55 protein-coding genes and 3 tRNA genes (1 of these 58 cut by a window edge) are annotated in these 56,581 nt (G+C 57.4%); 14 read left to right on the forward strand and 44 right to left on the reverse strand.

What is annotated here, in order from left to right; translation table 11 throughout:
• The 8 genes from KGZ89_06315 to KGZ89_06350 all read right to left on the reverse strand — a co-directional run.
• Positions 1-684, reverse strand: a 684-nt coding sequence (locus KGZ89_06315) for a V-type ATP synthase subunit B (GenBank protein ID MBS3974462.1), incomplete at its 3' end; no start/stop codon positions are given.
• Entirely contained in the window at positions 681-2,513 is a 1,833-nt protein-coding gene (locus KGZ89_06320; GenBank protein MBS3974463.1) for a V-type ATP synthase subunit A, read from the reverse strand. The genes KGZ89_06320 and KGZ89_06315, both read right to left, overlap by 4 nt.
• Positions 2,514-2,846 (reverse strand): hypothetical protein, encoded by a 333-nt coding sequence (locus tag KGZ89_06325; GenBank protein MBS3974464.1) that lies wholly within the window; start codon positions 2,844-2,846, stop codon positions 2,514-2,516. It abuts the gene before it with no gap.
• On the reverse strand, positions 2,843-3,844 hold the full coding sequence (locus KGZ89_06330; GenBank protein MBS3974465.1) for a V-type ATPase subunit: 1,002 nt from the start codon (positions 3,842-3,844) through the stop codon (positions 2,843-2,845). The genes KGZ89_06325 and KGZ89_06330 overlap by 4 nt, the downstream gene beginning before the upstream one ends.
• Positions 3,841-4,434 carry a hypothetical protein gene (locus KGZ89_06335; protein ID MBS3974466.1) on the reverse strand — a complete coding sequence of 198 codons (594 nt, stop codon included), beginning with the start codon at positions 4,432-4,434 and terminating at the stop codon, positions 3,841-3,843. The genes KGZ89_06330 and KGZ89_06335 overlap by 4 nt, the downstream gene beginning before the upstream one ends.
• A 3-nt stretch (positions 4,435-4,437) precedes the next feature.
• Complete coding sequence (locus tag KGZ89_06340; protein ID MBS3974467.1) at positions 4,438-4,905, reverse strand: V-type ATP synthase subunit K; 468 nt, start codon at positions 4,903-4,905, stop codon at positions 4,438-4,440.
• Between the two features lie 17 nt (positions 4,906-4,922).
• Positions 4,923-6,911 (reverse strand): V-type ATP synthase subunit I, encoded by a 1,989-nt coding sequence (locus tag KGZ89_06345; GenBank protein ID MBS3974468.1) that lies wholly within the window; start codon positions 6,909-6,911, stop codon positions 4,923-4,925.
• 2 nt (positions 6,912-6,913) lie between these two features.
• Entirely contained in the window at positions 6,914-7,222 is a 309-nt protein-coding gene (locus KGZ89_06350) for a hypothetical protein (protein MBS3974469.1), read from the reverse strand.
• 208 nt (positions 7,223-7,430) lie between these two features.
• Between KGZ89_06350 and KGZ89_06355 the strand changes: the two genes are divergently transcribed.
• A complete protein-coding gene (locus KGZ89_06355) occupies positions 7,431-8,165 on the forward strand; it encodes a hypothetical protein (protein MBS3974470.1) in 735 nt (244 codons plus the stop codon).
• Here KGZ89_06355 and KGZ89_06360 read toward each other — a convergent pair.
• Complete coding sequence (locus KGZ89_06360; protein MBS3974471.1) at positions 8,143-8,337, reverse strand: DUF951 domain-containing protein; 195 nt, start codon at positions 8,335-8,337, stop codon at positions 8,143-8,145. The genes KGZ89_06355 and KGZ89_06360 overlap by 23 nt on opposite strands.
• Before the next feature lie 104 nt (positions 8,338-8,441).
• Here KGZ89_06360 and KGZ89_06365 point away from each other — a divergent pair, with 104 nt between their 5' ends.
• Together KGZ89_06365 and KGZ89_06370 are read left to right on the forward strand one after the other, a co-directional pair.
• Positions 8,442-8,717 carry an ACT domain-containing protein gene (locus KGZ89_06365; GenBank protein ID MBS3974472.1) on the forward strand — a complete coding sequence of 92 codons (276 nt, stop codon included), beginning with the start codon at positions 8,442-8,444 and terminating at the stop codon, positions 8,715-8,717.
• A gap of 21 nt (positions 8,718-8,738) precedes the next feature.
• On the forward strand, positions 8,739-10,103 hold the full coding sequence (locus tag KGZ89_06370; protein ID MBS3974473.1) for a PFL family protein: 1,365 nt from the start codon (positions 8,739-8,741) through the stop codon (positions 10,101-10,103).
• 33 nt (positions 10,104-10,136) lie between these two features.
• Here KGZ89_06370 and KGZ89_06375 read toward each other — a convergent pair whose 3' ends face one another.
• A complete protein-coding gene (locus KGZ89_06375; GenBank protein MBS3974474.1) occupies positions 10,137-11,774 on the reverse strand; it encodes a hypothetical protein in 1,638 nt (545 codons plus the stop codon).
• 323 nt (positions 11,775-12,097) lie between these two features.
• Between KGZ89_06375 and KGZ89_06380 the strand changes: the two genes are divergently transcribed.
• Entirely contained in the window at positions 12,098-12,538 is a 441-nt protein-coding gene (locus KGZ89_06380; GenBank protein MBS3974475.1) for a hypothetical protein, read from the forward strand.
• Positions 12,539-12,592: 54 nt separating this feature from the next.
• Here the strand turns inward: KGZ89_06380 and KGZ89_06385 are convergent, their stop codons facing one another.
• The 4 genes from KGZ89_06385 to KGZ89_06400 form a co-directional block, all read right to left on the reverse strand.
• Entirely contained in the window at positions 12,593-13,621 is a 1,029-nt protein-coding gene (locus tag KGZ89_06385) for a hypothetical protein (GenBank protein ID MBS3974476.1), read from the reverse strand.
• A gap of 14 nt (positions 13,622-13,635) precedes the next feature.
• Positions 13,636-14,379, reverse strand: a complete 744-nt coding sequence (locus KGZ89_06390) for a response regulator transcription factor (GenBank protein ID MBS3974477.1) — start codon at positions 14,377-14,379, stop codon at positions 13,636-13,638.
• A 69-nt stretch (positions 14,380-14,448) separates the two neighbouring features.
• Complete coding sequence (gltA, locus tag KGZ89_06395; protein ID MBS3974478.1) at positions 14,449-15,816, reverse strand: NADPH-dependent glutamate synthase; 1,368 nt, start codon at positions 15,814-15,816, stop codon at positions 14,449-14,451.
• 83 nt (positions 15,817-15,899) lie between these two features.
• Positions 15,900-16,739 (reverse strand): sulfide/dihydroorotate dehydrogenase-like FAD/NAD-binding protein, encoded by an 840-nt coding sequence (locus KGZ89_06400; GenBank protein ID MBS3974479.1) that lies wholly within the window; start codon positions 16,737-16,739, stop codon positions 15,900-15,902.
• Positions 16,740-16,821: 82 nt separating this feature from the next.
• Between KGZ89_06400 and KGZ89_06405 the strand changes: the two genes are divergently transcribed.
• A complete protein-coding gene (locus KGZ89_06405) occupies positions 16,822-17,772 on the forward strand; it encodes an FAD:protein FMN transferase (GenBank protein ID MBS3974480.1) in 951 nt (316 codons plus the stop codon).
• Between the two features lie 95 nt (positions 17,773-17,867).
• Positions 17,868-19,085: a peptidoglycan DD-metalloendopeptidase family protein gene (locus KGZ89_06410; GenBank protein ID MBS3974481.1), complete on the forward strand. Its 1,218-nt coding sequence runs from the start codon at positions 17,868-17,870 to the stop codon at positions 19,083-19,085.
• Between the two features lie 25 nt (positions 19,086-19,110).
• Here KGZ89_06410 and pth read toward each other — a convergent pair whose 3' ends face one another.
• From pth to KGZ89_06465, 11 genes are all read right to left on the reverse strand, one after another.
• Positions 19,111-19,680: an aminoacyl-tRNA hydrolase gene (pth, locus tag KGZ89_06415; GenBank protein MBS3974482.1), complete on the reverse strand. Its 570-nt coding sequence runs from the start codon at positions 19,678-19,680 to the stop codon at positions 19,111-19,113.
• Positions 19,681-19,689: 9 nt separating this feature from the next.
• On the reverse strand, positions 19,690-20,331 hold the full coding sequence (locus tag KGZ89_06420; GenBank protein MBS3974483.1) for a 50S ribosomal protein L25: 642 nt from the start codon (positions 20,329-20,331) through the stop codon (positions 19,690-19,692).
• Between the two features lie 57 nt (positions 20,332-20,388).
• Positions 20,389-21,351 carry a ribose-phosphate pyrophosphokinase gene (locus KGZ89_06425; GenBank protein ID MBS3974484.1) on the reverse strand — a complete coding sequence of 321 codons (963 nt, stop codon included), beginning with the start codon at positions 21,349-21,351 and terminating at the stop codon, positions 20,389-20,391.
• A gap of 22 nt (positions 21,352-21,373) precedes the next feature.
• A complete protein-coding gene (gene glmU, locus KGZ89_06430; protein MBS3974485.1) occupies positions 21,374-22,744 on the reverse strand; it encodes a bifunctional UDP-N-acetylglucosamine diphosphorylase/glucosamine-1-phosphate N-acetyltransferase GlmU in 1,371 nt (456 codons plus the stop codon).
• Positions 22,745-22,798: 54 nt separating this feature from the next.
• Positions 22,799-22,873: transfer RNA gene (locus KGZ89_06435), tRNA-Gln, on the reverse strand.
• Positions 22,874-22,908: 35 nt separating this feature from the next.
• Positions 22,909-23,190, reverse strand: a complete 282-nt coding sequence (spoVG, locus tag KGZ89_06440; protein MBS3974486.1) for a septation regulator SpoVG — start codon at positions 23,188-23,190, stop codon at positions 22,909-22,911.
• A gap of 78 nt (positions 23,191-23,268) precedes the next feature.
• Positions 23,269-24,039, reverse strand: coding sequence for a nucleotidyltransferase family protein (locus KGZ89_06445; GenBank protein ID MBS3974487.1), 771 nt, complete (start codon positions 24,037-24,039; stop codon positions 23,269-23,271).
• The gene (ispE, locus tag KGZ89_06450; GenBank protein ID MBS3974488.1) at positions 24,036-24,926 is read right to left on the reverse strand and encodes a 4-(cytidine 5'-diphospho)-2-C-methyl-D-erythritol kinase; all 891 of its coding nucleotides are present in this window, start codon (positions 24,924-24,926) and stop codon (positions 24,036-24,038) included. Before ispE ends, KGZ89_06445 begins: the two co-directional genes overlap by 4 nt.
• Positions 24,914-25,195, reverse strand: a complete 282-nt coding sequence (locus KGZ89_06455; GenBank protein MBS3974489.1) for a Veg family protein — start codon at positions 25,193-25,195, stop codon at positions 24,914-24,916. The genes ispE and KGZ89_06455 overlap by 13 nt, the downstream gene beginning before the upstream one ends.
• Positions 25,196-25,249: 54 nt before the next feature.
• On the reverse strand, positions 25,250-26,119 hold the full coding sequence (rsmA, locus tag KGZ89_06460; GenBank protein MBS3974490.1) for a 16S rRNA (adenine(1518)-N(6)/adenine(1519)-N(6))-dimethyltransferase RsmA: 870 nt from the start codon (positions 26,117-26,119) through the stop codon (positions 25,250-25,252).
• An 18-nt stretch (positions 26,120-26,137) separates the two neighbouring features.
• Positions 26,138-27,160, reverse strand: a complete 1,023-nt coding sequence (locus KGZ89_06465) for a G5 domain-containing protein (protein ID MBS3974491.1) — start codon at positions 27,158-27,160, stop codon at positions 26,138-26,140.
• Between the two features lie 126 nt (positions 27,161-27,286).
• On the opposite strand from KGZ89_06465, the gene ilvD reads away from it, so the two are divergent.
• Complete coding sequence (gene ilvD, locus KGZ89_06470) at positions 27,287-28,966, forward strand: dihydroxy-acid dehydratase (GenBank protein ID MBS3974492.1); 1,680 nt, start codon at positions 27,287-27,289, stop codon at positions 28,964-28,966.
• A gap of 71 nt (positions 28,967-29,037) precedes the next feature.
• Here ilvD and KGZ89_06475 read toward each other — a convergent pair whose 3' ends face one another.
• The gene (locus KGZ89_06475) at positions 29,038-29,910 is read right to left on the reverse strand and encodes a thermonuclease family protein (protein ID MBS3974493.1); all 873 of its coding nucleotides are present in this window, start codon (positions 29,908-29,910) and stop codon (positions 29,038-29,040) included.
• Between the two features lie 57 nt (positions 29,911-29,967).
• Between KGZ89_06475 and KGZ89_06480 the strand changes: the two genes are divergently transcribed.
• On the forward strand, positions 29,968-30,540 hold the full coding sequence (locus KGZ89_06480) for a metallophosphoesterase family protein (protein ID MBS3974494.1): 573 nt from the start codon (positions 29,968-29,970) through the stop codon (positions 30,538-30,540).
• Positions 30,541-30,560: 20 nt separating this feature from the next.
• On the opposite strand, the gene KGZ89_06485 is transcribed toward KGZ89_06480, so the two are convergent.
• From KGZ89_06485 to KGZ89_06520, 8 genes are all read right to left on the reverse strand, one after another.
• Positions 30,561-31,184, reverse strand: a complete 624-nt coding sequence (locus tag KGZ89_06485; protein MBS3974495.1) for a flavodoxin family protein — start codon at positions 31,182-31,184, stop codon at positions 30,561-30,563.
• A 3-nt stretch (positions 31,185-31,187) separates the two neighbouring features.
• Positions 31,188-32,054, reverse strand: coding sequence for a TatD family hydrolase (locus KGZ89_06490; protein MBS3974496.1), 867 nt, complete (start codon positions 32,052-32,054; stop codon positions 31,188-31,190).
• Between the two features lie 17 nt (positions 32,055-32,071).
• Positions 32,072-33,628 (reverse strand): methionine--tRNA ligase, encoded by a 1,557-nt coding sequence (gene metG / locus KGZ89_06495; GenBank protein ID MBS3974497.1) that lies wholly within the window; start codon positions 33,626-33,628, stop codon positions 32,072-32,074.
• Positions 33,629-33,691: 63 nt separating this feature from the next.
• A complete protein-coding gene (rsmI, locus tag KGZ89_06500; protein ID MBS3974498.1) occupies positions 33,692-34,525 on the reverse strand; it encodes a 16S rRNA (cytidine(1402)-2'-O)-methyltransferase in 834 nt (277 codons plus the stop codon).
• A complete protein-coding gene (locus tag KGZ89_06505; GenBank protein MBS3974499.1) occupies positions 34,518-35,483 on the reverse strand; it encodes a hypothetical protein in 966 nt (321 codons plus the stop codon). Before KGZ89_06505 ends, rsmI begins: the two co-directional genes overlap by 8 nt.
• A gap of 48 nt (positions 35,484-35,531) precedes the next feature.
• On the reverse strand, positions 35,532-36,653 hold the full coding sequence (locus KGZ89_06510) for a DUF362 domain-containing protein (GenBank protein MBS3974500.1): 1,122 nt from the start codon (positions 36,651-36,653) through the stop codon (positions 35,532-35,534).
• Complete coding sequence (locus KGZ89_06515; protein MBS3974501.1) at positions 36,650-37,624, reverse strand: ROK family protein; 975 nt, start codon at positions 37,622-37,624, stop codon at positions 36,650-36,652. Before KGZ89_06515 ends, KGZ89_06510 begins: the two co-directional genes overlap by 4 nt.
• Before the next feature lie 57 nt (positions 37,625-37,681).
• Positions 37,682-38,176, reverse strand: a complete 495-nt coding sequence (locus KGZ89_06520) for an ImmA/IrrE family metallo-endopeptidase (protein MBS3974502.1) — start codon at positions 38,174-38,176, stop codon at positions 37,682-37,684.
• Between the two features lie 103 nt (positions 38,177-38,279).
• Here KGZ89_06520 and KGZ89_06525 point away from each other — a divergent pair, with 103 nt between their 5' ends.
• Complete coding sequence (locus KGZ89_06525; protein MBS3974503.1) at positions 38,280-40,226, forward strand: HEAT repeat domain-containing protein; 1,947 nt, start codon at positions 38,280-38,282, stop codon at positions 40,224-40,226.
• A complete protein-coding gene (locus KGZ89_06530) occupies positions 40,216-41,700 on the forward strand; it encodes an HD-GYP domain-containing protein (protein ID MBS3974504.1) in 1,485 nt (494 codons plus the stop codon). The genes KGZ89_06525 and KGZ89_06530 overlap by 11 nt, the downstream gene beginning before the upstream one ends.
• Here the strand turns inward: KGZ89_06530 and KGZ89_06535 are convergent.
• The 3 genes from KGZ89_06535 to KGZ89_06545 all read right to left on the reverse strand — a co-directional run bounded on the left by KGZ89_06535 (position 41,695) and on the right by KGZ89_06545 (position 43,529).
• Complete coding sequence (locus KGZ89_06535) at positions 41,695-42,948, reverse strand: hypothetical protein (GenBank protein MBS3974505.1); 1,254 nt, start codon at positions 42,946-42,948, stop codon at positions 41,695-41,697. The two genes, KGZ89_06530 and KGZ89_06535, sit on opposite strands and share 6 nt — an antisense overlap.
• 52 nt (positions 42,949-43,000) lie before the next feature.
• Entirely contained in the window at positions 43,001-43,378 is a 378-nt protein-coding gene (locus KGZ89_06540) for a phage holin family protein (GenBank protein MBS3974506.1), read from the reverse strand.
• Positions 43,379-43,452: 74 nt separating this feature from the next.
• Positions 43,453-43,529, reverse strand: a tRNA-Asp gene (locus tag KGZ89_06545).
• A gap of 253 nt (positions 43,530-43,782) precedes the next feature.
• Here KGZ89_06545 and KGZ89_06550 point away from each other — a divergent pair.
• Both KGZ89_06550 and KGZ89_06555 read left to right on the forward strand, forming a co-directional pair.
• The gene (locus tag KGZ89_06550) at positions 43,783-43,974 is read left to right on the forward strand and encodes a ferredoxin (GenBank protein ID MBS3974507.1); all 192 of its coding nucleotides are present in this window, start codon (positions 43,783-43,785) and stop codon (positions 43,972-43,974) included.
• 30 nt (positions 43,975-44,004) lie between these two features.
• Positions 44,005-44,208 carry a DUF2905 domain-containing protein gene (locus KGZ89_06555; GenBank protein ID MBS3974508.1) on the forward strand — a complete coding sequence of 68 codons (204 nt, stop codon included), beginning with the start codon at positions 44,005-44,007 and terminating at the stop codon, positions 44,206-44,208.
• A gap of 68 nt (positions 44,209-44,276) precedes the next feature.
• Here KGZ89_06555 and KGZ89_06560 read toward each other — a convergent pair.
• A tRNA-Val gene (locus tag KGZ89_06560) sits at positions 44,277-44,351 on the reverse strand.
• Between the two features lie 232 nt (positions 44,352-44,583).
• Here KGZ89_06560 and KGZ89_06565 point away from each other — a divergent pair.
• Both KGZ89_06565 and KGZ89_06570 read left to right on the forward strand, forming a co-directional pair.
• On the forward strand, positions 44,584-44,904 hold the full coding sequence (locus KGZ89_06565; protein ID MBS3974509.1) for a DUF190 domain-containing protein: 321 nt from the start codon (positions 44,584-44,586) through the stop codon (positions 44,902-44,904).
• Between the two features lie 38 nt (positions 44,905-44,942).
• Positions 44,943-46,001 (forward strand): sodium-dependent bicarbonate transport family permease, encoded by a 1,059-nt coding sequence (locus tag KGZ89_06570; GenBank protein MBS3974510.1) that lies wholly within the window; start codon positions 44,943-44,945, stop codon positions 45,999-46,001.
• Here KGZ89_06570 and carB read toward each other — a convergent pair.
• The 6 genes from carB to KGZ89_06600 all read right to left on the reverse strand — a co-directional run.
• Positions 45,998-49,243: a carbamoyl-phosphate synthase large subunit gene (carB, locus tag KGZ89_06575; GenBank protein ID MBS3974511.1), complete on the reverse strand. Its 3,246-nt coding sequence runs from the start codon at positions 49,241-49,243 to the stop codon at positions 45,998-46,000. The two genes, KGZ89_06570 and carB, sit on opposite strands and share 4 nt — an antisense overlap.
• 155 nt (positions 49,244-49,398) lie before the next feature.
• The gene (locus tag KGZ89_06580) at positions 49,399-50,475 is read right to left on the reverse strand and encodes a hypothetical protein (protein MBS3974512.1); all 1,077 of its coding nucleotides are present in this window, start codon (positions 50,473-50,475) and stop codon (positions 49,399-49,401) included.
• Positions 50,476-50,553: 78 nt separating this feature from the next.
• The gene (locus KGZ89_06585) at positions 50,554-51,375 is read right to left on the reverse strand and encodes a C39 family peptidase (protein ID MBS3974513.1); all 822 of its coding nucleotides are present in this window, start codon (positions 51,373-51,375) and stop codon (positions 50,554-50,556) included.
• A gap of 310 nt (positions 51,376-51,685) precedes the next feature.
• Positions 51,686-54,739: a type I restriction endonuclease subunit R gene (locus tag KGZ89_06590; GenBank protein MBS3974514.1), complete on the reverse strand. Its 3,054-nt coding sequence runs from the start codon at positions 54,737-54,739 to the stop codon at positions 51,686-51,688.
• The gene (locus KGZ89_06595; GenBank protein MBS3974515.1) at positions 54,736-55,989 is read right to left on the reverse strand and encodes a restriction endonuclease subunit S; all 1,254 of its coding nucleotides are present in this window, start codon (positions 55,987-55,989) and stop codon (positions 54,736-54,738) included. The genes KGZ89_06590 and KGZ89_06595 overlap by 4 nt, the downstream gene beginning before the upstream one ends.
• On the reverse strand, positions 55,986-56,581 hold the 3' portion of the coding sequence (locus tag KGZ89_06600; protein ID MBS3974516.1) for a virulence RhuM family protein. Its footprint extends 412 nt past the window's final position; only the last 596 of its 1,008 coding nucleotides appear in the window; the start codon falls outside the window, past its right edge — the gene reads right to left on this strand; its stop codon occupies positions 55,986-55,988. Before KGZ89_06600 ends, KGZ89_06595 begins: the two co-directional genes overlap by 4 nt.

Below are 56,581 nucleotides of genomic sequence, written 5' to 3' on the forward strand. Positions count from 1 at the left end.
CGGATCATCGGCGAGATTGAGGAACAAAACGGCTCGCTCGATAGCCGCCGTATCGCGCATCTCACGCATAAAATACTCGGCGTCCTCGAAGGTAATCCCCATCGCGGCGAAGACCACGGCGAACTCGCCTTCCATCTTCTGGCCGGCCTTTGCGGGATCATCGCTTCTTTCAAGAACCGCGGCCTGCCGGGCGATCTGGGCGGCCAGCTCGTTGTGCGGCAGTCCCGGGCCGGAAAAAACAGGTAGCTTCTGGCCCCGCACCAGGGGATTGAGGCCGTCGATGCTCGAAACTCCGGTCTGGATGAAATCATCAGGAAAGTCCCGGGCTACAGGATTGATCGGCGAGCCATGTATGGAGAGCCTCTCCTCCGGCAGTATTTCGGGCCCCTTGTCCCGAGGGCGTCCGAGCCCGTCGAAAACTCGACCCAGCATGTCTCTTGAGACTCCAAGCGTCATTCCGCGGCCGGTGAAACGAACCTTTGTCTGTGCCGGATTGGAGCCCTGGGTGCCCTGAAACGCCTGAACCAACGCGACGCCCTCGTCGACCATAAGCACGTTGCCGAGTGAATGAGTTCCATCCGGATACTCAAGCTCCACCAATTCGCCGTAAGTAACACCGGCAACATCTTCTACCAACAAGAGCGGTCCTACGATATCGCGTGTCGTCATATACTGGCGCACTATCGCCTCACCCCCACTCCAGAACCATCGGCCACCAACTGGGTTTCGATATCAGAGATTATTCCGGCGAACGCGTCCTCGTCGTCTTCGGGCGTGAATTTGGCCCGGGCGATCTTCTCGCGCACCGGCGCCGAGAAAATCGCGGCGAGCGGCGCCCCGGCCGCATGCGCCATAAGCGCGCGGTCGTAAAAGTGCAAGATGACCTGAAGCAGTCTGTCTTGCTTGCGCAAGGAGGTGAACTGATCGTCGTCACGAAATGCATTTTGCTGCAAGAAATCCTCGCGTATGGACTTCGCGACCTCCATCAATATCTGCTCCTCGGGCGAGAGCGCATCCACTCCCACAAGCCGAGCGATCTCGGCGAGCTCGCTTTCGCGCTGCAAAATCACCATGCAGCGATTGCGGCGTGACCGAAACTCCTTGCTTACATTGGCATCCCAAAACTCCATGGCCCTGTCGAGGTAGAGCGAGTAGCTGGTGAGCCACTCGATAGCAGGAAAGTGTCTCTGGTAGGCGAGCGTGTCCTGAAGCGCCCAAAACACCTTGACCACCCTGAGCGTATTCTGAACGACAGGCTCGGAGAGATCGCCTCCTGGTGGTGATACGGACCCGACGACCGACACCGAGCCCACTCGCTCGCCGGCATCGTGGGTCGAGAACACACCGTCGTCGTGGGCAGAAGGCGCACCGCTTGATCGGCTCCCCAAAGCCACAACCCTGCCCGCTCTCTCATAAAAAGCCGCCAGCTTGGTGCCGAGATAAGCGGGGAAGCCCTCCTCGCCAGGCATCTCCTCAAGGCGCCCCGATATCTCACGCATGGCTTCCGCCCAGCGGCTGGTCGAATCGGCCTGCAATACGACGTTGTAACCCATGTCGCGGAAGTACTCCGCCATCGTAATGCCGGTGTATACGCTCGCCTCGCGGGCGGCCACCGGCATGTTCGACGTGTTGGCGACAAGCACCGTCCGCTTCATCAGTGGCTGGCCGGTACGAGGATCATGGAGCTCGGGGAACTCCATGAGCACGTCGGTCATCTCGTTGCCGCGCTCACCGCAGCCGATGAATATGACGATCTCGGCGTTGGACCACTTCGCTATCTGGTGTTGCGTCACGGTCTTTCCCGCGCCGAAAGGTCCCGGGATACAAGCTACACCGCCTTTTAGCAGCGGAAAGAAAGTGTCGATGACGCGTGTGCCGCTTACCAGGGGAGAATCCACCGGCAATCTGCGCGAGTACGGCCGAGGAACCCGTACCGGCCACCTTTGCATGAGCTTCAGCTCGACAGACTTGCCGGTGCTTTCGTCTGCCACCAACCCGATCGGCTGATCGACCGTGTATGTGCCTCCGCTGATGGACTCGACCCTGCCGGCGACACTTGGCGGCACCATGATCTTGTGGCTGATAACCTCGTTCTCCTGAACCACGCCGATCACATCTCCCCCGCTGATGCGATCTCCCTCCTTCACGTTAGCATGAAACACCCAGGTTTTCTCGCGATCAAGCCCTGGCGCGCTTATCCCTCGCGTCAAGAAAGCTCCCGCCTTCGCTTGCAGCGCATCTAGCGGCCGCTGGACGCCGTCGTAAACCGTCCCGAGCATGCCTGGGCCCAGCTCCACCGAGAGCGGAGCGCCTGTCGACATCACAGGATGCCCGGGCCCCAAGCCCTCTGTCTCTTCGTATACCTGAATCGAGCAGCGGTCCTTGCGCATCTCGATGATCTCGCCCATCAGCCCTTCTTCTCCCACACGGACCAGATCGTACATCCTGGAGGTGCCAAGCCCCTCGGCTACAACAAGGGGACCGGAGACCTTCACGATTCTGCCTTGCTCCATCTACTCATCCTCTTCCCGAGTTGGAATGGTGGCGCCAAGGGCCCGCTCGATGGCGCGATTGATCTTACGCTGCCCCGCCCCGGTACCTCCAGCCGCCTCCGGTATCAGGGTCACAGCGGGAAGCATCTCCTCTGCGGTCGCATCGACAAGATCGGCGATCGCTTCGTAAACCCTCTCCACGACAAGCACGACCGCATATCCGCCTTGAAGTAGCGTGGGCCATATCTCCCGCGCGTCCGACGGTCTTGTTACCGAGAAAACTTCGAACCCCAGCGGCCGATATATCCCGACACTGGCTTCGTCTCCTATGACCGCAGCCTTCATGGGAGTCATCGTGTCACATCCCTCAATCTGGCACGCAGTAGTTCGCGCGGGACGCCTGCGATCATGCCACAGAGCAAGGTCCGCACGATGGCTATCTCTACTCGGCGCAAGAAGAAGTAAGCGAAGACCGGCTCGGGACCAGCTGCAACCAGCATGGCCTCCTCGCGTGCATGCCGTGCGATGACCGTATCGGCCACCACATCAAAACGAGCCGGCTCGAAAAGCGCCTCCGGGTCGACCTTACTGAACACGCCAAACCCGGTCATGTAGGCAGCGGCCTCTTCCGCCGAATACCGATAAACTCCAGCAAGGCCTTCTTGTGTAAGCGAGCCGCCCGCAATGAAGCTGTCCGCAAGCGTATCGGAAGGAAGTCCCCTGGCTTTGGTCCTGACCAGCGCTTTTACATTGGCCACATCCACCATGACGCCTGCCATTTTATTCAGAAACCCGCTCTTAGCCGCTTTCGCTTGCCTGAAAAGCGCACGATACATCTCTGCGTCAACCGCCTGATCGATTCGATCTAAGGCAAGAGTCTCGTCGTCAAGAAGCGCCTTGCCGCGAACCACACTCAACACCGAGGCAAGGTAAGCTGGCAGACGCCCGGCCGCAAACTTCTCGGCGTTCACGGTGCCCAGGCCGCCGAGAAAGACGTCCGGCGCCAATCCCAGCGCCTCGGCCTTCAGCAAGCCGCGCAATTCATTGTAGTCCTCGAATGCCCTGAGGAACCTGACGACATGCACCGGCAGATTTGCGCTCTCTAGAAAGCGGCCGAGCAGGTCCGCTGACGCCCTTCGCAGCGCAAGCTCGACGTCTGCGATCTCCGAAACATCGTCCAGATAGCCTCCGTAGACACTCTCCGACAAAATCCTGACCTGCTCTCCCAGGCTGTCGGTATCGAGCAGCCGCTCGAGGTGGGATCTGCCGAGAAGTCTCGTCTCGCATGCCCGGACTCGGCCTGTGGCGAACCCAAACTCCAGTGAGCCTCGTATGGTGGCGGTTCCTGTCACGAAGTCCCTCTTTCGGTCCCGAACAGATAGTCACCAGCGATTGCCTCAAGAGCAAAGCGGCGCTCTTGCACCAGGGCGGCAATCGAAATCTCCGCATACACGCGCTTGCCATGAACGACAACGCCTTTCTCGGCAGCGCCAGGAGCAACATCAACGGACACATCGAAACCGGCATCACGAAGCATGCCAGAGATGCGTTCCGCTACCCTCTCGGCGTCATGGCGGCCAACCTCGACACGCTCGTCATCACGCAAGATACCGATCGTTTCACGCACAAGAATCGCGGCATACTCATCGTCGGGTAAAGATTCCACGCGCTCTACCGCTTCCCGCAAGACCCTGTCGAGTAAGGCGTGCTTCTCGGCGATCCTTGCGTCACGTGCGCGTAACCGCGCGGCCGCTACGATCGCGCCTGCCTGCGCGTTGGCCCCGCGCGTGGCCCTCTCAATGCTCTCGTGCGCGGCGGACACCGCTTGATTCCTTGCGGCCTCAAGCAGGGCCTCGGCCTCTCTTTGCGCCTCCGCGAGTATCTTTCCTGCCTCAGATTGAGTGTCGTTTTCGATACGGCTGACGATGTCTTTTAGAGCCATACATCATCCCGTCACGGTTATCAGCATCAAAACACTTATGATCAGCGAGAAAACAGCGTAGGTCTCGACAAGCGCCGGAAATATCAGCGCCTTGCCGGCTTCCTCGTCCCGCCTGGCGACCATACCTACGGCTCCGACTGCGGCAAGACCTTGATATATCCCCGAGACCATGCAAACAAAGGCCACCGGCAGACAGGAAAAGAAGACCCTCAGCCCCTCGGTAGCGCTCAGAGCCAGATCACCTTCGAAAAATCCCAGAAAAATAAAGACCAACAGGGCGGTGATGAAGCCGTAGATGCCCTGCGTGCCCGGCATCGCCGTCAGCGGGAGCAGCCGGCCGAACTTCTCGGGCGCCTCGGAAACCACGCCGGTAGCCGCTCCGCTCACAATCGCAATGCCTATGGCGGAGCCGATTCCACCCCCTATCGCGGCCAGAGCCGCGCCAAAAAACGCCCACTCCACACCTGACATCCCCAGGACAAACTCCTTCACAAGCGTTTGCCTCCTTCCTGCTCACCCAACTCCGGGTGAAGCACCAGTGATTTGGTCCGCCAGGAAAACGGCGAGTAGACGCTTCCTCCGGCACTGTAAAACTTGCTGAAGAACTCAACAAACTGCAGACGCGCTGAATGAACGAATGCGCCGAGGATGTTGATGGCGATGTTGAACGCATGTCCGACGATAAGGATCACGGCTGCCGCAAGAATGCCGATCCCCCACGGCAACTCCACGACCATGCCGGCAAGAATGTTCATTACCTGCCCTACCAGCAAACTTGCAAGCCCCAACGCCACAAGCCGGGTGTAGGAAAGGAAATCCGAGAGGTACCCCGAGAGCCCATAAAGCCCGAGTAGCCCTCTTCCCAACCCGACTAACGTCTCTTTCGGGCTCAACCTCATCACGGCCTCGATCACGCGCCCTTTGAGCACAACAGCGGCCGTCCCAAGCCATGCCAACCACAAGCCTTGACTCGTCACACCAGCCAGGACCAGCGCGACAATCATGAGTAACCCGGAAAAATCGTCCTGCACCGCAACCGGCCACTCGCCGGCCTTGACCAAGCGATACATATTTACCAGCACCCCGAACACCACGTGGATAACGCCAATGGCTACCGAGATCAGCAGCAGCAGCATTATGTCCTCCAGCGGATCAAAGAGCGGCTGATAGCGCAGGAAAGCGGGAAGCTGGTCGACCGACAGCGCGAAATAACTCCTGCTGGCCACTCCGACAACTATCGAGGCCAGGCCTCCCGCGATTAGCAAGTCCATGAATCTCTGCACTCCGGGGGCCACATCCAGCCTTGTTTTGATCAGATAGCCAAGAGCCATCAGTACCGCCCCATACCCTGCGTCTCCCACGCACATCCCAAAGAACAGGAAGAAAAATCCCGCAACCAGCGGCGTTGGATCGATGCCTCCGTACGCAGGACGGCCGTACAGGTCCGTCAAAACTTCAAAAGGACGCAAGTACCAAGGATTCTTCAAAGCCACAGGGACAGATTGCCCCTTTTCCGGCTCGCTGAAAGTGATGTCGACTTCACTTGAAATCGACGACAGGAGCTGCTTGAGTGAATCGCTTTCGCACTGAGGTACCCAGCCCTTCAGCGAAAAGGTCTTGTGTGTGGCGACAAAGTTTTCGCGGATATCGAGCGCATCTCGATTGCTCAACAAAGCCTGAACAAGCGCACAGGCGCGTTCGTAGCCAGATTCAAGTTCGAGGGCCCTTCGCCTCAGCTCGGCCTCCTGCCGGTCAAGCTCGCCAAGCTGCTCGCAAGCACGGGCTATCTCCTCGGCGGGGTAATCGACAAGCTCCAGGAATGAAGCCTCTCTAAAATCAAAGGTCGCAAGCGTCGAACGTGTCTGGTCAACCACATCCTTGTGGACCATCACGATCCACGCTTCCCGACCGCCGCCACGGCCCGCCTCATCGACAGTGACCTCAGCCACCTCCTCGCGCAATGCCTGGCGAATCTCGGACGAGCGCTCGAAGGGAACCGTTCCGGCGATGAGCGCAACACGGTCGCGGCACTTCCACTGCGATATCTGTAGCCGCACCTCCCGCCAGGGAGTGAGCTCGTCGACTAGCGCCAACAGGCGTTTTCGTTGCCGCTCGATCCCGGAAAGCCTGGCCGACATGGCATCGCACTCAGCATAGAGCGCGTCGAACTCTTCATCGGCGGCCAGCTGAGTGAACTCGTTGGTTGATATGTGAATCTTCTCGGAAATGAATGCTCCGAGCCTGACATCCGACACATGATACCTGCCGAGAAACTCACAGACGAACTGCGCGCGAGCGATCTGCTCATCGAGCGACCGGCTACGCCCCAAATCGATCAAAAGGCGCTCGGGTCCCTGGAGATCAACATCAAAGCGCTCGATCTCGACCGCCCCGAACTCCTGTAGGGCCGACACCGTATCCTCCAACAGTGAAATATGCCCGATGACCGTAGCCTGCAGCATGCGCACGATCGCCATCGCTAATCGCCCCTCAATGCCTTGACGACGGCCCGGACAGCCGGCTCGAATTCCTTCTCGGCGTGCCGAATAAGGCGATCGAGCTCCGCCTCGGCCTCTATGGCGACCGAATCCGCTGTTGCCTGAGCCTCTCGGCGAATCCGGAGCGTCAACTCCTCGATCTGCCCGGCGGTCTCGCGCTCAGCCTCCAGTACAACAAGCTCGGCTTGCGCTTCTGCCTGCTTGAACAGGTCGCGTGCGTGCGAGCGCGCCGCTTCGAGAGCTTTTTGCGACGCCAGTTCTGCATGAACGATGGTTTCGAGCTTTTCCATGTCCAATCTGCCCCTACCCTGAAATGCACTCCTTCAACTATATACCTATCCTCAGTTACACGGCTATACTGTTCGCTGTGTCGTTGCCCAATCCTTGAAAGACCCTCCAATTCAGCCAATCCGACGAACAACCCTGAAGAGCTATCCCGGCCGCACGCGGTCGGCTAAAGCCGCACGTCGCCGGGCCATTGCGCTGTTCACAGTCGCTTTGGCCGCTGTCGCAGTCGTCTTAGTCGCAACGGGCTGGCATAGGTCGAGCGGCGAGCGAACGTCGGCTACTCCGCTCACTGCGCACCCCGAGATCGTTGGGGTAGAGCGGACCGTAACGGCAAGCGCCACGCCCACTCCCTTTTTCGCGCGCTATCGCGACCTCCATCTTTACCTGCCGATTGACCCGCAGAGCCTGACCGCGATCGCATTCCACCAAGCCTCCGGAAACACCGCGCGCTCCCTGGATTCGCTGCTGCCCGACGCCGACATGAATCTGGCCACGGAAACCCGCAAGCCCCAGCGCGTGAGGGTAAGTACCGCCGAGACAGGCCAAGCGGTGCTCGAGGGAGAAGTTTTGAGGATGTGGCGCACCAACCGTAGCGGGCCTCCCGACACCGCTGCCGACGTCGGAGCCGCTCCAGGAACCATCGTGCTCGCACCGGTCAGCGGCAAGGTAACCGGCGTGATTCGCTACCAGCTTTACGGAGCCGACGAAGACCACGAAATCCACATCCAGCCCTTCGGAAGGCCGGATCTATGCGTGGTGCTGATCCACATCGATGAGCCTTCGGTCGAGCGCGGCGATGCCGTAGTGGGCGGAATAACTCCAATTGCCCGGGTACGTCTGCTGTCAGACAAGATCGACCATCAGCTGGGGGGCTACACCACGTGCGGTGGCGATCACGTCCACATTCAGGTGAACAGCGCAGCTACCTGCCCAAAAACCCCCTGAACCTCCGGTCGAACTCATAGCGCTCCAGCATTACCTGCCGCTCGCATCCCAGACACTGCAGCTTGATGTCGGCGCCAACCCGAAGCACTTCCCACTCGTTAGTCCCGCACGGATGCGGCTTTTTCAGCCGCACGATATCTCCTACCCGCACCGGAGTTATCGGAACCCCCATAGTCGCCTCCAAAAAACACAATAACCGCCAACCGCCTGACACGCGCCCAAACAAGCGGTATAAATGAGTATAGCCTTTTCATCAGCACTTCAAAGGAGCCAAGCATGCACGTGAAAACCGTCCTGTCGGTTCTAGGTCAGGATCGAATCGGAATAGTGGCCGCCATCTCAACGGCATTGTTCGAGTCCGGCGCAAACATCGAAGACATCCGTCAAACCATCATTGGCGGCATCTTTTCGATGACCATGCTGGTGACCGTGAATGAAGATGTGGCCTCCTTCGATACAGTTCAGGCGCGTCTGGCCGAGGTGGGTGAGCGCATCGGCATGCAAGTTACCCTGCAGCGCGAAGACGTATTCCACTTCATGCACCGCATCTAGACCACCAAGGAGAACAATACAATGCGCATAACCCCCGAAGAGGTCCTTGAGACGCTACTGATGGTCACACAGCAAAACCTCGACATCCGCACCGTCACACTCGGACTTTCGCTGGACGGCTGCGCAGACCCCGATATCCACAAGCTGGCCGGAAACGTCTACGACCTGATCTGCACACGCGCCAGGCACCTGGTGCCGGTCGCCGAGGCGATCTCGCGAGAGTATGGAATCCCCATCGTCAACCGCCGGATCGCAGTCACCCCGATATCACAGCTCGCGGCAGCGTGCGGCAGTGCTGACCTGACGCCTGTCGCGGCGGCTCTCGACCGCGCCGCGCATGAGGTCGGAGTTGATTTCATCGGCGGTTTCTCGGCGCTTGTGCATAAAGGAGTCGGCGAAGGGGACAGGCGAGTGATCGACTCAATACCCTCGGCTCTCGCTAGCACCGACAGGGTATGCGCGTCGGTCAACGTAGCCTCCACTCGAGCCGGCATCAACATGGACGCGGTTCTGCGAATGGCGGAAGTGATCGTCGCGACGGCGCACGCCACCGCCGAGATCGGCTCATTCGGTTGCGGCAAATTGGTGGTATTCGCCAACATGGTCGAAGACAACCCCTTCATGGCTGGCGCAGTGCACGGCCCTGGCGAGCCGGACGCCGTCATCAATGTCGGGATCAGCGGCCCCGGAGTGGTGCGCGCGGTCGTCGAGTCCCTTTCGGCCGAAGCCGATCTGACCGAAGTCGCCGAGGCTATCAAGGCCACCGCCTTCAAGATCACGCGAGCAGGCGAGCTCATTGCCCGCGAAGCCGCCCGCAGGCTGGAAGTGGCGATGGGCATCGTGGATCTCTCGCTGGCGCCCACGCCCGCGCAAGGGGACAGTGTCGCCGCGATCATAGAGGCCATCGGCGTCGAACGCTGCGGCGGCCCTGGCACGACCACGGCGCTCGCCCTGCTCAACGACGCCGTGAAGAAGGGTGGAGCGATGGGAACCTCCAGTATCGGGGGCCTGTCCGGCGCGTTCATCCCAGTCTCCGAGGACGCCAACATGCTTCGGGCGGTGCTCGAAAACGCGCTCACGCTAGAAAAGCTCGAAGCTATGACAAGCGTTTGCTCCGTCGGCCTGGACATGATAGCTATACCCGGAGACACGCCGGTAGAGACCATCGCCGCGATCATATCGGATGCTTGCGCAATCGGGGTGATCAACAACAAGACAAGCGCGGCCCGGCTCATTCCGGTAATCGGAAAGAGCGCCGGCGATATCGTCGAGTACGGTGGACTCTTCGGAACAGCGCCCGTGATATCGGTAAACCAATGGGCTGGAACACGCCTTATTCGCCGAGGAGGCCGCTTCCCGGCTCCCTTGGGGTCCCTTAGGAACTAAAATAAAAGGCCTGCCGAGACCGAAGCACAGAGCTCAGGGGACCAGCGTGTATCTGATGGTGACTTCCAGAGGAACTCCGGGGTCGGTGGTCCAGGGGGGCACGGCCCATAGCGAGTCGGTGATCGTTCTCGGCCCGGCCGGCATGGATCTGCTGGCGTCACCGGAGATCGCAAACCCCATCGCACTTACGTCACCCGACACAGTTCTGGTCAGGGTGTAAGGGACGTTCGCATCGATCACGACATCAATCGCTTCTGTAGCCGATGGTGAGTCCGGCATCAAGGCGCCAAAGTCCACCAGGGCTGTGGGTAGTGTCAGCGAAAGTCGCGTGACGAAACGTACTTCGAAACCAGTGCGCACTATCTCGTTGCCAGTGGATGCATCTACGACAGCCACCGTCCAGTCCCCGCTGGGCGCATCCACGGAGAGCGCATGGCTAGACGCTGCCCGGCCATCCGCACCCACGGCTATTGACCCGCTTTGCGCAGCCGTCGCGCCCAGCGGGTCGAGCCACCTGAAGCGCACGTTACTTCCCGGCTGAAGGCCACTGCCCTGTGCCCATGCGGTGGCGCCCTGATCGAAAGCGGTGGCTGTTGTGGTAAGCGAGGCGTCTGAGTACAGTAGCAGTCGCACAGCCCTCGTGGTGTTGGTGGCTGTGGCCGTGACCGCAGGCCGCGTCGCGTGCGTGGCGCGCACCGTGGTGACATCGATCGCTCCAGGCGGGGCCGTGCCAGGTGCCGAGATCACGACGTTGATGGTGCGGCTCCCGCCTCTCGCCAACCTGATAGCCGAGGTAGCCTCTCCGCTGACCGCATCCCGAATGACGACACTCCACCCAAGCGAGGATGACGCTGTCAGGTTGAATGTCTCGGTCCCGTTGCCGGTATTGGCAACCGTGTGCGTGTAAGTGACCGCTTCACCGGGAAATACCGCCCCCGAATTATTGGGCGTAAGGGTTACGCCGAAATGACGCATCGATAGCACCGGCGCGTTATCCAGCGAAGTGTTGTCCAAGTCGGGCTCACGAGCACCGGTACCCGCACGCAAGGCAGCAAATTGGATATTGATCGGACTTCCGGGCGGCACGCCAAGCTGGGCCCAGGTGAGACTGAACTCAATCGCTCCACCAATAATGCTAGAGGCAGAGATCGTGGGGCCGGTGATCGCGGCTGGTGTCGATATGGTTCCCGGCGGTCGGAATCCATCACCCCGCAGCAGATCCCCAGCGGGATCTTGGGGAGTGTACCCGGCCCACCAGAGCCCGCGCACATCGCCGTCGCGATCGTAAACGATAATTGCCACTCTATCTGTGCTTTGCATCCTGCCGTCGCCATCCAAATCCAGGTAGGCGCGAACATTTCGACGCTCCCTTTCACTTACGGAGTTGAAGCGCACAAATCCAAAATAGTGTGTCGCGTCAAAGGTGGATGACACCTGCGAAATGTCCGCCTGTGCGTGCGCCGGGTCAGGCTCGGCAGGCTCGATAGTGTCCGACCGAGTGTTGTTGGTGTTCGCCAGAACAGCGCTCCAGTCAGTGAACGCGCCATCGATTGTAATAGTGACAGGATGCACGAGCGCGGCCGCCTTGTTAGTCGGCAGACTGGTAAAAGTCGCCAGCAGCGCGACGAGGAGCACCCCACATATAGCGGCACCCACCACAGTTCGACTCATTATCAACGTCTGCTTCACTTTCACTTCACTGTAACCCGCGTCCACTAGCTGGTCGACAACAGTATGCGCCATTACGAAATATCGGGTTTTTCGCCGTCGAACTTGATCTTGAGGTATTAAGGCCGCTTATACTGAATAGGTGCCTTTCATCTTAGACTAAGCGCCAAATGAGACTCAACGATCCCGCTTATCCGACCATTTATCCTTCGGTCAGAATACAGTTGTGTGTCTTGTCACAAAGTCCGATAAAAAACCCAGAAGGCGAACGAGAAAATACCTCTCGTCGGAACGCAAAGGAAAAGTAAAGGAGAAAAGGTATGAAAATGAAGATGTTAGTAACGGCGGCGGTCGCATTCGCGCTGCTCGCCACGATGGGGATATTCGCGGTAGCCGATACCGTAACCCACTCGGGCACCTCACCCGTATCGGGCACGGTGACTGCGCGCGCGACCGTAAACCCGATGATCGCACTAACTATCACGACACCCGATGTAGGCCAGGCTGTTGAGTTCGGTGCAGTCAACCCGGAGACCGCGCATTCAGATACGGTTGCCCTTGAGGTCAGGTCAAACAGAAATTTCGACCTGACTCGATCCATCACAGGTGATGTCGCGCTGATGGGATTCTCCACATCGCTGGGCGCTCAAATGAATCAGGTTAGGGGAGTACGTCCCTTTAGCGACACCTACTCGATCAACGTCCCCTACACTACTCTTCCCGGTAACTATGCAGCATCCGTCACTTATACTGTGACTCAGCAGTAAAACGTGTCGCAAACTAAAACCCCGTGCGAATTTTCGCGCGGGGTTTTATCATTGCTATCTTTCGCGTTCCTCTCGGCGCCTACGCCGAGCCTCGGCCCTGGCATCCAACTTCTGATTCTTCCCTGACCGCACGCGCAGCACGTGCCAAGCCCCCCTCGCCAACAGTATCAGCACGGCTGCACCGAGCGCGACTACCGCCCAAAGCGGTATAATCCAAACACTGCGACTCTCAAGTAACTGTTCGGGCTGCTCGATTATCTTGCCCTCTTCGTCAACCCTGTAAACCTCAGCCTGAACGTTGTAGGGGCCGAACAACTGCCGGTCGGAGGCTATCTCATCTTGCAGCCGCCTGTTGCTGCCCGCGAACACGACCGAAGCCAGGTGCGGCTCAGAGCGAGCGATCTCGACATCGTTGCGATCAAAAAGAACCACAGCGACACTGAGTCGCTGGTCCAGATTCCCCTCGTTTCGAAGTGTCAGATCGAAAGGAATCTGGTTCCCAATGACAAAGCCCGGCACAATAAACGGGCGGATGCTCATGCGCTCAATATGCTCACCTGTCACACGCATCTGCAGGCGGCTGCCTATTCGGCCTCTAACCTGGGTAATCGCGCCTTCGGTGCCTTCCGGCATATCGAACATCTCAAAGAATAGGATGACATTCTGATCGCCCGGAGCGGCGTTTAGCGGAGGTTGAAAGACAAACTTGACCGGGATACGCTGGCCCGGGGCCATCTCGAGGTAAGGCGTGTTGCCGATCGCCCTGGCTTCTGCGGGCATCTGAATCCTCACCCACGAAGTTGGCCGACGCGCGAAATCCGGGTCGTCGCGGTCAGGAGTCTTGTAAGTGATCTCACCTTCCTCGTCGATGATCTGATCGGAGGTGTAGACAAGTACCCTTATCGGCTCATCGCTTTCGTTGATCACAACCACTTCGCCGGACTTCTCCTGCCCGGGATCGACCTCGAAGGCAAAGGAGCCGGCGGAAAGCGCGAGCGTGCGCTCAGCGTATGCCGAGGCCGGCGATATCGCCATAGCTAAAGCAACAAGAAGAGCGAGGGCCGCGCACCATCTGAAGAACATCCCTTGCACCTTCACTATATGCCGACCGCCTCCCTGAACGCGCGTGTTTGTCGCCTGGAAACAGGAATCCGGGTCTCATCGCGATCGCCGACTACAACAACGTACGCGCCCTCTTCCCGCAAAATCTCCTTAACCTTGTCGAGGTTGATCATGAACGCCCGGTGTGCGCGAACGAAGTTCTCCTTGGCGAGCCGCGTTTCAAGCTCCGTTAGTGTCATGTCGACGAGATACTGGTTTTCAAAGGTGTGGGCATACGTGGACTTGTTGCGCGCAGAGAGCAAGACAATATCCTCGATGGCGAGCAGGGCGATCCTGCCGCCTTTTCTGACGGCAAGCTTTCTGAAATCGCCATCGGTGGAGGTGGTCTGACTCGGCTTGATGCGCCTGCTTTTCGCAAGGCTCTCGACCCGCGCTGAGAGCTCTAATACGCTAAACGGTTTTGTCACATACTGCTGCACACCCTGCTTGAAAGCGAGGATCTTCGCCAGATCCTGGGTCTTGGCGCTCAGCATTATCACGGGGATGCCGGCCGTATCAGGGTTGTTGCGGATCTCCATCAAGGCCATCCAGCCGTCCACACGAGGCATCATTATGTCGAGAATGACGACATCGATCGACTCACTGGCCAGGACCTCTATGCCCTCGCCGCCGTCCGCGGCGCCGAACACACGCATGTTATCCATTTCGAGGCCCATTTTGATCATCTCAACGATCGATTGATCGTCATCGATCACTAAAACATTAATCGGGTCAGTCATTGAACCACCGCCGCACCTACCAAATGAGCGGAAAGCCGCTCATCTACGGATACCGCCACTTAGTATAGCCTATCGGTCTCTCAGCCAACTGTCCATGGCGATAGCCGCTGTTTTGGCCGCCCCCATCGCCGAGATAACCGTCGCGGCGCCGGTGACAATATCGCCGGCGGCAAAGACGCCGGGCATACTGGTGGCGCCCTCGTTATCTGTGAGAATGTAGCCCCACTTGTTGAGCTCTAGCGAGGGCGCGGCCTTCGAGAGCAACGGATTCGCCCTTGTGCCCACCGCCATGATCACAGTGTCGCAGTCGATCACAAATTCAGAACCCAACACACAGACGGGAGCCCGCCGTCCGCTGGAATCGGGCTCTCCAAGTTCCATACGAGTAGCGACAATGCCCGTCACAAACCCTTCGTGACCCACAATCTCCGTCGGCGAGCAGAGCATCTTGAATACGACGCCCTCCGCGCTCGCGTGGTGGACCTCTTCGTGTCGAGCGGGCATCTCGTCTTGCGTGCGCCTGTACACCAAAAACACCTCTTCGGCGCCTAGGCGTATCGCTGTTCGGGCAGCGTCCATCGCGACATTACCTCCCCCGACCACGGCGACTTTTCGCCCTCGCCATACCGGAGTGTCGGCCTTGGGAAACTCATACGCTCTCATCAGGTTCACCCTGGTCAAAAACTCGTTCGCCGAGTAAACCCCGTTGAGGTTCTCCCCGGGGATGCCCATGAACACCGGAAGTCCGGCGCCGGAACCGATGAAAACCGCGTCGAAGCCCTCCTCGGCGAGCAGCTCATCGACGGTCACGCTAGCGCCGATGACGACTCCGCACTCCATCTTGACGCCCATCTGGACAAGCGAGTCGATCTCGGCCTGCACGATCTGCTTGGGCAGGCGAAATTCGGGGATGCCGTAGGTCAGCACCCCGCCTAGAGCATGCAGCGACTCGAATATCGTGACCTCATGTCCCATGCGCGCCAGCTCACCCGCGCACGCAAGGCCGGCAGGACCGGATCCGACAACCGCGCATCGAAAGCCGGTTGCCTCTCCTGCGGCCGGAACGCAACGCTCATCTATCCGGCAGCTCATGTCGTAATCGCCGAGCCAGCGCTCAAGCCGCCCTATCGCCACCGGTTCGCCTTTTTTGGCGAGCACGCAAACGACTTCGCACTGCTCTTCCTGCGGACAGACGCGGCCGCAAACTGCGGGCAGCGCGTTTCGCTCCTTCAGCACAGACACGCCAGCCGCGTAATTACCCGAGATGATGTGGCCGATAAAGCCCTTGATGTCTATGTCGACCGGACATCCTTCGCGGCACACCGCGTTTTTGCACTGCAAGCATCGGGACGCCTCCATGCGAGCCTGCTCTTCCGTGTAGCCGAGAGCGACTTCGCCGAAATCCGCTATGCGCTCATCGGCGGGACGCTCCGGCATCGGCGTGCGTGGGGCCTTCGAGGGCTTGTGTCGCTGCGCCGAAGAGGCGTCTTGCGCGGATGACGCAGCTAGGTATGGGTTATCTACAGATGACACGCGCACCCCCGAGAATATTCGGCATCAGATTCACGTTCCGCATCCACATACACTCTCTGACGGCTCATCAGCTCCTCGAAATCCACCTTCCAGCCGTCGAAGTCCGGTCCGTCGACGCATCCGAACTTCATCTCATCGCCCACACTGACCCTGCAAGCACCGCACATTCCTGTGCCGTCGACCATGATCGGGTTGAGCGAGACGGTGCACGGAATCCCCTGTTCCTTAGCGGTCGCGGCGCAAAACTTCATCATGATCGCCGGGCCAATCGCCATCGCCTGATCTATCTCGCCGGCCAAAGCCAGCCTTTTTAGCGGAGCGGTAACAAGACCCTTCTCGCCAGCGGAGCCATCATCCGTCACCACAATGAGCCTGCTTAGCCCCAGCGCCTCGAACTCCTCGCGAAGGATCAGGAGATCTTTCGTCCGAGCGCCGAGAATCACAGTGACCTCGTTGCCGGCATCGGCCATAGCCCGAGCGACCGGGTACGCCACGGCAGCCCCGACTCCGCCGCCGACAACGGCTATCCGTCCAAGGCCATCGAGGTGCGTCGGGATACCGAGCGGCCCCACGAGATCGGAGATCGTGTCCCCAACATCCAGGTGCGACATCTTATGCGTGGTCTTCCCGACCCGCATGAAGATGAAGCGTATCCAGCCTTCCTCGGCAGACCAGTCCGAGAAGGTGAAGGGCACCCTCTCCCCGTCCTCGTCGACACGCACGATGAGAAACTGACCCGCGCGAACCTTGCGGGCAAGGCGCGGTGCCTCGACGCAAAGCTCAAACACCGTGTCCGACAGTTGCCGCTTACCAATGACAGGAAACATATGGCCTCCAGTGGCCGAAAAACAAGTAATGCAGAAGTATAATAACTATGCCCTGCTTCCGCACCCATTAATTTGGCTCAACATGCGCAAAGCCCTAATCAGCCTTACCCTGCTTGTCATCGCCGCTCTGACCGGCGCGCTTCTCGGCTGCGCGCGGCAGGCCGAGCCTTTGCGGGACGCGCGACAGGCGCTGGGCACTATCGTCAGCGTAACGGCATGGCCCGCCGATAACGCCAACGCGGAGTCCCTGACCGCGATCGATTCCGCATACTCGGCGATGAGCGCTGTCGAAGGCGTGCTCAACGTGCACGACCCGGACTCCGTGATAGCCACCATACCTGCGGGGAGCGAAAGTCTGCCTGCCGAGGCAAGCGCGATCATCTCGGCGGTGGAGCGCCTCGGCGTCGAGCAGTACTTCTCGCCGCATCTGTTCGAGGTGGTCGCCTTGTACGATTTCGAGGGCGAGGGCCGAGTGCCTACAGAAACCGAGCTGAGAGCCGCACTGATCAGACCGCGCTACGACTTCGGCGGGGCGGCAAAGGGGCTTGCACTGGATGAGGCTGCGTCCGTGCTCGCCCGCTCGCCAGCGATCGGGGCCGCGCTCGTGAGCGCGGGAAGCACCACGATCACAACGGGCGAAAAGCCTGATGGCTCCCCATGGCGCATAGGGGTGGAGCACCCGAGGGAGCCCGGCCAGACTATCGCGGCGATTACCGCGCGTGGCGAGATCAGCGTTTCGACATCCGGTGACTACCAGCGTTACTTCATGCGCGACGAAGTCCGGTACCATCACATCCTCGATCCCACTACCGGGCGGCCCGCGCAAGGATTACGCTCGCTGACGGTCGTGGGCGAGATACCGGGTCTGGATTCCGACATCCTGTCGACCGCGCTATTTGTGATGGGGCAGAAGGCTGCCACCACGTACGCCCGCAAACACGGCTTGGGGCTTGTGCTCGTTACTGACCAGGGCGAGACGCTTATCGTCGACGGACCAGCCGAGGCGACATGGCAAATCACCCAGCCAGATTGATCGATCGCAAAAAACATGGTATTCTCCTCGGCGTGTACAGCCTTCCGGAGCAACAACAGCATAATTCCTAGCCAGCAGGCCGGAGGATTCAAAGCATGAAACGCACCCGCGCGTACATCGCCTCAATACTTATCTTTATTCTCCTTTTCTCCTTTGCTTCTCAAGCGCTTGCCGCCACACCGGCTGAGCTCGCCGAATCCCGCCGCAAGGCCGAAGCGGCAAGGCAGGCGGCACAAGAAGCGGAAGCTGCGGCGGACGCCCTGCGCTCCGATATCGAAGAAATTGACGAAAAAATCTCGGCGCACCAACGGGAAATCCTCAAGCTCCGGCCGCAAATTAATGCAGCGCGCCAGCAGACCTCCAGCCTGGAGACGCAGATCGCGGAATTGAACGAGGTGATAGCCCAAAAAGAAGCTGAGATCACCCGTATCCAGGCCGAGCACGACAAGCAAACTGCACTGCTGGCCGACAGAATCACCGTCGCCTACAAACAGGGTGACGGCTTCTTTCTGGAGGTGCTTCTTCAGGCCGAGACCCTAAAAGACTTCTTCGCCCGAACCGCGTTGGTTCAGCGCGTGGTCGAATCGGATCGAGACCTTGCGGTCGCTCTCGAGAATACAAGGGTCACCCTTGAGGGGCACCGCGCCGAGCACGCACGAAGTCTCGAGGCCGTTCAAGCCAGGCATCAGGAAGCCAGGGTAGTCGAAAACAACCTGCGTGATCTTCAGTCCCGACAGGAGCGAGCACTGCACGAACAGCAAACGGTGCAGAACCAAAAGGCTGCCATGGTGGCCGAGAACGCCGAGAACGCCGAGCGCTTGCTCAAACTCGCCGATGACGAAGATCGTGAATCCGCGCGCATAGCGGCCGAACTCCGCGCACGATCGTCCGACGGATCAGGCTTTCACGCCGGTGAGATGGTCTGGCCGGTGCCTGGGTTCAATCGGGTATCCTCTCCCTTCGGGTGGCGGACTCACCCGATCTTCAAGGAACGCAGGATGCACTGGGGTATCGACATCGCAGGCAGAGGCATAAATGGCGCGAGTGTGGTAGCTGCCGATGAAGGCGAGGTCATCTCCGCGGGACGCCGCGGCGGCTACGGCGTCACAGTGATGGTCGACCATGGAAATGGAGTGGCCACTTTATACGCCCACCTACTCGGTGGCAGCATCGACGTATCGAGGGGGCAACGGGTTTCACGTGGTCAGCACATCGCTTCTGTTGGCTCGACCGGCTTCTCTACCGGAGCGCATCTGCACTTCGAAGTGCGCATCAACGGAAGACCTGTCGATCCGATGCCATACCTGCGCTAGGACCACCCAGCCTTATTCGCGCCGGCTAGCTTCGCGAGTTGAATTCCTGCATCGCGGATGGCAGTCCATGGTTGAGCAGATGCATCACGCAATCGGCGGCATCTTCCACCGTTTGCGTGAGCTCCTCGAGCGCTTGACCCGAGAGTGGCTGCAGCACGTAATCGGCGGCGGACATTCTGCCGAAGGGACGCCCCACGCCAACCCGAATCCTGACATACTCGTTCGACCCGAGCTCGTCGGTGATTGAGCGCAATCCGTTGTGACCTCCGTGGCCTCCACCCTGCTTGACTCGAATGAGCCCAGCGGGGATGTCTATGTCATCATGCACGACCACCACTTCGGGAGCCTTGACTTCATACTTCTCTGAAAGTCTTCGGATCGCCCGACCACTCACGTTCATGTATGTCAGCGGCTTGGCCAGCACGATGGTAGCGTCATCGAAGTTCACCGACGCGGTATGCGATCCCGCCTCGTCCTTCCAGTATCGAGCGGAAAGCCGCTCGCCTAGGAGATCGACGGTCATGAATCCGGCGTTGTGGCGTGTTCGAGCGTACTGCAAACCAGGATTGCCGAGTCCGGCGATCATGCGAAACATCGGCGCGATTTAGCCCTCGCCCGAACTCGCGGACTTCGAGCCTATGACCTCGGGCTCAGCCACCGTGCCTTCGGTTTCCTCGGCAGCTGATCCGCCTTTCGCCGCCACCGAGCATATGACACCCTCTGGATCCTCGAGAATGGTCACACCTTTCGGCAACACTATGTCGGCCACGGTCATCGTACTCCCCAGCATCAAGCCGGACATGTCGACCTCAAGGAAATCGGGCAGATCCGCCGGGAGCGCCTCCAGGGTGACCTCACGTATCTCGTGCAGGATGGTGCCGCCCTCCCTGGCCGCGGGCGCATCTCCCGTAAAGTGTAGCGTCACGCTAGCCTGAATTGGCCGATCAAGCCTGACCGCGAGGAAGTCAACGTGAAGAACGTGCCCCTTGAGCGGAGCCCTCTGGACCTGCCTTACCATTGCGTTTACCGGCTTTGATGCTCCGTCGATATTCAGTTGCACCAAGCCCGGCGACCCGGCCTGTTGTTGCATGAATCTCTCGAACTCAAACCGTGGAAGGGAGAGCGTCATGGTTTCCATGGATGGCCCGTACAGCACCGCGGGAATGAGTCCTCTGGAGTAAAGTCGCCTGCTCGTCTTGCCTGTTTCTTTCCGGAGTGATGCGTTTATTGCAGTGGACTCTGTCATGATCGGATCCTTTCATCTTGGCGATGCCGTTTGCAACGACACTGCCTTCGATCCGGACTAAAGTTGAAAATCAGGATCAAAAAGTTCGGAAACAGACTCGTTATTGTAAACGTTTTGTATCGCATGAGCGATAAGTGGAGCAACTGACAGCACCCTGATCCTTCCGCCCCTGTGCTCATGTGGCACGGGCAAGGTGTTTGTGACAATCACTTCCTTGATCGGTGATGCCCCTATCCGATCATATGCGGGCGGGGAAAACACTCCGTGTGTGGCGGCAACGTACACCTCGCTTGCACCGGCATTGACAAGGGCTTTCGCGCCCTCCGTTATCGAGCCCCCTGTGTCGATTATGTCATCAGCAACGATACATGTTTTGCCCTTCACCTCGCCGATTACGTACGTTATCTCGGCTACATTGTGCTCGGGCCTGCCTTTATGCATAATCGCCAAATCAGCGCCCAACATGTCCGCCAGCTTCTTGCACACCTTCACGCGGCCCACATCGGGAGAGACCACAACGCAATCGCTGAAGTTCAAAGACTCGATATAGTCGGCGAGAATAGGAAGGGCCGTCAGGTGATTGACGGGCTGATTGAAGAATCCCTGGATCTGCCCCTGATGAAGATCCATCGAGATCACACGGTCCACCCCTGAGACAGTCAGCAAATCGGCGACCAGCTTTGCGGTGATAGGCTCCCGCGCCGCCGACTTCTTGTCCTGTCTGGCATAGCCGTAATGGCTGATCACCGCGGTGATCGACCGCGCGCTGGCCCTCTTGGCGGCATCGGTCATGATAAGCAGTTCCATCAGCATCGAATTCACTGGCGCACAGATCGACTGGATGAGAAACACGTCAGCTCCCCTGACCGATTCGAGGAAGCGCACATAGATCTCGCCATTCGCAAACTCACTTAGCTTGACGTTGCCAAGCTCAATGCCTAGATACTTAGCAACACCCTCTGACAGCTCACGATTGGAGCTCCCCGAAAAGACCAGCATTCTCCTGTCGGAATCGCTCAAGTGCACTTCTGCTCCTTCACACTCACTGCTCGCTCTTTCTTTTCCGCCTGGCCGCCCAATTATCAACGATACGCATGTCGGATCTTTCGATGCCGAGCGCCTCATCGGGCACATCGCCTGTAATCGCCGAGCCTGCGGCGGTCACAGCTCGCTTCCCGATATTTACCGGCGCTACAAGCATGGTATCAGAGCCGAGGAAAGCTCCGTCATTAATTGTAGTGCGATGTTTGTTCTTGCCATCGTAGTTGCATGTGATTGTGCCAGCGCCAACATTTACATCTCTGCCGATGGTTGCATCGCCGATGTACGATAAGTGTGGCACCTTGGAGTTCTCTCCCACCGTCGAATTCTTTATTTCGACACACGTGCCCGCTTTGGCGCCACGTTCGAGCACGGCGCCCGGCCGCAGGTATGCGAATGGCCCCACAACAACTTCGGGGCCGACCCGCGCGGATAGCACCACCGACGAGTCTATGCACGCTCCTTCGGCGATCACAGAGTCTTCGATACGACAGTTCGGGCCAATATGTGCGCGAGCGCCTATAGATGTCGAACCCATCACCTGGGTCATAGGTTCGATCAGCACATCCCGGCCGATCTCGACACCGGGAGCGATCCATACAAGCGACGGGTCGGTCATTGTCACGCCGGCAAGCATGTGTCGCCTGTTGATGCGCGACTGAAGCACTGCCGTGGCTTCGGCGAGCTGGACGCGGGAGTTCACTCCCATGGTCTCCTCTGGTTCATCGGACTCGATGGCCACGACGGATAGGCCCTCCGCAACGATGAGCGATATGACGTCCGTGAGGTAGAATTCGCCTTGAGCGTTGTCGGTGCCCACGCGGTCCAGGTGCTCGAAGAGCACCTTCGCGTCAAAACAGTAGATACCTGTGTTGACTTCGTCGATGGCGAGCTGATCGGCGCTTGCATCCTTGTGCTCGACGATTCCAACAACCTCGCCCGCATCAGAGCGAACTATACGCCCATAACCGGTTGGGTCTTCCATGCGAGCAGTGAGAAGAACCGCCTCTGCCGACTCGCGCCGGCGACACTCCACAAGCGAGCGTATGGTCTCTGGCCGCACCAAGGGAGTGTCACCACTCAGGATCACAAGTGAATCCGAGACACCGGATACAGCTTCGCGCGCGCACACCACGGCATGCGCGGTCCCGAGCTGACACTCCTGCCGCACGCAGGCCACATCATCCAGCAGCGGTTCGACAATCTCGGCCTTATGGCCGGTGACCACCACGCAATCACAGCCGGCCTCTCTGGCTGCGTCGATTACCAGCTGCACCATCGGAACGCCGAGCACAGCGTGCGCCACCTTTGGCAGATCCGAGCGCATCCTCGTGCCTTCGCCGGCCGCGAGCACAAGCGCAACCGCATTCATCGCAGCTCCTTTTTGGATCCACAGTCAATCACTCGGAGACGACATAAGACAAACTGGCTGGGGCGGTAGGATTCGAACCTACGGATGGCGGATCCAAAGTCCGCTGCCTTACCGCTTGGCTACGCCCCAAAGCATACCTACTTTATGGAAGCAGGCAGGGTGCGTCAACTACTTGAGTGGACAAACGCCTTGATCCCACCTTCTTCGTGAAATCGCTTCAGAACGGCCTGCTGTATCTTGAGTCTCGTCTCGGTGTCTACCGGATGACAGATGTCGCGGAACTTGCCTGTTGGCAGCTTTCGCGAGGGCATCGCCACAAAAAGTCCCTTGTCGCCATTGACTACCCGCAGGTCGTGTATGACAAACGAGTCGTCGATGACTATGCTGGCGATCGCGCATACTTTAGACATCGACACCGGCCGCAAGGTAACCTTTGTGATCTTCATATATCGCCCCTGTTGATGTGAAACTCTTATTCCACCGAGACCCGCTGCCGGGCCGGGCGCACTATTGTTCTCTTATTTCTAGATGCGCGCTTTCCTACCTGCTTTTGCGTACATGACCTTTTCGGCAACTATGACATCTACCGGCTTGTCGACATCGGCCCCTATCGAAGCGCCATCCATGTAGATCGCCACGCCCTTACCGCCGAGCAGTTCCCCCATCTTTGCCTCCACGTCGGTCACGTCCAGGCGACCCAAAACAAGTTTGAGAACAAAGCGGATACCGATCGCGCGAGCCATCCGCACCGGAGACTTCCTGGTGTCAAATAACCGCTGCCCGATCTCCCGGTTGCGCTCCACAAGAGATGGATTGACCATCATCATATTGCCGCCGGTGAACTCGCCTTGCACGAGCCGGATGTACGTGCGCTTGCTGCCCGGAAACTGGTCGAGTAACGCTGCCTTCGATATCAGCGGATACGAAAAGTCGGCTTTCGCGGCGATAGACTTTCCGAGGAACTCCTCCACGTCGAGGGGATCTAAGGCAGGCAGATCTCCCGTTGTAATCAGCACCGGTCTTTTTTCGCGAAAAGCGCTGGTACCCGCTTCAATATTTTTGAAGAACGGGCCATTGGACACGACGAGTTTGTCCACCTTGTCGACCCAAGGACCTAGATCCTCGGCGGTAGGTACCACGACTGCGATTCCGGCAATCGTCCCGGATGCCCTCAGCGCGTCGACGACCCACTCCACCATCGGCTTGCCCGCTACGGGCAAAAGTCCCTTGACCTTGATGTCCGGATCGAGCACCGCCCCGTTGCCGCCCGCCAAAACAACCGCATCTACCTTCATGGGCGCTCCCCTGCGACACTCACTTTAGCTCCGGTGCTCAAGGTGCTGGTGGCCTGCGACCACCAACCGTTACTTTCGGCAGCATTGCATATCGAAGTGGCGGAGCGGGCATTCTCGCAAATAGCAAACACTGCCGACCCACTTCCGCTCATCAGGCAACCAAGCACTCCTTCGCTGGTAGCGCAAAAATCTAGTATCCGAGGTATCTCCTCGGCGAGTATGCTTGCGGCACCAGTCAGGTCGTTGCGCAGTGCCGAAGCGATCATGGCCGGATCCTGGCCTGACAGGGCAGCGAGCATGGAGCCCGCATCTGCGGATGATTGCGCGCCAACGCCTGTGAACAAACGATAGGCCTCAGCAGTGGAGACCGACCGATGCGGTTTGATCAACGCGATATCAAGAGCTGGAGTGGGCAGGCTCCTATCGAGCACATCGCCTTTTCCAGTGAGCAACGCGGTGCCACCCCGAAGAAAGAACGGCACGTCGGCACCCAGGCCAGAAGCTATGCTCCAAAGATCGGCTTCGCCGACGGGCGAATCCCACAGGACAGATAGGGCCAGCAAGGTTGCAGCGGCATCAGAGCTGCCTCCGCCAAGTCCTGCTCCACTCGGAATCGTCTTCTCTATCTCGATACGCACGTCTGGCGAAACACCCGCTGCGTGCGCATATGCGACAGCCGCCTTGTAGACAATGTTTTCCTCGGCGGGGGTGCCGATATCCGGGCTCATAGCAACCTCAAGCCTTTCAGCCGAGGTCAGCTTGATGGTGTCGTGCAGCTCGATCGCTTGCACTATCGTTTTTACTTCATGGTAACCGTCGGGTCGGATGCCACCGACCTCGAGGTAGAGGTTGACCTTGGCAGGCGCTATCGCGGTTAGTTCAGCCAAGGCAGCAGGTTCTCGCCGCTTTCACAATGCGTGAGCTCCACAGTGCCGGTTAGCACATCGACGTAGCTGTAAGAAACGCGTGCGGTGCGTTCCCTTTTTTCCTCCACTTTGACCACAAACAGCGCCGGGTGAGTCTGTTCGAGGATCCCCTCTCGCTCTACTATTTTCGACCTGCCCATATTTGCCCTAAGTCGCATGCGAGTACCCATCATGGCTTCCAGGTCGGTCCTTATGCGGCCAACAACTAAAGTCTGTGCAGCTAAATCCATACACTCGCCTCCTTCCACAGGAAGCCGAAAGTATACACTATATTCGTAAATAACTCAAGGTAAAAGGCTGTTTCCACGCAGCGCAATCCCCATCTGCACAAACTGTTGGATATCCAGATTTTCCGCGCGTGTCAAACCATCGATTCCGGCTTGCTCAAGCGCCAAGTCCACCGTCCTAATGTCCGCGCCCAGAGCCGCGCAAAGGGAGTTGCGTAGCGTCTTTCTCCTGTACGCAAATGCGGCTCCCGCCGCGCTGCCCGCAGCTGCAATTTCAGCTGCCGAGGCCATAGAAGTTATACGATCGAGACGGATTACCGAAGAATCCACCCTCGGCGGCGGCAGGAAACAGGACCGCGCCACTCGGAATCGGCCTGTTGTGCGCGCCAGCAACCCCAATTTGACAGTAAAGGCCCCGTAATCTTTCGAGCTCGGCTCGGCGCTCATGCGATCCGCTACCTCGGACTGAACCATGACCGTAGCTGACGCAAGTGAAGGTGCCGACTGAAAGAGTGACAGGACAAGAGTGGCTGCAATTGAATAAGGCAGATTAGCGACCAGCGCGATTGGTGGACCCAGTGGCGTAACAAGATCATCAGCGCAGATCTTTAGCGCATCCCCATGGATGATAGTAAGCGTCCGACACTCGGCGACCAACTTTTCGAGCACCGGAAGCAGCCGGGGATCGCGCTCGATAGCCAGGACGTGCCCCGCCTCGGCGCACAAAGCCACTGTGAGAGTGCCTATCCCGGGGCCAATTTCCAGCACCGGCTCATCGGCGGATATGTCGGCCAGGGCCAGGATGCGACCTACGATGTTGTCGTCAACCAGAAAGTGCTGCCCCAAAGATTTGCGTGTATGAAGGCCGTATTCTTGAAGCGTCTGAATAGTTGCCCTTGGAGACGCTAGCCGAGAGTTAGGCGACACGAGGTGTGGGCCTCCCAATCAGGGCAGGATGGTGATGGTCACAGTGCGCCGACCCCAGGAGATCGCCTCGGCGCCGGTTGCAAAGCAAAGATCGATCTTGTTGCCCTTTATGGCGCCTCCAGTGTCAGCCGCGACCCCATAACCATACCCGGGAACGTAAAGTCTGGTGCCCAGCGGAATCACCCTAGGGTCGACGGCGATAATTCCCCTGGCAGCCCTGGCTCCGGTGGCGGTTCTTGTTCCCACGCCGTTAACGCCTGGCGCATAACCTGTGGCAACAACGTTTAGTCTCCTGCCCACTGGGGCCGAAGTCGCTGTGCTGATCGGACGAATCGAAGGGGAGGAAGCGGTCGGTCGCCTGGTTCCCAGCGCAATGACCTTATTCTGCGGCTCACGGACGACCTTCTCGGAGATGAGCTCCATCTCACCGGGGTTGCCGTCTATCACCGGAATCCGATAGATCCTCAGGGCCTGCCCTGGCGCACCCTCCGAGATAACCTCGCGCGACCCGACTTCCAGTGCAGGATCGTTGCGTGTCACCGTCGCATAGGCAACTTCGGTGGGCTTCTCCTCGATTCTGACGAAGGCGTCGCGGACCTCGATTGTCATCGCAGAAGAGAGTGGCTCAGATATATCGGGGGAGACATCCAGCCCGGCGCCCGGATCCAATCCGGCAGCGGTCAGAGCGTCTGCCACGGTTCGCCCAACCACATCGACCTCGATTATCTCTTGTCCGAGGTGAATGGTGACCGGCACCGAGCTGCGAACGACCACGGTCATGCCGTCAGATACCTGGGTGTCGGCCGCTGGAGAAAGCAGATCCCCTTCAGCCACATTGATTCCGGCCTGATCCAGCAGGGCCTCCACTGAATCGGCCTGCGTATCGTAACAATGCGAGCTTCCATCCACTATGACGGTGACTCGCTTTTGGGCCCATGCAAATCCGGTTACGCTGAGTGCGACGATAGCTGTTACAGATAAAAGAGCGATAAACTGGTACGTTTTCAGGAACCCGGCCGACCTTCTCGGCGCTCGTCCCATATCTTCCCTCGGTGCAATCGGTTACAGTTCGGCAACAAAGAAAAATGGACTGCCCATGTTATCGGAGTTACCAAGCTTTGACAAATGGAGTGTTTTTCGGCGGAGCTTTGCGTATACTCCATAGCCATGAACATGCGAAGCGATCTCATGAAATCCGGATCCGCCCGGGCCCCTCACCGTAGCCTGCTCAAGGCCGACGGTCTCACCGACGAGCAGATTGCGCGGCCATTTGTGGCGGTCATCAACTCGGCGAACGAGATCATCCCCGGGCACACCATGCTCGATCAGATCGCGCAGGGAGTGAAAACTGGCGTGCTCATGGCCGGCGGAACCCCTCTGGAGATCTCCACCATCGGCGTCTGTGACGGCCTGGCGATGAACCACCAGGGCATGTGGTCGTCCTTGCCGAGCCGGGAAGTGATCGCGGACTCGGTGGAAATCGCTGTTTCCGCTCACGCTTTCGACGCCGTGGTTATGATCCCCAATTGCGACAAGGTAATTCCGGGTATGCTCATGGCGGCGGCGCGCTTGAACCTGCCGACCGTCATCATCTCAGGCGGACCCATGCTTTCAGGTCGCGACAGCTCCGGGAAAGCGGTATCTGTCGAAACGGTATTCACCGCCGTTTCAAAGTTCGAGGCGGGCCTTATCTCAAAAGAAGACCTCTTTCATCTGGAAGAGCACGCATGCCCGACATGCGGCAGCTGCGCCGGGATGTTTACCGCCAACTCCATGAACTGCCTCATCGAGGCTCTTGGAATCGGCCTGCCCGGAAACGGCACCGTTCCGGCGGTCTACTCGGAGCGAATCCGGATGGCCAAGGAGGCCGGCATCCGGGTAATGCGCCTGCTAGAGGAGAACATAACCGCGCTGGACATCATCACGCCTGTGTCGCTGCGCAACGCAATCACGGTCGACATGGCTTTCGGCGGCAGCTCCAATACCGTCCTTCACATAACGGCGCTGGCGCAAGAGGCGAATATCGACCTTACCTACGATGACTGGTCCGCCATCTCGGCAAGAACGCCGAGTCTGGTCCGCATCAGCCCGGCAAGCGATATCTACATCGAGTCGCTCTACCATGTCGGCGGGATCCCTTCGCTCATTCGCGAGCTGGATCGCGGTGGGCTGATAGAGCGGGACGCCCCGACCATCACGGGCAAGACCATCGGCCAGATCGCCGATGAGGCAAAAGATGCCGATGGCGTCGTGATCCGCAGATTTGCCGAACCACACTTTCCCGAGGGTGGCCTGAAGATACTGCGTGGCAACCTTGCTCCAGACGGCGCGATAGTCAAGCAATCCGCCATCCCGCAAAACATGCGCGTGCTCACAGGTCCCGCGCGCGTATTCAACGATGAGGCTTCGGCAGTTGCCGCCATTCTCGGCGGAGCCATCACCGAAGGTGACGTCGTCGTCATCCGCTACGAGGGGCCCAAGGGTGGGCCTGGTATGCCAGAGATGCTTGCACCGACCGCCGCCATCTCCGGAGTACCCCACCTTGCCGCAAGCGTCGCGCTGATAACCGATGGGCGCTTCTCCGGGGCAACGAAGGGCCCCGCGATCGGGCACGTTGCGCCAGAGGCCATGGTCGGAGGGCCCATTGCCCTTGTAGCCGAGGGCGACGAGATCACAATCGACATCAACACAGGAGCCCTGACCCTTCATGTCTCGGAGGAAGAGCTCGCCACGAGAAAGTCCTCTTGGCAGCCTCGCGCTCCTCGCGTTACAAAAGGCGTGCTTGCCCGTTTCGCCAGCCTTGTGAGTTCAGCCGATAAAGGCGCGGTTCTGAAGTCGGGTTTGTGACTTTACGCCGCACTGCCCTTAGGCTAGCAGGCTAACCCACCTCGGCTGCCATCTTCGCTCGCAACTCGCCTTCACCAGCAGACACCGCACGCCTCGAAACCTCGGGCCCTCGCCTCTGTAAGCGAGATCGGTATCCTGCTTCTGGCAAGGAAGCGGCAGCCATCGTCATGGTATCTCTCTCCCGTGCGTGTGATGAAGACCGTGGTGTCCCCTGCTTGCGGAGCGGCGGAGGGAGGTGGGACCGGCGCCGCTCCAACTGCGGCAGAGCCCCACAAGCCACGATCTGCCTCGCGCGCCTCAACTTGAAACGTCCGGAAAAGCTCAGCGTACTTGACGTTTGGCGGAAATGTGTAGACCTTTGCATAGCCCGCCGAGACAAGACGCGCGTTGAGCATCTTCGAGCGCACCTCGCCAGGGGTGGAGTCAAGCGGTTGCCCGACCCACACGTATGCCAAAAGCCGCCCGTGGCGATCGCGATTCTCGACATCGGTCTCCAGCCAGACGCTCGCACCTACCGGAATCGCGCGCCTGGTGTAGGATGACGCCTCTCTTCCTAGCGGCTCGGCGCCTCCGAAAACCTCAGGGGTATCCACCCCGATAAATCGCACCTTCTCCTCGGCGCCTTCAATGCGAAATCTTGCGGTGTCGCCATCCACATGCCGAGAGACCACGGCGCGTATGGTTCGCGGCGCGTCTTGACCCGGTTCACGCTGAGGCGGAGCCTCGGCCGCTGGAGGAGGCGCAGGGGGCGTGGGCGGCAGAGTTGGCTCAGGAAGCGGAGTGGTGGGAGTGGCCGGATCCGTCTCGGGCTGAAGCGGCGCCGTCTCAGTCTGAGTGAGCCGCTCACTCCGTTCGGGTTGAAGCGTCGCGTCGGCGGCGCACCCGGAGAAAATGGCCGAAACGAGAAGGATGACAAAGATCAATATTATCTTCGACGATTTCATCTCCTATATATTATTACCCTGAAACCTGTACGGCCACGATGAACCTGCTGGAGAGAGATGAGAAGGATCGCCCTGCTTTCAGATATCCACGGTAACGCAGCAGCTCTTGACGAAGTGCTTGCGGATATTTCTGCCCGTGGAATCGCCGAACGATACTGCCTGGGAGACCTGATCGGCTATAACCGTGAGCCAACGCTGGTGACAACACGCCTCCGCGAACTGCAGATCCCCACTGTGCGCGGTAACTGCGACGAGCCCGCGGGCTCCACCGTATCTGATTTGGATCGCAAGTGGCTGGCCGGGCTGCCTTGGCAGCTGCGCTTCGAGCACCACGGCACTCGCGTGCTTCTGACCCACGGCAGCCCCAGAAGAATAAACGAGTACCTCACCCTCGACATAAGCGACTATCATCTGATGAACATGGCCGAGGACGCTGACGCTGATGTTGTTTGCGTAGGTCACGTCCACACTCCTTACCACCGCAAGGTGGCTGCGCCCTTCGGCAAAACACTTCACTTCATCTGTGCCGGCTCGGTAGGCAAACCCAGAGATGGATATCGAAGGGCTACCTGGGTGGAGTTGATTTTGGGAAACAGCGCCGAGGTCGACTCAGTAGTGCACAGAATTTAGCTCCGCCGGCCCCGCTCGCCTCAAAGACCTTGCTGACGATGCACCGCTTTCGCCAGGCGCCGTCCCACCTCCACCGCCGAGCGCAGGATTTCGGGGTAGCGCAATATATCTCCAGCCTGATCGGGTCCCTCGGCCAAAATCTCCTCAGTGTAATCAATCTCCAGATTCGCAAATACGCTGCGCGTTGTTGCAATCGCTGCGTCGAATCCAAATGGGTCCCCGCCTGCGCCGACCAGCAGCAAAGCTCCCTTCCTGCGCATCGGGACACCGGCGATCGCCTCGGAGGAGACGCGCGCGTGGCGGCGCTCCCAATATGGCTGGCAGCGATCGTAGAGCGCCTTTAGCGACGCCGGCACGGTCGCAAAGTAGACCGGAGAAGCCACCACGATCGCAGCCGCGGCATCTATTCGGGGATAAATCTCACTCATGTCGTCTTGGATAACACATGCGCCGCTCAGAGCGAAGCCGCCGCAGCCCCCACAGCCGACACACGGCTCGATTGCGTGCTCGACAACAGCCAGGCGATCGACCAGGACCCCGGAGTCCGTTATACCCGAGACGCATGCGTCCAGCAGCTGCTCGCTATTGCCGTGGCGGCGTGGACTGCCTAAGATACAGAGGATTTTTGGGGCGCCCGCATCCATATGTCACCGCCTCCGAAAAAACACCCTTTTGGTGTTCTCGAACACCGCTTGTGCAAAATCTTGCATACTCATATTTCTCGCCCCGGCGATCCGGGCAGCTATAAGCACGGCCAGTGCAGGCTCGTTCATGTAACCGCGATAGGGCTCAGGCGCCAGGAATGGGCAGTCTGTCTCGACCATTATCCGATCCAAAGGGAGCTCGGCGGCCACATCAAGTATCCCGGCTTTTCTGAAAGTTACCGGCCCGGCAAAGGAGATATGACACCCCAACTCGATCAAGGACTCCGCAACCTCGATATCACCGGTAAAACAGTGAACCACGCAGCCTGCCTCCGGCACGCCCATCTCACGCAAAACCGAGATTCCCTCCGCGTAAGCATCGCGCAGATGAATCACCGCGGGAAGTGAATGATTGTGAGCCTGCGCGAGTTGAGCTCGAAACAGCCGCATCTGTGTATCACGCGGAGAGTGATCGTAGTAGAAGTCGAGTCCCATCTCCCCCAAAGCAACAGTGCGAGGGTCAGTCGCCAGTTTTTGAAAGAGAAACTCAAGCTCAGGATAGAAGTTCTTTGCGTTGTGGGGGTGAACGCCGATAACGACGCCTACGTCTGGAGCAGACACCTCCAGGTCCCAGTCCGATAGTCGCCGGTCAGCCTCATCTCTCCACTTGCTCAAGTTATCATACGTACCCTCAGGCACCTCGGTCAGATCGGCGACGGTGAGCACCAGCGGAACTCCAGCCATAGCGGCTCGCTCCAAAACGCCCGCCGGATCGTCGAACATATCCAGGTGCGCATGCGTGTCCGCTATGGGCGCGCCAAGCTCAGGCAGATCGACGATGCGTGCTCTAGCGCGTGACTCTCTTGCCATTCCAGGCTCGTTGTTTGTCATTCGTCGTAAATTCGAGGAAACAAGGGGGTTCCCTTCACGATGCGATTGCCCGAAGGTAGTCCGCCCCACTTTGCCTGGGCCTCGATCTCTTTCACCTCATGAATATCTCCCAGGCCGAGTCGGCTCCATATATCGGCGCTTGTAATGGGCAGGATGGGAGCGCAGAACAGCGCGGCGATACGAACAGCCTCAAGAGCGTGATAGATCACGGTCTTTAGTCTGTCTGCGTGCTCCTCGGACTTTGCAAGATTCCAGGGCTCGGCGCTTTCGATGTAACGGTTGGTTTCCTTTATCAGATCCCATGTCGCCTCGAGAGCCGCCGCATAATTCAGTGCCGCCATGGCGGACTCATACCTCTCGGGCAGCAGACCCGCAATCGCGCGCAGTGAGCGTTCGCCATCTGAAAGGTCTGTCGCTGAGTCTGCGGGCACCACGCTATCAAAGTACTTCTCCGCCATATTCAGGGCACGCGAGCAAAGATTGCCCCAATCATTGGCGAGATCGCCGTTATAGCGCTGCACCATCGACTCCATCGAGATCGAGCCGTCCGCCCCAAACTGAACGTCGCGAAGGAAGTAATACCTGTACCCGTCTACGCCGAATTTTTCGACTAGGCTTTGCGGATCGACGACGTTACCTTTGGACTTGCTCATCTTTTCGCCCTTGGTCAGCAAGAAGCCATGGGCGAAGACCGACTCGGGGAGCTCGATCCCTGCGGCCATGAGCATGGCGGGCCAGATAACGCAGTGAAACCGGATGATGTCCTTGCCGACAAAGTGCACTTGGGCGGGCCAGTACCGCTCGAATCGATCCACCATGTCAGAGCTGCTCGAGCCGTACCCCGCAGCGGTGACATAGTTGAGGAGAGCATCGATCCAGACGTAGGTCACATGGTTCTCGGCGAAGGGCAGAGGCACTCCCCAGGAAAACGTCGTGCGGGAGATCGACAGATCTTTCAGTCCGCCACTGACAAAGCTAACGACCTCGTTGCGTCGAGTGGCAGGCTGTATGAATCCGGGATTGGCCTCGTAGTGGTCGAGGAGCCTTTGCTGGAACTCCGAGAGCCTGAAAAACCAGTTTTCCTCGCGAATATACTGGACGTCTCTCCCGCATCCCGGGCAAGCGCCGTCGGTGAGCTGCTCTTCGGAGTAGAAGGTCTCATCGGGCACGCAGTACCAGCCTTCATACCGGCCCTGATAAAGGTGGCCCTTATCATGCAGGGCATTCCAGAATGCCTGAACTCCGGATTTATGCCGCTCCTCTGTCGTGCGTATAAAGTCGTCGTTCGTGATCTGCAGCAGCCCCCAGGTGTCGAGAAATCTCGGTGCGATCTCGTCGCACCACTGCTGAGGAGTCATATTATGCTCGGCTGCAGCCTGCGCGACTTTCTGCCCGTGCTCGTCAAGACCGGTAAGAAAGAATACGTCGTAACCGGTCATTCGGCGGTAGCGTGCAAGTGCATCCGCGGCTATCGTCGTATATGCCGTGCCGAGATGAGGCACAGAGTTTACGTAGTAGATCGGCGTTGTCAGGTAAAACGGTTTTTTGCTCATGCTCCATCTTTCATCTTCGCCAAATGCGATGTGGGACTTTATGTGGTTTACGGAGCATAAACTCTACCGCTCGTGAGCGATCTTGTACACTTCGCTGCGGGCCAGACCTGTTTCTTTCGCAACCGCCCTTATCGCATCCGAGCGGGTAACCCCGTCAGAGATTTGGCGCTCGACCGCCTCGCGTATGCTGTTCTCGTCAAACGCCCGCTCAGCTTCCTCAAGCGGAGGGGATATCACCAGCACCAACTCGCCTTTGAGTGTGCGCTCCGACAACATCTTCGCCAAACCTTTCGCTTCACCGCGCAATATCTCCTGGTGGATTTTGGTAAGCTCACGCGCGACGACAGCTTGTCTTCCGGGCATAACGTCGGCGATAGCAGCGAGCGCGCCGGCGGCCCTGTGCGGAGACTCGTAGAAAACGAGCGTCGCATCCAGCGGCTTAATTGACTCCAGAAGCTTATGCCTGTCCCCGGTTTTTCTCGGAAGAAAACCACCAAAATAAAATGCCCGGGTCGGCGCACCGCTAAAGATCAAAGCGGTTATAGCGGCGCACGGTCCTGGCAGAACATCGACTTCGATGCCCGCCTCGATTGCCTCACGGACAATCAGCTCCCCTGGATCCGACAGACCAGGAGTCCCTGCGTCAGAGACTAGCGCCACGGTCTGCCCCGAGGCCATCCGCTCGATGAGGCCGGCGCTGTGCTTAGACGCGGTGTGCGCGTCGTAGCGCCGCATCGGCGTTTCGATCCCATAGCGACGCAGTAGTCGCGAGGTGACCCGCGTGTCCTCGGCGGCGATCAGGTCGGCTTCCCGCAGTGCATCCAGGACCCTGAGTGTCACATCGCCGAGGTTGCCTATCGGCGTCGCACAGACAAGCAGTCTACCCCTGTCACCCATCGATGGTAGGAGCCGGCGCTGGATTCACTGGTGCGGGAGTCTCGGCAACGGGCAGCGGTGACGGAGCAGCGACGGATTGCGTGGGCTCGGCGGATAGCTCGGCGCGCCGGAAGAAAAGGGTCCATGCCCCCGAGTGGAAGCTCCACCAAATCACCGCGCCCGCAGTAAGTAGCAGAAAGTCGAGAAATCCAACGGCTACCGCGCCCCAGAAGCTAAACTGCGTCACAAATGTCTGAATAGCCTCAAGCAACACCGTGCCCGAGGTCATTATTCCCCAAACGATGATGCTTATCACGAACAAAAGTAGCCACATTACGACAACATCTTTGAATCGGGCGCGCAGATCTCTCCATGCTTGACCGATAGAGCGAATTACCGACAAATCGCCGAGAACAATATGCCGCAGGCCAAGGTGTGAAAGCATATCGAGCAGTATGCCTCCGACAATCAGAAGGGGGCCTCCGATCATCATCCCACCGCAAAACACAAGAAATGGACCGGACAGATCCTCTTCCATTCCAGCCAGCAAGAGTGGGGCTGCAATCAATCCTGTGACCACAGCGGCAACTATGGCATATGGCACAAAGAGGACAATCATGAGAAGAAATATCCTTCCGAGCAACCCAAAGCCCGTCTTCCATCCTGTCCGACCTCTGACCGCCACCCCACTATCCGCGTCGGCGACAAGCCGAACCAGTCCTCCTTGCGCCGCCAGGCTGAGAACCCAAAAAGCTATAAAGAGCAGCAAGGCGGCAAAGGAAGCCCCAAAGATCAGGAAGAGATTCTCCGCGAACAGTGCCTCAAGCCCCTGGATATCCATCTCTGGCCCAAAGGCGGTAGTCGGGAAGATCAGGTAGATGTTGTATATCGAGCCCGTCGCAAAAAAGCTGAGCACCCACAGCACCTTGTGTTTCCACATGATGCTCGCTGCCTGCTTCAGTATCGGCGTGTATTCCATCCCGCACTCTCCGTTCGTGTCCGCTAAATCGGTAACAGCGCCTCCGAGTCAGGCAACCGTTATGAGGTCATACTTACGTGTACCCAATCCCATGCTCTCGGCATACGCCATGGAAATGCTTCCATCGATACCGGAGATTTTGGCGAACTTGTCAGAGTCTGCCGCAAGCCCCTCTCCCAGCGTGCCCTCCAGTCCAGGCGCCTTGACGACAAGGTCGTATGCCGCCTGGTCGATTGCGACTATATCCGTTGAGGCAAGAACGCCAATATCCGGTACAACCGCGGCGTCGGAGAAGTGCCAGCAGTCACAGTCGGGAGTAACATTCATCACGAACGACACGTATATGACTTTACCCTCCTTGCCGGCAAGGGCGCCCGCAACATGCTCCACGATCTTTTCCTGAATCGCGGCTGGCTCCGTCTTCCACTGAACGGCTATTGCGCCGAAGGGGCAAGCGGCAACACACTCCCCGCACCCGTAGCAAGTGCTGAAATCTATCTTGACTACCTTTTCATCCTTGAGCGTTATCGCGTCTACCGGACACCACTTGACGCATCTGGCGCACGCAGTGCACTTATCACCATCGACCGCGGGGCGGAAATCGGCGTGCATGCGCTGTTTGGCACTTCTACATCCAAGTCCCATGCCCACGTTCTTTATGGCACCACCAAATCCGGTAGCCTCATGGCCTTTGAAGTGGGTGACAACAACCATGGCGTCGGCATGAATCGCTGCAGAGCCTATCCTCACAGTGTCGAAGTGTTTGAATCCCTCTATCGGGACGTCTATAGCTTCACGTCCATCAAGCCCGTCAGCGATCACTATCGGGGCCTCCACGGTCGCATAGGAAAATCCATTGCGAAGAGCGCAAACGATGTGATCCACGGCGTTCGAGCGCTGACCGCGATATAGCGTGTTGGCATCTGTGAGGAAGGGGTTGCCCCCTGCCTGCCGTATCCTCGATACCACTTCGCGAACGAACACGGGGCTCACAAAGCCGGTGTTCCCCTGCTCGCCAAAGTGCAACTTGACCGCGACCATATCCTTGTCAGCCACCACTCGAGCAAGACCAGCCTTGTCCAGCAAGGTGCCGGCTCTTGTAACCAGCGATTTCTTACCCAAAGATCTCACAGGGGCAAAATAGACCTCGGCTTTGCTACCGGAGCTCATCTGCTCAGCCCCTCTTTGCTGTCGCTTTCCTCAAACGCCAAGGCCGCAGCACCTAAAACTCCCGCATCATTACCCAGCTCGGCCGGAACCACCTTGACATCGCGTTTGCCGGCAAGACCCTCTGCCGCGATGATCTCGGCAGCCCTATCGATCAGAAATGGGCACGCCTCGCCGATCCCTCCGCCAACCACAATCATCTGTGGATTGAGCAGGTTAACGAGTCCCACCAGCCCTCTTCCGAGAATCACCCCGGCCTCCATCAAAATCTCTGTAGCCGCCTCATCGCCCGCTAAAGCTGCCTTGACGATGTCCTCGGCTGTCAGTACGTCAGGATCACCGCCTGCCTGCTCCAAAATCGCGGCTCCACGATAGGTTTTGGCGAGCTCCCGGCCTCTTGCGGCAAGAGCCGGACGGCCTAGATAGCTCTCAATATGACCGTTCCCGCCGCATGGACAGGGCGGGCCGTCCATCTGAACTACCATGTGGCCAACTTCGGCCCCAAGACCCCGAAACCCGCGGTATGGCTCTTTCCCAATGAACATTCCGCCTCCAACACCAGTCCCCAGGGTTATCATGAGAAAGTGCCGCACAGTCCTGGCAGCCCCGTATCGAGACTCCCCGAAAGCAGCCAGATTTCCATCGTTGTCCAAGATCACCTGGTGCTTGACCCTTGACATGACTAAAGCGCGAACATCCACTCCTGCCAAAGGAAGGTTCGTGCAAAACTCTACGTGCTGCCGAGCGAAGTCGATCTGGGCCGGAAGACCCACACCGATTCCAGAGATTTCTCCTGCTTGCACGGTGCAAGATACCTCTCCGATGAGATCTATGATCGCATCGACTATCGCAAAGGGCCCACCGCGCGGCGTCAGGGCTTTGGCGTCTCTCAGGATGCGACCTTTCCGATCCACCAACCCTACCGCTATCCGGGTTCCTCCTACGTCAACGCCTATGGCGTAATTGGCATGCATGAAACCTCCTGGCTTGGATCAACTGTCAGACTCATCGGCGCCGGCAACCCTGTAATATCAGTACTCCCAACGAATGCCCCTCTGCTGGATGATGCCCATATCGAACATCTTTTTCATCATCTCTTCTTCTGTCACTCCAAAGAGGCGCGCTAGGTAGCGATAGTCGTTAAACCACTTCTGCGCCTGATCCATGACCAGGTAAGCAGGGGTGATGAGCTCATCGGCTACGATGGCTGCGTCCAGATGCTCTTCGTTGGTATTCCTAGGATAAGAGCTCGAAGAATCCGCAAGCACTATCACCATGTGCCCCACCATATGCGCGAGAATCTTTCTTCGCGTGTACTCATCTTTGGCTGCATTGACAAGGATCACCGGGAGCCCATCCTCATTTATCGTCGCTCCGCCAAAAAAGGCAGGCATTACGACATCGCGAACCGGAATTCCGTACCCCCGCGCCATATCTTCAATTGGTACGGGAGGCTCTTCCACCCCCGCACGCTTCAGGGCGGCCTCAGCAAGGCTTCTATAGTATGAATCGGTACGTAGTGGCACGGTGCTCTTTTCTCAATCTCGGGAACTATGATATTGAAAGCGAGTATCTTATGAAACAGTATCCTTCACTATAGATATGACCGCGCATTGGTCGATAACAAATATGAGCATACGCGATACAGGCCGAAAGGAGGCGCTGGTGGAGCACGAGGACATACTTTTCGCCGAGGAGCTGCTTCGTCTCCTCGCGCTCTCCGCTAGCGCATCTCGCCTCTACCCCCCGTCAAGCCCGATGCCCGAACAGGCAATCGCCAAGTTTGTCGACCGCTCGAACGAGATCGCCGAGGCGTTGGGCACAATCCAGCTTGGAGTAAATCCTGACGGCTTCAGCATGGGAAACGACACCCTGACTGGATCGCAAGCCCAAATGGCTTGGCTCGCTGAGACTCTTCACTCGATGCAGGTCGGACAGCTGATCGTATCTTCGGGTGTCACGCACGATGAGGTGATGGCGTTTGTCCATGTAGTCAACTCCGACCCTGTCTCCGTCCGGCAAAGAGGGGTTCGCTCTCTGCTCACAGGCGCAGGCGTAACACATATCGCGGTTATTGAAGTCACCCTTAGGTCATCCACCGAAGAAGGAATACTCGGTCTCGACTTGACCAGCGCGCCTATAGCCGAGATCAGCCAAGAGGCAGTAGCCGCAGTTGAGCTGTGGTCGGATTCAGCCCGCAGTGGTTCCGGGCGTGACGATCTACGAGAGGCGATCGATCGGCTCGAAGCTGCCGCTCGCGATCTTGCCCTGACGCGTATAGCAGCAGCTCTCATGCAAGTCGACGAGCACACCAGGCTCAAGCTGATAGGGATGTCATTGGAGCCGGATCTCTCTGGCCGTCGAATGACCGGGCTTCACAATGTGCTTTCGCGCCTGCAGCCATCGGCGCTGGCTCGCCTGCTCACTTTGGCTGCCACGAGCGTTCCAACGGATCCGACCAGAATGGTAAGTGCGCTTGAGCTTCCTCCTTCGCTGATGGATCAAGTTTTCCAGCTGCTCTCCCCCTCCCCCCGCTCCGAAGAGGAGTGCGGTGTGCCGGAAGATCCGGAGATAGAAGAGATTGCCCGCGTGATGGCATCGCAGGACAACTACTCTGACATCCAACAGCTATCGGCCAAATCTTCAGCGATTGCGACCAGCAAGGCTCTCCAGACTACTGTAGCCATTTCTCGGATAACCCCCTCGGCGGATTCGGTCATGGCCATCGGTGAGGCCCTTGTGCCGGCAGCGCGGCAGGGCTCCTTCAATGCGGTCAGGGAGGCAATCAATCGCCTCGACGAGCTTGCTTCGATCCCTGCACTCGCACTCGAAATTGAGCAGGCAAAGTCCAAAATGCACGATCCTGAGATTTTGCTCGACTTATGCAGGGCTACATCCAGCAATGCCGACGCAGCCATGGCAGGTGAAATATTACGGCTAGGGGGAGCCGCAGGAGCCGAGGTGCTTTTGCTCTTTCTCGGCGAAACCAACGACCATACGCGCTCACTTTTCAGGCCTGTGGCGCGCACTATGGGCGAGCAGCTGCTGACCGCAGCGGGCCGCCTGGTCAAGACTGGAGATGCGCCTGCACTTTTGGGCATACTCAAGGCACTCTCACTGATGGCGGATGACCGATCGGTTCCTGTTATAGTCCAGGCCATGAACCACCTGGACGCACAGGTAAGGCGAACTGCAGTTACAACACTGGCAGACATGCCCGGTAGCAAGAGCAAGTCTGCTCTGGCCGGGGCCGCATCCCATTGGGACCCGGAGACGCGTCGTTTTGCGATTCGGGAAATTGCCAGGGCAAAAGCGACCGAAGCGATCCCCGCGCTTGTTAGAATTCTGTTGGATATCAACATATTTGAGAGGAATCACGAGCTAAAGAAAGAAGTCATCAAGTGTCTTGAGTCACTTGGCTCGCCCGAGGCGCAGCGCCCGCTGAAACTTTTGGCGAACCGGCGCTTCGTTTTTGGCAGGCAAAACAAGGAGTTGCGATACCTGGCTAATCAGGCACTCGCTCGTATTTCTGAAACTTTGGATCGAGACAAGGGAGCGAACATAGATGAGCGATAGACCCGATGGCATGCCAGCTGATGAAGAACTTCACTCCCCCGAACAGGTTGCAGGCGAGGCGCAGCCGATGACAAAGGTGCCGTTCTCTACCCCCCGGAAGTTAGAGCGGGCCAAAGAGCTGGTTCGCACACTGGCTGTGGCCCACACGAACTCACAGCTATACCCAACAACGCATCCTTTGCTGATAGGCTCGATGGACGACCTTGTCGCAGCTGTCGGTGAGATTGGAGCGCTAGGCTTTGAGCAGGTGACCTTGAATCTTTACAAGAAGACGCTTTTCGTTGAAAACCAGGTATTCCCCGAGGAGAGCGTGACCTACCACAGGCTGGTAGACGAGCTGTTGGGGCGTGGAGTCTCGGCGGTCACATTCCTGGACGGCTTCTCGAGAAGCGATGCACTAGCGCTGATCAGCCTCTTCACTGATACTCAGATACACGATATCTCTTCGGCCCAATCGTTTCTGGATGCCATTGGCGCCAGAAGTGTTTCGGTAGCAGAGACCACTCTCGACAAGGCCGATGGTGAATCACAGCGCCGAGAGAACAAGATCATCGCCAAAGAGGTCTACGACACCGGAATCTCGGCGATGAGAGATCTTGAGACGAGAATCAAGCTGGGGAAGGCCTTCGAGACCGACTCGCTACAAAATGTTGTCAGCTCACTGTTGGACAATTTGTTCCGGGATCCTGCCGCGGTATTAGGCCTGACAGCGATAAAGAGCCACGACGACTACACTCTCAACCACGCCATCAATGTGTGTATCCTGTCGATCTCGCTTGGCACCTCTCTCGGCCTTGACGATCTGTCACTTAGGTCACTCGGCCTGTCGGCGCTGCTTTATGACATCGGCAAGGTGCGCGTTCCCGAAGGAATCCTGAACAAACAAGGTCCACTCACTGCCGAGGAGTGGCAGGTAGTCAAGGGGCACACCACGAATGGGGCGGATCTTCTCAAGCGAATCCAGGTGGTAGATCACATGCCGATGGTCGTCGCCTACGAGCATCACGTAAGGCACGACATGCAGGGATACCCAGATGCGACATCCGCCGAGGGTCAGCACCTTTTCAGCAAGGTCGTAGCATTGTGCGACGCCTACGACGCGATGACCACCCGAAGGCCCTTCCGGCGGGAAATCCGCCCTGACAAGGCGCTGGCTGTACTCATGCAAGGACGCGGGAAAGCGTACGATCCTTCTCTGACGAAGTCTTTGGTCGCCATGCTCGGAATCTATCCGATGGGGGCCATTGTGCGCCTGGACGATGACTCTATAGCCGCCGTGTTCCGCGTCAACAGCGATGACCTTTTGCGGCCGAGAGTCAAAGTGTTGGCCGACCCGGAGGGACGCTGGTTTTCCGAGCCACAGGTGCTGGATCTGCGAGTCATCGATCCAGGAACCGGGTCGCATGTAAGGAGCATTGGAGAAGTTGTCTCCGCAAGCGAGGCCGGGATAGACGACGTCTGGCAGTACCTATAGTGCGCCTGGCCCACCCAATGGGTCGCCGAAGTGCCTCCAGTAGATTAGCCAAAATGACATATTGCCCCGCATGTGCGGGGTGTACCGATAGAGTGTATGAGTTGAGGCGTTTGTCGGTCTAACCACACTACCGCTGATCCTTAGCTCGATGCCAGGGCGAAATCCTGCGGTGTTTCGGTCCAGGACACGAGCACCGTGCCATATCTGCCTGCCGAAGCCCTCGAATTGAGGCAATGTGCGGCTATCCATCTTCCCGCACCCCATCGCCCAATCAAGGGCGCGCTGCTCCGGATTTCGGCGAGACAGCAACGACTGTTCCTTCTGGAGAGTCGCAAGTATCACTTTCGGATTAACTCTCCACGCAAGGGCAGCCTCTTCGATCATCTCGGCAGTGCTCATCATCACACCTGCATGATTGGGAGCCCTGTAGCGCGCCAATATACCTGTCTGTTGCTCCAGAAACGCCTGTATCTGTTGAGCGTTCATGGAGTCGGCATCTCTAAAGTTCGCATCGGATATGATGGTGTCCGGATTGAACTCCGAGGACGGCGACGAAGTCGCAGGTCGTCCCGAGAATTGAGCGGCGGCTGCTGCGGCTGCTGCTTGCCTCATCATCTCCGCCAGATCTGTCCCCAATGAAGCTGCCTGCGTTTCCTGGGCTTCTATGTCAGCCTCTATCCGCTCACGCGTCGCATCAGCTTGATCTTGCATTTCAACAAGATGCTGCTCTCGGGCGCTCAGGGAGTGATGCAGCCACTCGCTCTCAACACGCGCCAACTTCATGTCTCGCATCATATCCGCATCTCGCTCGTTGACTATCGCCATGTAGCGGTAACGAGAGAACAGCTCGGTAAGTGACTCCGCCTGAAGCAGCACCTTGAGAAGGTTTCCCCACTCCCCCCGATAAAGCTCCTCGGCTCTTGCGCCTACCGCCTGCTCCTTGCGATGCAATTCGGCATCCACTACATCGATTTGCGCCCGCACTTCATCAATCTCCAGGCGGGCGCTCTCGAGTCTGCGGCTCAGGCGAACATACTCGGCTATCTCCTGATCGAGGGCGACTCGCATCCTGTCGAGCTCACTCAATGCTGCCTGCTGCTCGGCGCGCTTGGCCTCAATTTCTGCCGAGGAGGGAGCTCCCACAGCAACCTGCGTCGCCCCAGAGAGGAAAGCCGCCAGCAACAGTGGGGCTGTCAGTAGCAGCAGCCATACGTTGTGGTTGTGTGTCCTGATCTGACCGCCGAGCATGACACCTCCCTCAAATGCGACCCTCAAGCCCCCAGTGCGGCATCGGAAAGCATCAGCGTTTCACCTTTGAGTCATCTGCGACCATCGATAGCAGGAACGACACGATACTCACAACTATACCCCCGAGAAACGCCGGCCAAAAACCGTCGACGATAAATCCGATCCCAAATAGATTGTAGGAAATCCAGGACGAGGCCCACAGCACAAAAGCATTGATAAAGAGTAGCCCGATACCCAGGCTTAGCACCACAAACCCGCATGTCAAGAATGTCAGCAGCGGCTTGAGTGTGGCATTTAGCAGGCCAAGGATGAGGGCAGTGATCGCAAATGCGATAAACGCCTCATCGCCCTCGACTGTTATTCCAGGAACCACAAACGCAGCCACCACAAGAGCTATGGAGTTGATTAGCCAACGGATGAGTAGTCGCATAAGTCACCTCTAACCTGAGCGTGCTATCCAGACTCTAACCCGAGTATGCCATCCAGAATTATCCGATACAAATATGGCGGGAGTGACGGGGCTCGAACCCGCGACCTCTGGCTTGACAGGCCAGCGCTCTAACCAACTGAGCTACACCCCCGAATCCGGGGCGCCATCTGCGGAAAAGACAGCGAACGGAATTGTACATTGACGGTGGTGGCGATGTCCAGCCGACAAAGTCAACTTCGCCAAAATCGCCCTGCCATTACTTATAGCTACTTTAGGCTATTTTACAACTGCTGGTGTCGTCTTGGTGTCATATCTTGGGTATCCTTCAAGTGCATCTTGTGCGCTTGTATTGCTTACGTCTTTCGCTAGAGTGAATTCGCCCGGCTACAGGAGGAGGTGTCACGATGAATCCAGTGGTGGACAGAGACCTCTGCATTGGATGTGGGACATGCGAAGACCATTGCCCTGAGGTTTTTCGGGTAGATGAAGGTGGACTCTCTTACGTCCTGGAAGAGGATCCTGATGCCGAGCTTTATGGCGCCATCCGCGACTGCGTCGAAGCTTGCCCCGTCGGCGCAATTAGTTTTGCCAGGTGAATCGTGCAAGAGCTGCAAGGCATTGGCAAAATGCTCCTTCTTTTTGGAGCGGCGATCGCACTAATCGGCGGACTTCTTTGGGCCGGAAGCAAACTTGGGCTTGGCGCACTCCCAGGAGATCTGCGTTTCGGCCGAGAAGACTGGGGTTGTTACCTGCCGATTGCCACATCGATCGTTCTTTCGCTACTGCTGACGGTGTTGCTCAACGTTCTCTGGAGATGGTTCGGAAAATAAGTGTGCTGCTGGTAAGCCGAATATGCTGGCGGCCCATAAGTGCACTGTGATTCATAAGGCAATCTTGATGGTGGGCGATGAGGGATTTGAACCCCCGACTTCCTCCTTGTAAGGGAGGCACTCTCCCGCTGAGTTAATCGCCCACGCTGATTCTGCACCGCTAATTGTATACTGGCAAAAACCATTTACAAGATTGGTATTTCTCGCATTCGAATGCCATCGCCTCTCCGCTGTTTGTAAGTCGGGTATCCTGAATATTTATATAACTTAACTCTTTACAAAATTTGTTAAGCTTTGCTAAGGTTGACCCCCTGTATGCGATCCCGCCTACCAGACTGAGGCACCAAGCCAAACATCAACGAAAATGAGGCACCGATGCAACTTTTCAATAAGAAAAAAATAAGCGTCATAGTGGAAAGGGCGTTCAGCAGCAAGGTGATTCACTTGCTCGAAGAGCTCGGAGTGGGCGGATACACCATTTATCCAGAGATATCCGGCAAAGGCAAGCACGGCGCCCGAAACGGACACACCGAATTTGCAAGCGGCATTTTGGGTAACGTGGAAATCGTCACCATCGTCAGTGAAAAAACAGCTGAGCCTATCCTGAAGGAGCTGGCTGACATTATTGAAAGTGGCGTCGTAATAATAGTGCACGTCATCGACGTACAGGTGCTACGTAAAGACTACTTCGCGTGATGCGGCCTTGATAGATTGCGCACGAAGGGGAGAAGACCATGAACTTCAGTGATATCCTGCCAAGTCTTTTTGCTCCACCGATACTGTTCTTTCTGCTTGGGATGGTTACCGTTTTGGTAAAGTCCGACCTGGAGATACCACCGGAGATCGTAAAGGGAGCTTCGATATTTCTGTTGCTCTCCATTGGACTTACAGGAGGTCTGGAGGCAGTCAATGCGGTAAGGGCCGATCCGGATTTCCTCTCCGTAATTTTGGTCCTGATGGTTTTCAGCATCCTCATCTCATCGATGACGGCGATATTTGGCGCAAAATTTCTGGAAAAAATAGTTGGGCTCAAGACGGCCGACGCATGGGGTACTGCGGGACTCTATGGAGCGGTGAGCTCTGCGACGCTCCTGGCCGCTATCGGTATCGTGGAGCCATTCAAGGCCGCCGCTCCTGAAGAACTCATCTATGGCGGGTGGATGCCTGCTGTAAATGTGTTTCTTGACGCTCCGGGAGTAATTGCGGCAGTTTTTCTGGGAAGAATGGCGCTTGAACAGTCGAAAGGTAAATCACGAGTCGCCCTTGACAAGAAAGAGCTCTTTCGAGATTCGGTTTTTGGCTATGCGATTTGGTTGATGATATGCGGACTCATCGTCGGCGGATTTGCACAGCTGTTTTCTCCGAACAGATTAGAAAGCGCAATGGCTTTCTTTGATGAGCTGTTCATCGGAATACTATGTATCTTCCTGCTGGAGATGGGTATGACCGCAGCAAGAAGACTTGGGGAGCTAAAAGAACTTGGTAGCAGCCTCATCCTGGCCGTCGTTGCCGCCTTCGGAATGCCACAGATTTGGGCAGGTTTCGCAATAGCAGCCGCTTACGTAGCCCACCTTATGTTTCCGGGAATGCTCGGCTGGGGAGATGCGTTCGTTTTCGCCGCAATGGCGGGAAGCGCGTCATATATATCAGCCCCTCCGGCGATTCGCGCCGCGCTTCCTGAAGCAAATCCCACCATATATCTTGGAATGTCCCTTGCGTTGACATTCCCGTTCAATATGATCGTGAGCCTGCCCTTATGGATGATTATTTGCCGTGCAATATGGGGTGCCTAGGTACCCTGTCCCATACTGGCGTGATAGCTCTGTAGCGACCTGACACCATCCGCCGAGTCGCGCCGCGCATCGATCCCATTGAGCGCGGCAACGGCTGCCGCAGTGGTCGTTATATATGGCACCTTGTGTTTTATGGCTGCCTTGCGAATGTAAGAATCGTCGAACTCGCTTATCTTTCCGGCAGGCGTATTGATGATCAGTTGAATTTCACCGTTCTTGATAGCATCTTCAATGTTTGGCCTGCCTTCATGTAGCTTGAGAATCGACCTTGATGATACCCCGTTCTCCGCAAGGAAGGCGTGTGTCCCTGCCGTAGCCCTTATGGAAAAGCCTAACTGCGAGAATCCTTGGGCTACCGACAGAATGTGCTCCCTATCATGCTCAGCAACGGTAATGAGCACGGATCCATCTGCAGGAAGTTTCGAGCCCGTGGCTTCCTGCGACTTATAAAACGCCAATCCGAAAGAGCTTCCCATTCCAAGGACCTCGCCGGTTGAGCGCATCTCCGGACCCAGCACGGGATCAACCTCGGGAAACATATTGAACGGAAAGACCGCCTCTTTCACGCCAAAATATGCGAACGTCGCTTTCCTGGGGCTAATCCCTGACAGTTTTGCGCCAAGCATCACCCTGATCGCAAGACTCACCATCTGCGTACCGCAAACCTTTGAGACTATGGGTACCGTCCTCGAGGCTCGAGGGTTTGCCTCCAAGACATATACCTGGCCATCTGCGATCGCGTATTGCACATTCATCAGCCCAACAACCCCAAGTTCGACCGCGATCTTTCGGGTGTATTCCTCAATGAGGTCGATGTGCCTGTCTGAAACAGAAACCGGCGGAATAACGCATGCGGAATCTCCTGAATGAACTCCGGCATACTCGATATGTTGCATCACCGCAGGGACAAATGCTTGTAGTCCATCACTAACCGCATCAGCCTCGCACTCGATCGCATTCTCCAGGAACCGGTCGATGAGAAGCGGGTGATCCGGACTAACCTCGGCTGCTGACTCAACATAGCGTAAAAGCATCTGCTCATCGTGCACGACCTCCATGCCTCGGCCACCCAAAACATAGCTGGGACGAACCATCAGCGGATAGCCAATGCTGCGAGCGACCGAAAGCGCCTCGTCAAGCGCGAATGCGACGCCTGCTTTGGGCATCGGGATTCCAAGCATCGCCATCATTCGGCGGAACCGATCACGGTCTTCGGCGAAATCTATCGCCTCAGGAGATGTCCCGATGAGGGGGACACCGGCGACCTGAAGCTCGGAAGCCAGGTTCAGCGGGGTCTGCCCGCCAAATTGAACGATGACGCCTTCTGGCTGCTCTTTTTCGTAAATCGCCAGAACGTCCTCTACAGTAAGCGGCTCAAAATACAGCTTGTCGCAGGTGTCATAGTCAGTTGAGACGGTCTCGGGATTGCAGTTCACCATAATTGTCTCAAAGCCAAGTTCCCTGAGCGCGAAAGCGGCATGCACGCAGCAATAATCGAACTCGATTCCTTGGCCGATACGATTGGGTCCTCCGCCGAGGATCATAATTTTTCTGCGATCGCTGACCAGCACAGAATCGACTGCGCTGTACGACGAATAATAGTAGCTCGTCGGTTCATCGACCCCCGAGACGGGAACCGGGTGAAAACCGGGGGTGATCCCGAGAGCTTTTCGGCGCTCCCTGATAGCGGACTCCTTCACGCCGAGTAACATCGCGAGATAGGCATCGCTAAAACCGTCTAGCTTAGCCTGTCTCAACAACTCATCTGGGAGCATGGTGTTCTTATCGCCAGCCCCCGCTACTCCTGATGGGCCGGCGTAAGCGAGAATCTGCTCTTCCAGCTCGACCAGCTCTTGCATTTGCTCGATAAACCAATGCTTGATGTGGGTTTTGGCATACAGATCTTCGACACTGACACCCTTGCGAAGCGCTTCGTACATAATGAACTGTCGCTCACTTGAGGGACGCACGAGCAGTCCCATCAACTCCTCAGCAGACATGGCGTTGAAGTCCTTCGCGAAACCGAGACCGGATCTGCCGATCTCCAGGGATCGGACCGCCTTGTTTAGAGTTTCCTTATAGTTTTTGCCAATGGACATGACCTCGCCGACGGCGCGCATCTGCGTACCGAGTTCATCAACAGCCCCCGGAAACTTTTCGAACGCCCAGCGAGCGAATTTTGCCACCATGTAGTCGCCCGAAGGGGTATATCGATCGAGTGTTCCTTCACGCCAGTAAGGCAGCTCCTCCAAAGTGAGCCCTGCAGCCAGCAGCGCGCTGACAAGAGCAATCGGCAACCCTGTAGCCTTACTGGCAAGTGCGGATGAGCGCGAGGTGCGTGGATTAATCTCTATGATCACGATCCGACCTGACTTGGGATCGTGCGCCATCTGCACATTGAATCCGCCAATAAGCCCTATTGCATCTGCAATATCATATGAATGCTGCTGAAGCATCCTTTGGGTTTCAGCCGAAATGGTAAGCATGGGAGCAGTGCAAAGCGAATCTCCCGTATGTACCCCCATCGGATCCACATTTTCGATGAAGCATACGGTAATCTTCCGACCTTCGGCATCGCGAATAACCTCTAGCTCAAGCTCCTCCCAGCCTATTATGGACTCTTCCACCAGTATCTGCCCTACACGACTTGCCTGAATACCTCGGGCGGCTATTGTCCGTAGCTCCTCAACGTTGTAAACAATCCCGCCGCCAGTGCCGCCCATCGTATAAGCCGGCCTGACCACAGCTGGATATCCAAGATCGGCTGCTATCAGCTCCGCCTCTTTGACAGTATGAGCAGTGACGCCGCGTGGCATCTCTAGCCCAATGGAGTCCATTGTCTCCTTGAAGATCAGCCTATCCTCGCCGCGCTGAATTGCCTCTGCGCTAATCCCTATAAGTTTGACGCCGTACTCATCCAGAACTCCAGCATGCACCAGCTCAGAGGAGAGGTTCAGTCCCGTCTGGCCGCCGAGATTTGGCAATAGCGCGTCCGGACGCTCCTTGGCGATAATCTCGGTCAATGTCTGGAGATTCAGCGGCTCAATGTACGTAGCATCCGCCATTATCGGATCAGTCATTATCGTGGCCGGATTGGAGTTGACCAAAACGATCTCGTACCCAAGCGAGCGCAACGCCTTGCATGCCTGGGTTCCTGAGTAGTCAAACTCGCATGCCTGCCCAATTACTATTGGCCCAGACCCGATTATTAGCACTTTCTTGATATCGTCTCGACGCGGCATTTAACCCCCTCTTCTGCTTTTTTTCCTAAGCAATTGTATTGCTTTCGCTTCGCATAGAGTAGACCGCGCGAAACCAGTCGGTTAGAGCACGGATATGCAACTGATCTATATTGTGGGGCACATTTGAATATGCTGCAGGTTTATACAAATATCCATTAGCGAACCTCTACCAGGTAAATTGTTGATTGAGGGGGGCTTTCTGGGGCGTCCTCCTGAAAAGCCACCGCCGCAAAGGTGTTCTCATCGGCTGTATAAATTATACCGAAGGTGGTACCCAGCTTTTCGGTAAGGTTCTCATGCCGACTGTGATCTTCCGTGTCGTAGATTATTAGATGCTGTTTTTCGTCAATCACGGCTAATTTTGAGCCTGCAACTTCATGATGGTTGATGAAACGATCCTCAATCAGTGGTGTAAAAGTTGCCTCCTTGGTTGAGTAATAACCAAATTGCTGCACTACCCAGTCCCACTCGACAAAATTATCGAAGTTTATGGAATAGAGATGGTCCCCAAAGCGCTCAACATAGCCTGGATAGCGAAAACGAATATCCTCCACCCGAAAATCTTCAACTCGGATACCTTCTGACTCCAAGCCCCGCGCAGATTCTTCATCGATATGAGCGATGCGATAGTGGCCTACCCCGCCTATGATGTCTGTCCAAAAAAGCTTTCCGCCGGACAGGCTTACAAAAGCGTTATAAAAACCAGGCAAATGAACCTTAGCCACAACCTGAGTCTTGCCTTCAGAAAGATCATGAACAGCGATCCCGTACTGCCCCTCTTCTGTCTCATCCATCCACGCGACCAGATCGCCTTCCAGCGCGGGACCGAATATCGACTGGTCAGAGGCCAGTGTTGTTACTTCCCCTCCGAGCCTTGGCCGAGCCAACAGGTTCCCACCGCTCTCCCATACGATCCAATCATTATTGACTCTCAGCCATTCAATTTGATCCGAAGATTTGAGAACCACCTCTTCACGTTGGGTGCGAAAGTCGAAGGCTATTATCGTGTCTTCTTTGCCGCTATCGGGATCGGTTTCAGCTTGCATATATAACAGATCCCCGACTTTACTGATCATGCCCGTGCTAGCGTATGGCATCACAACCTCGGTCAGCTCCCCATATAGCGGTTCTTCTGAGGCCGGATCCGGCGAGCCTCCTCCTCCCTCGCACCCCACAAGCGCTACGCCCGACAACCCTAGCAATAACGACATTCCTACGATCGCCCACTTCATGCCATGCCTCCCCTTCCTTGAGCATTATCTGCACCATACTGGTAAGGACAGGAATCCGTTTATCCCTGTCCTTACTTGTTACCAAACCATTGCCATATTCGTACCTGCTCGATCAGCCTCTAGGCAAGCCCTGAAAAGACCCCTTGTTGTCGAGGTGCCCACGGGATCCCAGTGTGCGCCGAAAAAGCGGCTATCCCAATGTGGATCGACGCTGCGCATCTTCACTACCGTGGCGCGCTCGTCGTAGCCGCTGATTGATATGTAGTGACGCGATGACCGACCCTCATACCTGGGTACATACCGCGTCTGAACAAGGATTACCGGAACCGTCCCTGGAGATGCCGAGTGATGAAGTGATATTCCCACCCTCCAGCGAAAGGCCCACAGCGGATTCGATTGGTTCGTCAAATCTGATGCCGCATAATTTACGCGGCCGAATACTCCATTGTAGCTATTCAAAGCCCTGGCTATCCCAGTAGTAAGACTGCCTGACTGCGTGGTTCCGATACGTCCTGCTAGTGTCGCTTGCGAAGGAAGAGGCAGCCTGGGATTGCTTACCCTCCTGTGCCAGGCTAAACTCTGTCGCGCCGAGGCGGGCCCGCACCACCAACCGGTTTCTTGCCTAAAGTTCGGAACGTCTCGTGTGACAAAACCAAAGCTGCCAACAGCTAGCCCCTCGGAAATGATTCCCATTGCGCCCACTGTGCCCTGCGAAGATACTTCCCCTCCTTGAAGAGCTTGCTCTTTGGCTGCGGTCAACTCTGCCCATCGCCGAATCTCGGCTTGCGTCAGCGTCGGGTCTTCGACAGGCGCCCCATTTTCCAACGACCTCGGCGAATTTGGTGCGGCATATACCGGGCTAACCAGCAAAGCGGTCATAGCAACCACCGCAAGCGACATACAAAATCTCTTGGATCCCCTCAAATATTTAATTCTCATAAAACCCCCCCATTACCTCAGCATGTAACTGCCGAGAAAACATATCCGCCTTCTGGCATCCCTCCGCCAGAGGCATATCAATCTTACAGCGATACAATCGTACTAGTTACGCCAACTGGGATCCCCTCACGACTCCTATCTGGCGTGGATCTTTACTGCCATCTCATAAGCAACACCTCCCCATAATCTGCTGCTACGGATCTCCCCCGTACTGCCCTCCCCACCCACTGCGATTACCTCGCTAAGCCTAATCGCTAGAACCTAACACAATCTAACAGTTTCCTATACCCCCCATACCGAAAAAGCGCTCGAAGAACGCAGCCAGCTTGTCCAACACCGTTTGCTTTTTCACCGCATGGCCGTTGTCTTTGCTGAACCTTGAAACCGGCGGCAGGATCTTCGTGATGGCGGTGCCGGTGACCGGGATCGCGCCGTCCCGAAACGCATTGTCGATAAACGCCTTCGTTTCATCGACGTTGAGACCTTCATCGGCGATGATCCGGTCAAGCTCCTCCGCCTTCTTGGTCGCAATGAAGGCGATCCACTCCACATCGACCTTGGCGTTCACAGAGACGGAATCCACAAACTGCTCGATGAGGTCTTTTTTGTTGCGCAAGCTGGGGCTGGCATTGACCGCGCGCTCGATGGTGGCCCGGATCTCTTTGTCTTCGCCCGAGCCTTTCTCCTTCAGATACTTTTCGACCAGCATCAGGATGTAATCAACGTTGATCTCGACCTGTTTGATCAGCTCGATCTCGAACACCACATCGTCGATGATCGACTCCTTTTCCGCTTCCGATGCGTTGCGGAACTCGGTGTACAAGTTGAGATACCAGCTCTGGTAATCCTGGAAATCGCGACTGCTGAGGATTTCGTTGCCTGCGAAATCATCGAATGCCGTAAGAATGTTTTTCAGCCGCAAGATGACGCCGAAAAGCTTGATGAACGCCTTCTGCGCCGCTTCGCCGACGATGGCCTTATCGAGCGGAAACTCCTCAGTCAACTCCTTGATCCGCTCCTGGTACTCGTTGTAGTACTCGGCGTAAGGTTTCAGCAGCGCGATGCCCTTGGCGTCCTTGTTGCCGAATAGGGCCAGCGCATCGTTGGTTTCCTGCTCAAGATCGCGGAAGGAAACGATGTTGCCGAAGGTCTTGACGGAGTTGAGGATGCGGTTGGTGCGCGAAAAAGCCTGGATCAGCCCGTGGGCACGCAGGTTCTTGTCCGCCCACAGGGTATTGAGCGTGGTGGCATCGAAGCCGGTCAGGAACATGTTGACCACAATCACCACATCCAGCTCGCGTTTTTTCAGCCGCTCCGACAAATCCTTGTAGTAGTTCTGAAACTTGTCGCTTGATGTGTCAAAGCTCGTGCCGAAAAGAGCGTTGTACTCTTTGATCGCAGCATCCAGAAAATCGCGTGAGCTTTGATCCAGCCCTTCGGTTTCGAATTCCTCCTCAGTCAGGAGACCATCGACTTCTTCCTCGTTGGCGGTAAAACTGTAGATCAGGCCCACCTTGAGACGCCGAGCAGGAGGCAGCTCTTTTTCTTGCTCGGCGAATTCGGCGTAGTATCGTTTGGCCGCGTCGATGGAGGCTGTGGCGAAAAGCGAGTTGAACCCGACCAGCCGCTGGCCCTCGACGTGGTATGAGGCGGCTCGCTTGGTTTTCTGGTCGAAGCGCTCTCGGATATAGCCCACTACCTGCTTGATACGTTCCGGGGCCAACAGCGCCCGCTCCGTGTCAATGGCCGAGACCTTTTTGTCCTTGATAGTCGGCGATGTCTTGATCGTGTTGATGTAGTCGATGCGAAAAGGCAGCACATTTTTGTCGTTGATGGCATCGACAATCGTGTAGGTGTGCAGCTTGTCGCCAAAGGCCTGCTCGGTGGTGCGCATAAGCGGGTTGCCGCGGCTGGCTGCGTTGTCGGCAAAGATCGGTGTGCCGGTGAAGCCGAACAGGTGGTAGCGCTTGAATGCCCGTGTGATTTCGGTATGCATATCGCCGAACTGGCTGCGATGGCATTCATCGAAAATCACCACCATATGCTGGTCATGAACCGAATGCCTTTTGTTCTTGGCAATAAAGCGGGAAAGCTTCTGGATGGTGGTGATGATAATGCGCGCGTTCGGGTCTTCCAACTGCCGCTGGAGCACCGCCGTCGAGGTATTGGAGTTGGCCGCTCCTTTTTCGAAGCGCTCGTACTCGCGCATGGTCTGATAGTCCAGATCCTTGCGATCCACCACAAACAGCACCTTATCTATCTCCGGCAGACCCCGCGCCAGTTGCGCCGTCTTGAAACTGGTCAGCGTCTTGCCCGATCCGGTGGTGTGCCAGATGTAACCGCCCGCGGCGGTGGTGCCCAGTTGCCGATGGTTGGTGCTGGTCGCGATGCGTTGCAAGATCTGCTCAGCCGCCGCGATCTGATAGGGCCGCATCACCAGTAGCTTGCGATCCACATCGAACACGCAATACCGAGTCAGGATGTTTAGCAGCGTATGTTTGGCGAAGAAGGTCTTGGTGAAACCGACCAGCTCGGTGATGGGGTGGTTCTTCGCGTCGGCCCACCAGCTTGTAAACGAAAAGCTGTTGGAGGTCTTCTGGCGCGAGCGCTTGCTTCGCTGTCCCGCAAGATGGCCGTCACGCACCGTGTTGCTGTAATACTTGGTCAGGGTGCCGTTGCTGATCACGAACAACTGCACGTACTCGAAAAGGCCAGAATCCGCCCAAAAACTGTCGCGCTGATAGCGGTTGATCTGGTTGAAGGCCTCGCGGATGTCCACCCCCCGGCGCTTCAACTCCACATGCACCATTGGCAGCCCGTTGACCAGCACCGTCACATCGTAGCGATTGGCGCGGGGAAGCTCTGCGGAGCCGCCTGCCACCTCGTACTGATTGATCACCTGCAAGCGGTTGTTGTGAATGTTTTGCTTGTCGATAAGGTAGATGTTCTTGATTGTGCCATCGTCGCGCTTGAGCACCTGAACATGGTCTTCCTGGATACGTGCGGTCTTCTCGACGATGCCGTCATTGGCGCCGGCAACACAGGTGGTGAAGAAGCGATCCCATTCGGCGTCGGAAAATGTGATCTTGTTCAGGGCCTCCATCTGCAGGCGCAGGTTGCCGATCAGATCGGCCTCCGAGGTGATCGGCAGGTATTCATAGGCCTGCAACTGTAATTGCTTGATGAAGGCGCTTTCCAGCTCGGCCTCGGACTGGTACGCCGCCTCACGCACACCCAGCGCATCGGGCAGGAATTCGGCGACGACCGTGCTTTCATTTGAGAGCGCAATCGGTTCGATGCGGTACGGTGTGAGGTCTTCGCTCATAGATGAGCCTCCTCGAAGGTCAGCAGGCGGTCGCGGTAGTGTTCATACTGCTTGCGCCGAGCGACGATCTCCGCCGGTAGGCCGATGCTGAGGTCGTTCACGAGCGCGTCGAACTTGTCGAGGGTGTGGGCAATTCGCCGCTGTTCGTTAATTGGAGGAACCGGGATCTCAACCTTGGCGAGTCGCCCCTTCGAGACGTTGAACCGCGTGACACCACTTGCAGTCTTGATGATTTGGCTCCGCATTCCGCTGGATCGGAACAGGTGCTTCGAAAAGTCAGGATGCAACAGTGTGGGGTCATGCAGGCGATAGCCGATGCAGAAGCTGTTGAGATACAGCGGTTCCGCCACCTCGGCAGTAACAACCGCGGACATGCCAACCTCGTCGGGAGTCTCCGAGGAGCCAGTAAAGAGTACATCACCGCGCCGGAGTGCGCGCTGCCGCTCTCCTGGGCGGACCATAACGTAGTCATCAGCGGCGGTGTCGACTGCGCTGTTCTTGAGCACGTTAACGTACGAGACAAAGCGCGCGTTCCCGCCAGCAAAATCGGCCTTCGCCTTGCCCGTGAGTCCTCCGAAGAAGGATCCAAAATCACCCATGGGCACCCACCGGGCCCCCTCAGGGAAGGCCAAGAGCAAGTCCCGGTAGTGGGCATACTGCCGCCGACGCGCTTCCAGCTCCGCTTCCAGCTCCGCCTCCAGCTCCGCCTCCAGCTTAGTGAACGTGTCCAGTACTTTCACGATTTCGCGCTGCACTTCGAGCGGCGGGACGGGGATGAGAAGCTTGGCCATGCTATCGCCTGAGAGCCGCTTCACCTTGGTCCCGGTGATGTGACGCATTTTCTGTGACTGGAATTGTTCGGACTGAAAGAAGTACGCAACATACTTTGGTTCAAGCGAATGGCTATAAATGTATGCATCACCGCTGATGGCAATGCTTTCTTTACCCAGCCATGCGACAGCCTTACAAACATCCTCGTCATTCTCGCTCGTTGTAGCGATAACGAGATCGCCGCTCTTTGCTTTTCGTAGTCGCTTGGCCAACTCTGGTGAAACAAACGACTTCGTTTCAGTCGCCCAAATGCCGTAATGCGTGTAGACCTGCCCGTAGTGGATTGCACCAACTCCGATGTCAGCGAGGTCCTTCTTTTGAAGGCCATTGCCTCGGACAAATTTACCTACATCGCCGAGGCGTTTGTGCTCCACCCCATCCGGGCACAGCTCGGCAATCAGCTCGTCAATTCGGCTCATGGCTTTTTCGTTCCTTCAATCTTCCGCTGCAAGGCTTTCACATTTTCCAGATAGTCCATTTCCACCTCGGAAGGTTCGCTCGCGAGCTGGGCGCGGTATTTGGTGTATTCCACCTCGGCTTTGCTGATCGCCTGTCGATGGCTGACGCTACCCGCGCCTTCTAAGGTCTTGGCCTCCATGGCCACGATCAGCCGATCCAGATGCGCGAGCCAGTCTTTCATATAGGTGGGCTCATGGTTCAGGGCGCGAAACTCGGCGGCATCGAAATAAGCCGATACCAGCGTGTTCAGCCGCTTGAGCTCTTTTTCGTCGAGATAGTTCTTGGCAATGACAATTTCCGCCTTGGTCGGCTGGCTGCCGCTGAACGACAGTAGCCCCATGAAGGGTTTTCCGGCATCGGCACGGCTGGTAATCACCTCGGCGGCGGTCTGGCCGTGGGCGGCGTAGTGAAGTTTGTTCTGTACGGCCTTGAAGAAAAGTGCGGCTTCATCGCTTTTGGGGTTGTAGTCCACGCTGGTGGCGTAGAGATCCAGCACCTGCCGGTAGAGCACCTTTTCGCTGGAGCGAATGTCGCGGATGCGTTCCAGCAGCT

The organism is Actinomycetota bacterium, from assembly GCA_018334075.1.
Classification (GTDB): domain Bacteria; phylum Actinomycetota; class Coriobacteriia; order Anaerosomatales; family UBA912; genus JAGXSC01.

Excerpts from the sequence above, each read along its gene's own strand:
- KGZ89_06320 (MBS3974463.1), bottom strand. The coding sequence starts at position 2,513 with ATGGAGCAAGGCAGAATCGTGAAGGTCTCCGGTCCCCTTGTTGTAGCC.
- KGZ89_06325 (MBS3974464.1), bottom strand. The coding sequence starts at position 2,846 with ATGACTCCCATGAAGGCTGCGGTCATAGGAGACGAAGCCAGTGTCGGG.
- KGZ89_06335 (MBS3974466.1), bottom strand. The coding sequence starts at position 4,434 with ATGGCTCTAAAAGACATCGTCAGCCGTATCGAAAACGACACTCAATCT.
- KGZ89_06340 (MBS3974467.1), bottom strand. The coding sequence starts at position 4,905 with ATGTCAGGTGTGGAGTGGGCGTTTTTTGGCGCGGCTCTGGCCGCGATA.
- KGZ89_06345 (MBS3974468.1), bottom strand. The coding sequence starts at position 6,911 with ATGGCGATCGTGCGCATGCTGCAGGCTACGGTCATCGGGCATATTTCA.
- KGZ89_06350 (MBS3974469.1), bottom strand. The coding sequence starts at position 7,222 with ATGGAAAAGCTCGAAACCATCGTTCATGCAGAACTGGCGTCGCAAAAA.
- KGZ89_06360 (MBS3974471.1), bottom strand. The coding sequence starts at position 8,337 with ATGGGGGTTCCGATAACTCCGGTGCGGGTAGGAGATATCGTGCGGCTG.
- KGZ89_06365 (MBS3974472.1), top strand. The coding sequence starts at position 8,442 with ATGCACGTGAAAACCGTCCTGTCGGTTCTAGGTCAGGATCGAATCGGA.
- KGZ89_06370 (MBS3974473.1), top strand. The coding sequence starts at position 8,739 with ATGCGCATAACCCCCGAAGAGGTCCTTGAGACGCTACTGATGGTCACA.
- KGZ89_06375 (MBS3974474.1), bottom strand. The coding sequence starts at position 11,774 with ATGAGTCGAACTGTGGTGGGTGCCGCTATATGTGGGGTGCTCCTCGTC.
- KGZ89_06380 (MBS3974475.1), top strand. The coding sequence starts at position 12,098 with ATGAAGATGTTAGTAACGGCGGCGGTCGCATTCGCGCTGCTCGCCACG.
- KGZ89_06385 (MBS3974476.1), bottom strand. The coding sequence starts at position 13,621 with ATGTTCTTCAGATGGTGCGCGGCCCTCGCTCTTCTTGTTGCTTTAGCT.
- KGZ89_06390 (MBS3974477.1), bottom strand. The coding sequence starts at position 14,379 with ATGACTGACCCGATTAATGTTTTAGTGATCGATGACGATCAATCGATC.
- gltA (MBS3974478.1), bottom strand. The coding sequence starts at position 15,816 with ATGCCGGAGCGTCCCGCCGATGAGCGCATAGCGGATTTCGGCGAAGTC.
- KGZ89_06400 (MBS3974479.1), bottom strand. The coding sequence starts at position 16,739 with ATGTTTCCTGTCATTGGTAAGCGGCAACTGTCGGACACGGTGTTTGAG.
- KGZ89_06405 (MBS3974480.1), top strand. The coding sequence starts at position 16,822 with ATGCGCAAAGCCCTAATCAGCCTTACCCTGCTTGTCATCGCCGCTCTG.
- KGZ89_06410 (MBS3974481.1), top strand. The coding sequence starts at position 17,868 with ATGAAACGCACCCGCGCGTACATCGCCTCAATACTTATCTTTATTCTC.
- pth (MBS3974482.1), bottom strand. The coding sequence starts at position 19,680 with ATGTTTCGCATGATCGCCGGACTCGGCAATCCTGGTTTGCAGTACGCT.
- KGZ89_06420 (MBS3974483.1), bottom strand. The coding sequence starts at position 20,331 with ATGACAGAGTCCACTGCAATAAACGCATCACTCCGGAAAGAAACAGGC.
- glmU (MBS3974485.1), bottom strand. The coding sequence starts at position 22,744 with ATGAATGCGGTTGCGCTTGTGCTCGCGGCCGGCGAAGGCACGAGGATG.
- spoVG (MBS3974486.1), bottom strand. The coding sequence starts at position 23,190 with ATGAAGATCACAAAGGTTACCTTGCGGCCGGTGTCGATGTCTAAAGTA.
- KGZ89_06445 (MBS3974487.1), bottom strand. The coding sequence starts at position 24,039 with ATGAAGGTAGATGCGGTTGTTTTGGCGGGCGGCAACGGGGCGGTGCTC.
- KGZ89_06455 (MBS3974489.1), bottom strand. The coding sequence starts at position 25,195 with ATGGATTTAGCTGCACAGACTTTAGTTGTTGGCCGCATAAGGACCGAC.
- KGZ89_06465 (MBS3974491.1), bottom strand. The coding sequence starts at position 27,160 with ATGGGACGAGCGCCGAGAAGGTCGGCCGGGTTCCTGAAAACGTACCAG.
- ilvD (MBS3974492.1), top strand. The coding sequence starts at position 27,287 with ATGAACATGCGAAGCGATCTCATGAAATCCGGATCCGCCCGGGCCCCT.
- KGZ89_06475 (MBS3974493.1), bottom strand. The coding sequence starts at position 29,910 with ATGAAATCGTCGAAGATAATATTGATCTTTGTCATCCTTCTCGTTTCG.
- KGZ89_06480 (MBS3974494.1), top strand. The coding sequence starts at position 29,968 with ATGAGAAGGATCGCCCTGCTTTCAGATATCCACGGTAACGCAGCAGCT.
- KGZ89_06485 (MBS3974495.1), bottom strand. The coding sequence starts at position 31,184 with ATGGATGCGGGCGCCCCAAAAATCCTCTGTATCTTAGGCAGTCCACGC.
- KGZ89_06490 (MBS3974496.1), bottom strand. The coding sequence starts at position 32,054 with ATGGCAAGAGAGTCACGCGCTAGAGCACGCATCGTCGATCTGCCTGAG.
- metG (MBS3974497.1), bottom strand. The coding sequence starts at position 33,628 with ATGAGCAAAAAACCGTTTTACCTGACAACGCCGATCTACTACGTAAAC.
- rsmI (MBS3974498.1), bottom strand. The coding sequence starts at position 34,525 with ATGGGTGACAGGGGTAGACTGCTTGTCTGTGCGACGCCGATAGGCAAC.
- KGZ89_06505 (MBS3974499.1), bottom strand. The coding sequence starts at position 35,483 with ATGGAATACACGCCGATACTGAAGCAGGCAGCGAGCATCATGTGGAAA.
- KGZ89_06510 (MBS3974500.1), bottom strand. The coding sequence starts at position 36,653 with ATGAGCTCCGGTAGCAAAGCCGAGGTCTATTTTGCCCCTGTGAGATCT.
- KGZ89_06515 (MBS3974501.1), bottom strand. The coding sequence starts at position 37,624 with ATGCATGCCAATTACGCCATAGGCGTTGACGTAGGAGGAACCCGGATA.
- KGZ89_06525 (MBS3974503.1), top strand. The coding sequence starts at position 38,280 with ATGAGCATACGCGATACAGGCCGAAAGGAGGCGCTGGTGGAGCACGAG.
- KGZ89_06530 (MBS3974504.1), top strand. The coding sequence starts at position 40,216 with ATGAGCGATAGACCCGATGGCATGCCAGCTGATGAAGAACTTCACTCC.
- KGZ89_06535 (MBS3974505.1), bottom strand. The coding sequence starts at position 42,948 with ATGCTCGGCGGTCAGATCAGGACACACAACCACAACGTATGGCTGCTG.
- KGZ89_06540 (MBS3974506.1), bottom strand. The coding sequence starts at position 43,378 with ATGCGACTACTCATCCGTTGGCTAATCAACTCCATAGCTCTTGTGGTG.
- KGZ89_06550 (MBS3974507.1), top strand. The coding sequence starts at position 43,783 with ATGAATCCAGTGGTGGACAGAGACCTCTGCATTGGATGTGGGACATGC.
- KGZ89_06555 (MBS3974508.1), top strand. The coding sequence starts at position 44,005 with ATGCTCCTTCTTTTTGGAGCGGCGATCGCACTAATCGGCGGACTTCTT.
- KGZ89_06565 (MBS3974509.1), top strand. The coding sequence starts at position 44,584 with ATGCAACTTTTCAATAAGAAAAAAATAAGCGTCATAGTGGAAAGGGCG.
- KGZ89_06570 (MBS3974510.1), top strand. The coding sequence starts at position 44,943 with ATGAACTTCAGTGATATCCTGCCAAGTCTTTTTGCTCCACCGATACTG.
- carB (MBS3974511.1), bottom strand. The coding sequence starts at position 49,243 with ATGCCGCGTCGAGACGATATCAAGAAAGTGCTAATAATCGGGTCTGGG.
- KGZ89_06580 (MBS3974512.1), bottom strand. The coding sequence starts at position 50,475 with ATGAAGTGGGCGATCGTAGGAATGTCGTTATTGCTAGGGTTGTCGGGC.
- KGZ89_06585 (MBS3974513.1), bottom strand. The coding sequence starts at position 51,375 with ATGTCGCTTGCGGTGGTTGCTATGACCGCTTTGCTGGTTAGCCCGGTA.
- KGZ89_06590 (MBS3974514.1), bottom strand. The coding sequence starts at position 54,739 with ATGAGCGAAGACCTCACACCGTACCGCATCGAACCGATTGCGCTCTCA.
- KGZ89_06595 (MBS3974515.1), bottom strand. The coding sequence starts at position 55,989 with ATGAGCCGAATTGACGAGCTGATTGCCGAGCTGTGCCCGGATGGGGTG.